This is a genomic window from Pseudomonas sp. Pseusp9 (genome assembly GCF_059491265.1).
This window is the reverse complement of record NZ_CP168500.1, coordinates 1,774,106-1,831,776: the sequence shown is the minus strand read 5'-3', so window position 1 is coordinate 1,831,776 and position 57,671 is coordinate 1,774,106. Positions and strand designations below refer to the sequence as shown.

The following is a 57,671-nucleotide window of genomic DNA, read 5'->3' as shown; positions in this document are numbered from 1 at the left end:
GAGAGCCCCCCATGCAATCCATCCACACCCTCAAGACCCAAAGCCCGATCGACGGCTGGGACCAGCAGGACCCGGAAGAAGCCTTCACCCTGCCCTCGCGCTACTTCTATGACGAAACCCTGTTCAAGGCCGAGCGCGACAACATTTTCATGCACGCCTGGCACGTGGCCGGGCACGTCAGTGAGTTCGCCGAACCGGGTCAGTACGTAGTCACGGATCTGTTCGACCAGAGCGTGGTGGTGGCAAGAAACCGTCAGGGCCAGATCCATGCCTTCCACAATGTCTGCCAGCATCGCGGCAATCGCCTGCTCGAAGAACGGCGCGGCACCACCGGTGGCGTGGTGCGTTGCGCCTATCACTCGTGGTGCTACGAAATGGACGGCAGCCTGCGCAGCGCACCGCGTTGCGAGAAGATGAAGAACTTCGAGTTGCAGCAGTTCAACATCCCGCAGGTGCGCACCGAAGAAATGGGCGGCTTCATCTACTTCAATCTCGACCCGAACGCGCCGTCCTTGCGGGATTTGTTTCCCGGTGCGGATGAGGAAATGCGCCGGGTGTTTCCGGACCTGGCCAACATGCGCCTGATCGAGGAGCAAGACGTGATCGTGCCGGCCAACTGGAAGGTGATCATGGACAACTCCATCGAGGGTTATCACTTCAAGCTGTCCGGGCCCTGCCATATCGACCTGGCGAAGTTGATCGACTTCAAGGGTTATCAGTTGAGCAAACGCGACAACTGGTGGACCTACATCGCCCCGGCCAACCTGTCGGTGGCCGAAGCCTACGGCGTGCCCCTGCGCAAGGACCTGAACCCGGACGAATGCTTCTTCAACATCGGCATGTGGCCGAACAACACCTTCTATACCTTTCCGTTCTCGGAGTTCCTGGGCTCGTTCATCATGATCCCGCTGGACGCCGAACGCTCACTGCTGCGCTTCGGTTACTACTCCAGCAATGCCGAGACGGCGGAGGTCAGTACATCGTGCATGAAGTGGATGAACGAGGACCTGGGGCCAGAGGACATCGCGCTGAACATCTCGGTGCAGAAAGGCCTGCGCTCGCTCGGCTACGACCAGGGGCGCTACATGATCGATGCCCAGCGCAGCAATGAAAGCGAACACCTGGTGCATCACTTTCACCGGTTGGTGTTTAACGGGATTCATGGGGCTTCAGCAGCCTGATCATCAGTCAAACAAAATCCATGTGGGAGCGAGCCTGCTCGCGAAGAGGCCAAAGCATTCAACATCGATGTTGACTGACAAACCGCTTTCGCGAGCAGGCTCGCTCCCACAGGTTTTGCGTCGTGTCCTTTTTCAATGGAGCACCCCGAACCATGCCCAACCATGCGTTTGATTACCTGATCGTGGGCGCCGGATCCGCAGGCTGCGTGTTGGCCAACCGCTTGGGCGATGACCCGTCGGTGCGGATTCTGCTGCTGGAAGCCGGGCCGGCGGACCAGAGCTGGACCATCGACATGCCGTCCGCCGTGGGCCTGGTGGTCGGCGGCACACGCTACAACTGGAGCTACAGTTCCGAGCCGGAACCCTTTTTGGACGGTCGTCGGATCGGCACGCCGCGAGGCCGTACGCTGGGCGGTTCGTCCTCGATCAATGGCATGGTCTACATCCGTGGCCATGCCCGGGACTACGACGGCTGGGCCGAACAGGGCTGCGACGGCTGGGGTTATCAGGACGTGCTGCCGTATTTCAAACGCGCCCAGGCCCATGCCGACGGCGCCGACGATTACCGTGGGGCGACGGGACATCTGCACGTCACTCCCGGCGATACCACGACGCCCTTGTGCGCGGCGTTTCTGGCGGCCGGCGCGCAGGCCGGCTATGGCCTGAGCGACGATTTGAACGGTTATCGCCAGGAAGCCTTCGGCCCGGTGGATCGCACCACCCGCGCCGGGCGGCGCTGGAGCACCTCCCGTGGTTATCTGCGGGAAGCGCTGACCCGGGGCAATGTTCAGGTGCGCACCGACGCGCTGGTGCTGCGCATTCTGTTCGACGGCAAACGTGCCGTCGGCATTGAGTACGAGCACAACGGCGCGGTCCACCAGGCTTTCGCCCGGCGTGAAGTGTTGCTGAGCGCCGGGGCCATCAACTCAGCGCAATTACTGCTGCTGTCCGGCATTGGTCCGGCGGCGGAACTGCGGGACCTGGGGATCGAGGTCAGGCACGACCTGCCTGGCGTCGGCCGGCGCCTCAACGATCACCCGGACACGGTGGTGCAATACCTGTGCAAGCAACCGGTGTCGCTGTACCCGTGGACCACCGCGCCGGGCAAATGGTGGATCGGCGCACGCTGGTTTGCCACCCACGACGGGCTGGCGGCGAGCAACCATTTCGAGGCCGGGGCATTCATCCGCTCCCGGGCCGGGGTCGAGTTTCCCGACCTGCAACTGACCTTCATGCCCCTGGCGGTCAAACCCGGCAGTGTCGACCTGGTGCCGGGCCACGCGTTCCAGATCCACATCGACCTGATGCGCCCCACCAGCCTGGGCAGCGTCACGCTCAACAGCGCCAACCCCAGGCAGCCGCCGCGCATCCTGTTCAATTACCTGAAAACCGAGCAGGATCGCGCCGACATGCGCGCCGGCGCCCGGCTGGTGCGCGAGATCATCGCGCAACCGGCCATGGCCGCTTATCGTGGTGAAGAGCTGGTGCCTGGCCTGCAAGCACAAAGTGACGAGGCGCTGGATGCCTGGGCCAGGCAGGTCACGGAAACCGGCTACCATGCCAGCGGCACTTGCAAGATGGGGCTAGTCAGCGATGCCGAAGCCGTGGTCGATCCGCAACTGCGGGTGCATGGCCTCGACGGACTGCGGGTGGTGGACGCCTCGATCATGCCGGCGATCGTCAGCGGCAACACCAATGCGCCGACGGTGATGATCGCGGAAAAGGCCAGCGACCTGATTCGCGGCCTGTCACCAATGCCGGCCGTCGATGCCCCGGTATGGATTCACCCACAATGGCAAACGCAGCAACGATAGAGATCAGCCATGAGCAGTCAGTTGTCCAACAGCACCGAAGCACCTTTCACCTGGCGACGCGGCGACGTCGCGCCATTGCGTGTCGCGGTGCTGTTGTTACCATCGTTTTCCAACTTCGGTCTGGCGGCTGTGCTGGAGCCGCTGGCCATCGCCAACTGGCTGACTCAGCGCCCCGTGTTCGAGTGGTCGCTGTTGTCCCTGGACGGTGAACCGGTGCAGGCCAGCAATGGCCTGACCACGGTCGCCAATGACGGTTTGAAGGCCGACCGGGGTTTCGATGTGTGCGTGGTGCTCGCCAGTTTCGATGTGCACAAACACAGCCGCAACCTCGCGCTCAAAAGCTGGTTGCGCAAGCAGGCGTTGTTCGGTGCCGTGCTGATGGGCGTGGAAACCGGCACCGAACTGCTCGCCGCCGCCGGCGTGCTCGACGGTTACGAAGCGGCTGTGCACTGGGACAACCTGCAGGGTTTTCAGGAAAGTTATCCACGGGTCCACGCCAGGCCGCAGCTCTACACCCTGGAGCGCCAGCGCATGACCTGCGCCGGCGCCACCACGACCCTGGACATGCTGCTGGGCTGGATCGGCCAGAGCCTGGACAGCGAACTGGCCCGGGAAATCGGCATGCACCTGTTGATGGGCCAGGTGCGCGCACCGGCCGACAATCAGCTGGACGGCGGCCTGACCAACACCGGGCTGTACGGCAGCAAGATCCGCCGCGCCATCGGCCTGATGGAGCAGGCGCTGGAGGAACCGCTGGATTGCGAAGCGATTGCCGCTCAGGTCGGCCTTTCACGGCGGCAACTGGAACGGCAATTCAAGCATCAGACCGGCCTGTCGCCGCTCAAGTACTACATCACCCTGCGCCTGGCCAAGGCCCACAGTCTGCTGCAACAGACGCGCCTGAGCGTCGCCCAGGTGGCGGCCTGCTCGGGCTTCGGTTCGCTGGAGCACTTTTCCCGTACCTATCGCGCCCGCTTCGGCTGCCCGCCCAGCGCAGACCGCAGCCAGGTGTGGACCGCCCCGGTGATGCGCCAGCCGCTGCGCAAGGAGCATCGGCCGGTCGAGGCGGACTGACTCACAGGCGATAAGCCGGTTCTTCTTCGTCGAGAATTTCCATCAGTGCATTGAAATGCTTGTCGGCAAAGCCCGGGTAGCCGAGCCATTGCCGACAGGTCTTGCGCGCAATTTCATCGCTGGCGACGCGCAGCTCGCGGCCGGTGGACAACGCGGTGATGTAGGTCTCGCAGGCGCGCTCGAAGTAGTACAGATCATCGAACGCCTGGGCGATGCTCGGTGCCGCCACCAGCAGGCCGTGATTGCCCATCAGCAGAATCGGCTTATCCCCCAGCAGGTGGCTGACACGCTCCGCTTCTTCTCCCAGGCCCATGCCCTCAAAGCCTTCGTCGATCGCCACGCGCTCAAAAAAACGCATGCAGTTCTGCTCGATCGGCGGCAGGCGCGAATCCGCCAGGCAAGCCAGGGCCGTCGCGAATTTCGAGTGGGTATGCAGGATGCAGCGGGCATGCGGCTGATTGCGGTGCAAGGCACTGTGCAGGGCCCAGGCGGTGATGTCCGGCGCGTCCGGGCGATCGAGGCTCGCGGGCTCATCGGCGTTGACCAGCAGCAAGTCACTGGCCTTGATCCGCGAGAAATGCTTGCCATAAGGATTGATCAGGAACTCCCGACCATCCCCCGACACCGCGACGCTGAAGTGATTGGCGATGGACTCGTGCAGGTTCAACCGCGCCGCCCAGCGGAACGCACAGGCCAGGCGGATACGCAGTTGCTCGACAGGTTGATTCATCCCGTGCTCCCCGGATGTTGATCGGTTGCTGGCAGTGTAGAGCGACGCCTTGCGCGCACTTGACGGGAAACGACACGGATTGCCGTTATCGGCTGGCTCGTCAGGAATCAGGAATCCCCCTGTGGGAGCGAGCCTGCTCGCGAAAGCGGTGTGTCAGGCAAGATTAATGTCGACTGGTACTCCCTCTTCGCGAGCAGGCTCGCTCCCACAAGGTTTCTCCAGCGCAACAGAAACTCATCTTCTCGGAACAAACCACCTGACGACCGGCAGCAAAAACCATTTGCCACAAAATATTACATGCGTCATATTACAGCCATCATAAATAACCATCGCTCCAACAGGTAATCTTCCATGACCAGCATGCCCACCGTTGAACCCGACCTGGCTGCCCCGGTGACTGCCGCCAAACCTCCCCTGCTCAAACGCCTGCTGCTGCCCACCGTGGGTATCGCGGCGCTGGTGCTGGCCGGCGTGTATGGCGCGCATTGGTGGAGCGCCGGGCGTTTTATCGAAGAAACCGATGACGCCTATATTGGTGGCGACGTAACGGTGATCGGGCCGAAAGTGGCGGGTTATATCGACGAAGTGCTGGTGACCGACAACCAGAAGGTCAAGGCCGGCGACGTGCTGATCCGTCTCGATTCGCGCGACTATCGTGCCAACCTGGCCAAGGCCGAAGGCGCAGTGGCCGCCCAGGAAGCCTTGCTGGCCAACCTCGACGCCACCGAACAACTGCAACAGGCCGTCATCGGCCAGGCCCGTGCCGGCATCGACGCCGCCGGTGCCGAAGCCGCCCGCTCGCGGGATGACGATGCCCGCTACAAAAAGCTGGTGATCACCAACGCCGTCTCGGTGGAGAGCGCCCAGCGCGCCAATACCACGTTCAAGACGGCCCAGGCCCAGAGCAACCGCGCCCAGGCAGAATTGCTGGCTGCGCAACGCCAATTGAACGTGATCGACACCCAGAAACAACAGGCCCGGGCCGCCCTGATCCAGGCCAAGGCCGAGCGCGATCTGGCGCAATTGAATGTCGGCTATACCGAACTGAAGGCACCGGTTGACGGTGTGATCGGCAATCGTCGGGCCCGGGTTGGCGCCTATGCCCAGGCCGGCTCGCAATTGCTCTCGGTGGTGCCGACCAGCGGTCTGTGGGTCGATGCCAACTTCAAGGAAGACCAACTGGCACGCATGCTGCCGGGGCAACGGGTGGTGATCCATGCCGACGTGCTGTCGGGCCAGGAGTTCCACGGCCACCTGGACAGCCTCGCCCCCGCCAGCGGTGCGCAATTCAGCGTGTTGCCGCCGGAAAACGCTACCGGCAACTTCACCAAGATCGTGCAGCGGGTGCCGGTGCGCATCCACCTCGACCCAGCCGACAGTGTGCTCGGCCACCTGCGTCCGGGGTTGTCGGTCACCGCGCAAGTGGACACGCGCAAGGAGCCTGAAGCGCCAGTCGTGGCCAGCGCGCCATGAGCGGCCCCCTCACCACCCCGGCGCAACCGTTCAATGCCGCGAACATGGCGACGGCGACCAAGGTCTTCGCCTTTGCCAGCATGTGCATCGGCATGTTCATTGCGCTGCTGGATATCCAGATTGTCTCGGCTTCGTTGCGTGACATCGGCGGCGGGCTCTCTGCCGGCACCGATGAAACCGCGTGGGTACAGACCAGTTACCTGATCGCCGAAATCATCGTGATCCCGCTGTCGGGCTGGCTCTCCCGGGTGTTTTCCACGCGCTGGCTGTTTTGTGCGTCGGCGGTGGGTTTCACCCTGACCAGCCTGCTGTGCGGCGTGGCCTGGAACATCCAGAGCATGATCGCTTTCCGCGCCCTGCAAGGCTTTTTGGGCGGTTCGATGATCCCGATGGTGTTCACCACGGCCTTCGTGTTCTTCAGCGGCAAGCAACGGGTCATCGCTGCTGCGACCATCGGCGCGGTAGCGTCCCTGGCACCGACCCTGGGACCGGTGATCGGTGGCTGGATCACTGACATTTCATCCTGGCACTGGCTGTTCTATATCAACCTGGTCCCCGGCATCTTTGTCGCCGTGGCCGTGCCGATGCTGGTGAAAATCGACCAGCCGGAGCTGTCGCTGCTCAAGGGCGCGGATTATCTGAGCATGGTGTTTCTGGCGCTGTTCCTCGGCTGCCTGGAATACACCCTCGAAGAAGGCCCGCGCTGGAACTGGTTCAGCGATCGCACGATCCTGACCACGGCATGGATCAGTGGCATCGCCGGGCTGGCGTTCATCGGCCGGACCTTGCATGTGGCCAACCCGATTGTCGATTTGCGCGCCTTGAAGGATCGCAACTTTGCCCTTGGCTGCTTCTTCTCGTTCGTCACCGGTATCGGTCTGTTCGCCACCATTTACCTGACGCCACTGTTCCTCGGTCGGGTGCGTGGCTACGGTGCGCTGGACATTGGTCTGGCGGTTTTCTCCACCGGGGTGTTCCAGATCATGGCGATTCCGCTGTATGCCTTTCTGGCCAACCGCGTCGACCTGCGCTGGATCATGATGACTGGCCTGGGGCTGTTCGCCTTGTCGATGTGGGATTTCAGCCCGATCACCCATGACTGGGGGGCCAGGGAATTGATGTTGCCGCAAGCCTTGCGCGGCATGGCCCAGCAATTGGCGGTACCGCCGGCCGTGACGTTGACCCTTGGCGGCCTGGCGCCAGCAAGGCTCAAACATGCGTCGGGGTTATTCAATCTGATGCGCAACCTGGGTGGGGCCATCGGCATCGCCGCCTGCGCGACCATTCTCAATGACCGCACCAACCTGCATTTCACCCGGTTGGCGGAGAACCTCAACAGCACCAACGAGGCGCTCAACCAATGGCTGTCCCAGGTCGGCAACAACTTCGCCACCCTCGGCCAGAGCGGTGACGCCGGGGTCACCGCCAGCCTGCATCAGCTATGGTTGCTGACCTACCGCGAAGCCCAGACGCAAACCTACGGCGACGCGTTCTTGATGATCATGGTCTGCTTCATCATCGCCACGGCGATGGTGCCCCTGATGCGCAAGGTGCAACCACCGGCCGCGCCGAGCGCCGATGCGCATTGATGCCTGTACGGGTCAGGCCTGAGGCGTTTTGCGAAAACCTACGGCCAGGCGGTTCCAGCTGTTGATGGTGCTGATGGCCACGGTCAGGTCGACCATTTCCTTGGGCGAGAACTGGGCGCTGACCACTTCGTAGTCTTCATCCGGAGCGTGGGTCAGGCTGAGCTGGGTCAGGGATTCGGTCCAGAGCAGCGCAGCGCGTTCGCGCTCGGTGAAGAACGGTGCTTCGCGCCAGGCTGTCACGGCGAACAGGCGGCGCGGGGTTTCACCGCCCTTGATCGCATCGGCGGTGTGCATGTCGATGCAGAAGGCGCAGCCGTTGATTTGCGAGGCACGCAGCTTGACCAGTTCGATCAGGTTTTTTTCCAGCGGCAATTTCGAAACCGCTGTTTCCAGCGCGATCATCGCTTTGAGGGCGTCAGGCGAGGCAGTGTAGAAATCGATACGGGGTTTCATGGCGTGCTCCAGGGCAAGTGGGTGTGTGACTACGTTAGTCCCACGCCCGGTTTACACAAATAGCCAATTTCTCAAAAGTCGAGGAGGCCACTGGCGGTACTTCCTTGAAAGAAAGGGCTATTCGAGAACTGCTCGCGAACCGCGCAGCGGCCATTCACACACGACTGCGCAACCATCGCAGAAAGCCCTTTTTCTCCACTGCCACCGGCAGTTCCTGAGTCAGGGTTTTCGCTTTTTGCAGCCGGTAATCGAGCAAGGCCTGCATCGCATCGTTGATGTCGTGACGGGCATCCAGGCACGGCTTGAGGTATGACTTTTCGATGCGGTACAGGCCACTGAATGTCTTGGCGGTAAACTGCGCAGGCAGCGCGCTGTCGGTGAGAATACCCGCCTCGCCGAACACCTCCCCCGGGCCCATGCGTCCGGATTCGTATGGCGCTCCGTGACGCATCAAGGTCACCGAGATCACCCCGGACTCGATAATGAACAAGTGATCGCTGACCTCCCCTGCTTCCAGGATCACCTCCCCGGCGCGAAAGGTTTGCAGGGTCATGTTCTGGCTGAACGTGTCTTTCTCTTCCTGGCGCAGGGTGGAGAAAATCGGCGAGCTATCCAGCAACGCCCGTTTGCGTGTCGAGTTGATCGGCGGGCTGGGCTCCACGCTCGACAACAAATTGACCCCGGATGCCTGCAAGTGCCGATAGGCCAGGTCGTACAGCTGGTTGCGCACTGAACGTTTCTCGTCCATCGACGCGACAAAGCCACTGATTTCGTAGACCGCTCCGGTATTGCTGGCGGTTTTAAGGCCGACGCTTGGCGACGGTGTATCAAGCAATGCACGACAACCTTGAATGGCCCGCTCCAGGGCTTCGATCACCGTGTTCGGGCGCGCGTGCGGACTCACTTCCAACGAGACGGAAATGCCGAACATATCGCTCGGCCGGCTGAAGTTGATGATCTTGGCCTTGGCTGCCAGGGAGTTGGGGATGACCGCCATGCAACCCTGGGAGGTCTGCAGGCGCGTGGCACGCCAGTCGATGTCGGTGACCCGGCCTTCCATGCCATCGATGGAGATGTAGTCATCCAGTTGGTAGGGTTTGGTGGTGTTCAGGACGATCCCGGAAAACACGTCGCTGAGGGTACTTTGCAACGCCAGGCCGACAATGATCGCCAACGCACCGGATGTTGCCAGCACGCCCTTGACCGGCAGATCGAGTACATAGGCCAGGGCGGCAATGATCGCGATCAGGAAAATCACCGCACCGAGCAAATCCTGGAGCAAGCGCCCGGTATGCCCGACCCGCTGCATCATCACCGCGCCGATCAGCACGGTCAGGGTCCGCGCGCCGAACAACCACCAGCCGATCTGCAAACCGGTGGCCGCCAGGTGCAAGGGCACGTTGTCGGCCCAGGGCGGCGGCTCCATCGGGTTCAGGCCTTCGTTGAACAGCAGGAGGCTGAACAACGAAAAAATCACCACCCGCACCAACAGTCTCCACGCACTGCCCAGTGTGCTGAGCAAGTACCACAAGCCAAGATCGATCAGGATCAGCGCCATTGCGCAGATCAGCGGGTGTTCAGTGAGCAATGACAGCATCAAGCAACTCCAGCCAGGGCCAATTACGCGAAGATCGCATGGATTGGCCATAGTGTAGGAGCAATTGATTTCACTGGATTGTGCAAGCACCACAAAAACAAATGTGGGAGCGAGCCTGCTCGCGATGACGGTAGAACAGACACTGTTGCAGTGACTGTCAGTCCGCCTTCGCGAGCAGGCTCGCTCCCACAGGGGATCTTCGTAGCCGTACTACTTGCTGTTGGTCAGCGTGCTGTAGCTGGTCATCAGGTTGCGGTAATCCGGAATATGGTTGGAGAACAGCGTGCCCAACCCTTCGATGTCGTTGCGCCAGTCGCGGTGCAGTTCACAGGCCAGGCCGAACCAGGTCATCAGTTGCGCGCCCTGAGCGGTCATACGGCTCCACGCCGATTCGCGGGTCAGCTCATTGAAGGTGCCGGATGCATCGGTGACCACAAACACGTCAAAGCCTTCGGCCAGCGCCGAAAGGGCCGGGAACGCCACGCAGACTTCAGTCACCACGCCGGCGATGATCAGTTGTTTCTTGCCGGTGGCCTTGATCGCCTTGACGAAATCCTCATTGTCCCAGGCGTTGATCTGGCCAGGACGGGCGATGTACGGCGCGTCCGGGAACAGGGCCTTGAGTTCGGGCACCAGCGGACCGTTGGGACCGGTCTCGAAACTGGTGGTGAGGATGGTCGGCAGCTTGAAGTACTTGGCCAGGTCGGCCAGGGCCAGCACGTTGTTCTTGAAACGGTCCGGATCGATGTCGCGTACCAGTGACAGCAGGCCGGTCTGATGATCCACCAGCAGCACGGCGGCGTTGTCCTTGTCGAGACGCTTGTAGGAAGTGGTCATTGCAGTAGTCCTCGCGTGTTATCGATGCCGAGTGAAAATCGGCGTGGGGGTAACCGGTTAGCGCCGGGAGTCCAGCACTTCGTGTTCGTTCGCCACTTGCTGGGCCTTGAGGTAACTCTCGATCAGCAATTGATAGTGCGGCATGGCCTGGGCGTAGACAGCGGCCCACTGTTCGGCATCCGGGCGGTTCCACGAGCCTTGCAGCTCGGAGAGCGTCGCCATGATGTCAATCGGCACCACCCCGGCCTGGGCCAGGCGGGCAACGGTCAGCTCGGTGGCCAGCTTCGAGTGGTTGCCGGAGGCGTCGACTACGGCGAACACCCTGTAGCCTTCATGCACGGCGGCGATGGACGGGAACGCCAGGCACACGCTGGTCAAGGTGCCAGCGATCACCAGAGTTTTCTTGCCGGTGGCTTTGACCGCCGCGTGAAACTCCGGATTGTCCCAGGCGTTGATTTCACCTTTGCGCGCCACGTATTGCGCATGGGGCGCGGCCTGGTGGATCTCCGGAATCAACGGCCCGTTCGGCCCTTGTGGCACGGATGCCGTGGTGATCACCGGCATCTTCAGCAGTGTCGCGGCCTTGGCCAGGGCAATGGCGTTGGCGCGCAGTTGTGGCACGTCCATGTCCTTGACGATCTGGAACAGTCCGCTCTGATGGTCGATCAACAACATGGCGGCATCGTTGGGGTCGATGGTGGGTTTCTGGCCATCGAAGTTGGCAGCATTGACGGTGTTCATAGGCGTTTCCTCTTTCTTTCAGGCAACAGCCATCCCTGGCCTCGGACCGGCCTACGCGTCCTGTGTAGAGCGGGTTGTTGAAACGAAGCGGGTTAAGCGTGCATCCGGCCGAAGCGACCGGACTGGAAGTCGGCGAAGGCCTGGTGGATTTCCTGCTCGGTGTTCATCACGAATGGCCCGTGACCGACAATCGGCTCGTCGATCGGCTCGCCGCTGAGCAACAGCACCACCGCGTCTTCGCTGGCTTCGAGGGTCAGCTGATCACCCTTGCGATCGAACAAAGCCAATTGCCCCTGGCGCACCGACTCCAGGCCATTGACCTGAACCGTGCCACGCAAAACCACCAGTGCGGTGTTGCGCCCTTCATGCAGATCCAGGGTGAGCAACTTGCCGGCATTCAAACGAATGTCCCACACGTCGACCGGGGTGAAAGTACGCGCTGGGCCTTGGCGGCCGTCGAACTCACCGGCGATCAGGCGCAGGCTGCCGGCGTTGTCCTTCAGGGCGATGCTCGGGATGTCGCGGTCGAGGATCGTCTGGTAGCCGGGGTCGGCCATCTTGTCCCTGGCCGGCAGGTTGACCCACAGCTGCACCATTTCCAGGGTGCCACCGCTTTTGGCGAAACCTTCGGAGTGGAACTCTTCATGCAGGATGCCCGAGGCGGCGGTCATCCATTGCACGTCACCAGGGCCGATCTTGCCGCCACTGCCGGTGGAGTCCCGATGCTCCAGTTCGCCCTTGTAAACGATAGTCACGGTTTCGAAGCCACGATGCGGATGCTGACCAACGCCACGCCGTTCGGTGGTCGGGGTGAACTCAGCGGGGCCGGCATGATCCAGCATCAGGAACGGGCTGATGTGTTTGCCCAGGTTGTCGTAGGAAAACAGCGTGCGAACCGGAAAACCGTCGCCGACCCAATGGGTTCGTGGACTGGTGTAGATACCGATGATGTTTTTCATGGTGTCTCCTGGTGAGGTGAGTGAAGCCATGGACAAAGCTTAAAACCGTGACCTTTGCTGCGCTAGACTGCAAAAATCAGCTTTAGCGTTCTATTTGGAGAACGATGGTGGAAGACCTCAACACCCTCTACTACTTCACCCAGGTGGTGGAACATCACGGTTTTGCGGCGGCGGGCCGGGCACTGGACATGCCCAAGTCCAAGCTCAGCCGACGCATTGCCGAGCTCGAAGAGCGACTGGGTGTGCGCCTACTGCACCGTACCAGCCGGCATTGCTCTTTGACGGAAATCGGCCAGGCCTACTACCAGCGCTGTCTGGCCATGCGGGTGGAGGCGGAAAGCGCCGCCGAACTGATCGAGCGCAACCGCTCCGAGCCTCAGGGCCTGGTGCGTGTCAGTTGCCCGACGGCGCTGCTCAACTCCTGGGTCGGGCCGATGCTGACCCGCTACATGCTCAAGTACCCGCTGGTGGAGTTGTTCATCGAGAGCACCAATCGCCGGGTCGACCTGATTCACGAAGGCTTCGATATTGCGTTGCGGGTACGCTTTCCGCCGCTGGAAAACACCGACATGGTGATGAAGGTACTGGGCAACAGCACCCAGAGCGTGGTCGGCAGCCCGGCCTTTTTATCGCGCCTGTCGACACCGGCCTCCCCGGCCGACCTCAGCGGCTTGCCGAGCCTGCACTGGGGGGCGGCGCAGCGCGAATATCAGTGGGAACTGTTCGGCGCCGATGGCAGCACGGCAATGATTCGTCACGCGCCGCGGATGGTCACCGATGACCTGTTGGCCTTGCGCCATGCAGCGGTTGCCGGGATTGGCATCGTGCACCTGCCCAGCGTAGTGGTGCGCGACGAAATTTCCGCCGGTCAACTGGTGGAACTGGTACCGGGATGGGCGCCGAAAAGCGGTGTCATCCATGCGATCTTTCCTTCACGTCGGGGGCTGCTGCCTTCGGTGCGCACGTTGATCGATTTTCTCGGGGAGGAATTCAGCCGTAGCGATATTGCTTAAGGGCCGGGGTAAGGCTTTGGACCGAGTCGCCGCCTTCGCGAGCAGGCTCGCTCCCACAAGGGCAATGCATTCCTCCCCTGTGGGAGCGAGCCTGCTCGCGATGGCGTCAGACCAGACACCATCAACACATCTTCCTGCCCCTATTCTTGATTTGCGGTAAACATTGCTTTGCCGCCCCAGCGGTTTTTCTCACGGATGCAGGCGCGGATACTGCCGCCCATTCCCACTGCAACCTCTGGAGTCATCAATGTCCATTCCCACCTTCGGCCTGGGTACGTTTCGCTTGCAAGGCCAGGTGGTCATCGATTCGGTGAGCACCGGCCTGGCGCTCGGCTACCGGGTGATCGATACCGCGCAAATCTACGAGAACGAAGCCGACGTCGGCGAGGCTATTGCCACCAGCGGCATCGCCCGTGAAGAACTGTTCATCACCAGCAAGATCTGGGTTGCCAACCTGGCTGGTGATCGCCTGATCGACAGCCTGAAGGAAAGCCTGCGCAAACTGCAGACCGATTACCTGGACCTGACCCTGATCCACTGGCCGTCGCCGGAAGATCAGGTGCCGGTCGAAGTGTTCATGGGTGCCCTGCTCGAAGCCAAGCGCCAGGGCCTGACCCGACAGATCGGTGTGTCCAACTTCACCATCGACCTGATGCAGCAGGCAATAGCGGCCATCGGCGCCGAGCACATCGCCACCAACCAGATCGAACTGCACCCGTACCTGCAAAACCGCAACGTTGTCGCGTTTGCGCAGAGCCAGGGCATCGGCATCACGTCATACATGACCCTGGCCTACGGTGAGGTCCTCAACGACCCGCTCATCCAGCAGATCGCCGAACGCCTGCAAGCGACGCCGGCTCAGGTCACCCTGGCCTGGGCCATGCAATCGGGTTACGCCGTGATCCCGTCTTCCACTCGCCGGGCCAACCTCGAAAGCAACTTGAAGGCGAGCGAGCTGACCTTGAGCGAGGCCGATATGGCGTTGATCGCAACGCTGGATCGCGGCCACCGGTTGACCAGCCCCAAAGGCATCGCGCCGAGCTGGGATTGAGCCTCAATCCTGATCGAGGCTCTGGTCCAGGCGGGTCATGGCTTGCTGCAACTGGTCGACGGCGTCGTCGACCAGTGCCGCACGGCCGTCATGGCACGCCCGCTCCAATTGTTCGCAACACTCCACCAGGCCGCGTGCTCGCACCATCAGTGCCCCACCCTTGATCCGGTGTGCCAGTTCCTGCAAACCAGGACGATTGCCACCGGCGTGCAAGGCCAGCAAATGCACGCGGTCCTCGCGATTGCTCAGCGCCAGGTCGTGCATCAGTTGATCGATCAGCTCGCGGTCCGAATCCGCATAGCGCTCCAGCCCACTCAGATCGAACTCGGCAAAGCCATGGTCGTCAGTTGCCGCCGGGAGTGTGCTGGAAAACCGCTGAGCCAGCCACGCCTGCAAATCCACCAGGCGAATCGGTTTGAACAGGCAATCATCCATGCCCGCCGCCTGACACCTGGCCTTCTCCTCGGCCTGCGCATTGGCGGTAAAGCCCAGTATCAGCGTCGACGACAGCCCCTGCGCCCGCTCCTGCTCACGTATCGCGCCCGCCAACTCATATCCACTGAGCACCGGCATGTTGCAGTCGGTAATGATCAGGTCGAACCCGTCTGCGCGCCACTGTTCAAGCCCCTGTGCCCCGTCTTCGGCCAGCACCACATGGTGGCCCAGGTAGCTCAACTGCCGCGAGAGCAACAGGCGATTGGCCGGATAATCGTCGACCACCAGAATCGACAACGCCCGGGTGGTGAGCAGCGCCGGATCCTGGGGTAGCTCCCCTGCGGGTAACGCTTGCAGGACAGGCAGCGCCAGGCTGATGTCCACCCGCGTCCCGCGCCCGAGCTCACTGTCGAGTTGCAACTGGCCGCCCATGGTTTCGCACAGGGTACGACTGATCACCAGGCCCAGGCCGGAACCTTGCCGGGCGCTCTGCTGACTGTTGCCCGCCTGTACGAAAGGGCTGAACAGGCGTTGCTGGTCGAAAGCGCTGATACCGATGCCGCTGTCTTCGATCTGTACGCTGACGGCGAGATGCGCCGGGGCTTGAGGCTGCGCGCGCAGGGTCAGGCTCACCTGGCCTGCACGGGTGAACTTGATCGCATTGCTCAGCAGGTTGGACAGCACTTGTTTGAAGCGCGTGGGATCGAGCATCACGTCGCAGTCACTGTGTTCGTCGAGCTCGACCCGCCACTGCAGATTCTTCTGCTTCGCCAACCCTTCGAACACCCGGCAGACCGAGGTCACCAGCGCGTGCAGATTGACCCGTTCCGGCGCCAGCGACAAATGCCCGGACTCGATTCGGGCGACGTCCAGAATGTCGCCGATCAGATCGAGCAATTGCTGCCCGGCGTCGGACGCGACCTCGATGGCGGCGCGGTCGGTCACGCCTTCATCGGCCCGTTTCAACGCCAGTTCGAGCATGCCGATCAAGGCGTTCATCGGCGTACGGATTTCGTGGCTCATGGTGGCCAGGAACGTGGTCTTGGCGCGGTTGGCGTCATCCGCCGCGTCCTTGGCTTCCTGCAATTGCCCGAGCAATTGCTGACGCTGGCGAATCTGCCGCCGCTGCCAGACGATCCCGGCCAAGGCGAGCAACAGCAAGGCACCCGCCACCGCAAACGCCTGCACGATCGCCTGCCGGTGTCGCAGCCAGTAGCTCTGCTCGACCATCGAGTCATAGCGCCAGGGTTGAGCCAGCTCGTCGATTTCTTCGGGAGGAATGCTCAACAGCGCCTTGTCCAGAATCGAATGCAGTTCGCTGGCCTCGCGACTGGTTGCCAGGGTGCTTCGCGCGGGGTCGGTGCCCACGGTGCTGGTCACTTGCAGGCGATCGCGGTACTGCCGGGAAATCAGGTAACGGGCGCTGATCAACGAGTTGATGCTGCCCTGGACCTTGCCCTGGGCAACCATTTCCATGGCGTCCGCGGACAGTGGCGCATCCACCAGCCGGATCAGTGGGTAGTGTTGGCGTATGTACTCGCCGGCGATGTTGCCCCGGGTCAGCGCCAGGGTTTCCCCCGCCATGTCATCCAGCGTCCTGGGGCTGTCCGTGGCTGCGCGGGTCACCAGCACCGATGGGCTGCTCAGAAACGACCGGGTGAACAGCAGTTCATCTTCACGCTGGGAACTGAGGCCGATACCGGCCAGCACATCGATCTGTCCGCTGGTGACGCTGCTCATCATCTCGGCCACCGACTTCATGCCCCGGATGTCAAATTGCAGCCCGGTGCGCGAACTGATTTTCGTCAGCACATCGACGCCAATACCGCGAAATTTGCCTTCGCTGTCGATAAATGTAATGGGCGGGATGTTTTCGTTGATCGCCACCCTCACCCGTGGGTGGCGTTCGAGCCAGCGCTGTTCGGCCATGCTCAATTGCAATGATTGGGTGCCCAGGATAGAGACCCCGTTTGCCCCCCAACGACGCAGGATATTCATTTGCTCATTGGTGGTGATGGCCGCCAGCGCCTTGTTGACGATGTGCAATAGCGCGACGTTCTCGCGGTCCATCGCAAAGGCAAAACGCCCGGGCTCCATGGGCGAGAAGTCCGTCAGGCGCACGTTGTTCAGGTAGTTCCTGCTGATCAGATAATGGGCATTGATCGCATCACCCAGATAGACATCGGCCTGGCCGAATGCCACGGCGCCCATCGCCGCCAGTGTCGAGGGAAACAGCTGGACCTGCGCCTTGGAATAGAACTGTTGCACGCTGTATTCGGGCAAGTAGTGATACAGCATCACCAGCCGCTTGCCGGCCAGTGTCGGGTCGAGTACCGGAGGGAAATCGGTACGCGTGACCAGCACCGGCTGATCGACTGCGTAGGCGCTGGACATCTGCAACTGTGGATCTTCGGCTTCAAATCGATTGGCCGTTCCCAGCAGGTCGGCCTGCCCTTCCTTGATGGCCCGCACCGCGTCGGCGCGCGACGGATAACGTTGAACATCAATGACGACGTTCAACATTTGTTCGAGCAACCCGGCGTAATCGGCTGTCACGCCCTCGAACACTTTGCCCGCCGTATTGAACTCGAAGGGGGGATAGTCCGGCGCCGAGACAGCCAGCACCAATCGGCCCTTTTGCTGTAGCCAGCGCAACTCGGTTTCCGACAACCTGGCGCTCATGCCTTCGACACTCGAGCGTCCCAACAGGGTCAGCGACTGCTGGGCACAGACCGTCGACGCCCATAGAAGCAGGCCAGTCAGCAGCCAACCTGCCAGTCGCCCTGGAGTGTTCATTCAGATCAAATGATTGCGCAGGGCGAAATCCCTCAAGTGCACCGACGAACTCACGTTGAGCTTGAGGGTGAGTCGTGTCTTGTAGGTACTGACGGTCTTGTAGCTCAGATGCATGATCTCGGCGATCTCCAGGTTTTTCGAGCCTCGGGCCAGGTACTGCAGAATGCTCAACTCACGATTGGAGAGCTTGTCGATCAACTGTTTTTCACTGCGCTGCAAATCCCCCATCGACACGGAACTCGAAGGGATCTGGGCGAAATAGGTGTAGCCGGACATCACCGAATTCACCGCCGCCTTCAAGTCCTCCAGGTCCTTGCTCTTGGAAACATAGGCAACGGCCCCGGCCCGCATGCAGCGATCCTGATAAAACTGGGCCTCCAGCGAGGTGAACACCACCACGCGACATCGCGTATTTTCGGCCTTGATACGGTCCATCACCTCAAGCCCCGCCACGCCCGGAAGGCCCAGATCAAGCAACACGACATCCGGTAGATGCTCCCGGATCAATGACAAGACCTCATCGCCACGGGAGGCCTCGTAAATCCGCTTGAATCCTTCACCCCTGAGTACGAGTTTGATCATGGAGCGAACCACAGGATGATCTTCCACAATCAGTGCTGACTTCATGACAACTCCCGTGCAAAACAACACGATCGGGCAACAAATGCCCTCCAGGCACCGCAGCGGTTGGGCACAACGCTGCGCATAGACTTTTGCATGGAAGGCTGAAAAGGACTACCTGACAGAAATGACAGTTCCGACGAACGGACGCCGATGATCGACGGCGCCCATCAACTGCGTGATTGACGCCAGGTCAGGCAGAGCGGCCCGGCTGACCTGGACTTTACCCCCAACTGGCGGCAACGGCGCCTGCTGTTCATTGAAGATCAACCCGTGGTGAACCTGCGAGTTGTCGGCAAGAAAACTGAACAGGTCCAGCGATCCACTGGCCATCGCCCCATTGACGAGCACCAGATCCAGAGGCTCGCAACCGTACTCCACCAGTGGAAGGAGCTCGTCGAGGCTCTGCACCGGCGCCACCCGAAAGTAGCCGAGCTGGTTGAGCAGCCGCTCAATCCGCAGGCGGTTGAAGTGCTGCGCATCGGCGATCAGGATGCGCAAGGATTTGTTCGGCAAGGTGACCTCCAAAAGGATGTCGGTTTCAAGAGGTCGCAAAGCCTACGGAAGATGTTCTTAGGTTTATGTAGGAATATTCCTAAATCCATCTGGGTTAGTCTGACTCTTGTCAGTTCAACCTGCTCGCGATAGCGGTGGGTCAGTTGACATGGATATCGACTGACACTCAGTCATCGCGAGCACGCTCGCTCCTACAGGGGGGTGTCCCTTATTGCCAGCCAAACCGCCGGATATAGAACCCCTTCACCGCCTGGGTCAGCGCCATGTACGCCAGCAGGATCACCGGCAGGAACACGAAATACAGCGACGGCAATGCCTGCAGCTTGAAGTAATGCGCCAGCGGTCCCATCGGCAGGAAAATCCCCACGGCCATGATCAGCCCGGTCATCACCAGCAACGGCATGGCCGCGCGGCTCTGCAGGAACGGGATCTTCGGCGTGCGGATCATGTGCACGATCAGTGTCTGGGTCAGCAGCCCGACCACGAACCAGCCAGACTGGAACAGGGTCTGGTGATCCGGGGTGTTGGCATCGAACACGTACCACATCAAGGCGAACGTCGTGATGTCGAAGATCGAACTGATCGGCCCGAAAAACAGCATGAAGCGCCCGACATCCGCCGGCTGCCAGCGCTGCGGTTGCTTGAGCATTTCGTCATCGACGTTATCGAACGGGATGGCGATCTGCGAAATGTCATAGAGCAGGTTCTGCACCAGCAGGTGCATCGGCAGCATCGGCAGGAATGGAATGAACGCACTGGCCACCAGCACCGAGAACACATTGCCGAAGTTCGAACTGGCGGTCATCTTGATGTACTTGAGCATGTTGGCGAAGGTCCGGCGGCCTTCCAGCACGCCCTCCTCCAGCACCATCAGGCTTTTTTCCAGGAGGATGATGTCGGCCGCTTCCTTGGCGATATCCACGGCGCTGTCCACGGAAATACCGATGTCGGCGGTGCGCAGGGCCGGGGCATCGTTGATGCCGTCGCCCATGAAACCGACCACATGGCCGTTGCCCTTGAGCAGACGGACGATGCGTTCCTTGTGCGAGGGCGTCAGTTTGGCAAAGACATTGGTGGTTTCCACCGCTTTCGCCAGTTCGGCATCCGTCATGCGTTCGATATCGTTGCCCATCAGCAGGCCCTGCTGTTCCAGGCCCACTTCGCGGCAGATCTTCGCCGTCACCAGTTCGTTGTCGCCGGTCAGCACTTTCACCGCCACGCCGTGGGCTGCCAACGCCTTGAGCGCCGGTGCAGTGCTTTCCTTGGGCGGGTCGAGGAACGCCACGTAACCGATCAGCGTCAGTGCCTGCTCGTCGGCCAGGCTGTAGGTGTCGCGTCCTTCGCTCATCGGCCGTGCCGCTACCGCCACGACACGCAAACCCTCGGCATTGAATGTGGCCGTGACCTGACGAATGCGCGCCAGCAATTGTTCGGTCAAGGCTTCATCGACTTCGCCGTGACGCACCCGCGAGCAGACCGCCAGCACCTCTTCCACCGCGCCCTTGCAGATCAGCAGGTGCGATTGATCGCGCTCGGCGACCACCACTGACATGCGCCGACGGGTGAAGTCGAACGGAATCTCGTCGACCTTGCGAAACGCCGTGCCGACTTTCAATTGACGATGAATTTCGACGTGTTCGAGCACTGCCACATCCAGCAGGTTTTTCAAGCCGGTCTGGTAGTAGCTGTTGAGGTAGGCCATTTCCAGCACGTCATCGGAGTCATTGCCCCAGACATCGACGTTACGCGCCAGGAAGATCTTGTCCTGGGTCAGGGTGCCGGTCTTGTCGGTGCACAACACATCCATGGCGCCGAAGTTCTGGATGGCGTCGAGGCGTTTGACGATGACTTTTTTGCGCGACAGGAACACCGCGCCCTTGGCCAGGGTCGAGGTGACGATCATCGGCAGCATTTCCGGGGTCAGGCCCACGGCAATCGACAGCGCGAACAGCAGCGCTTCGGTCCAGTCGCCCTTGGTGAAACCGTTGATGAACAACACCAGCGGCGCCATCACGAACATGAAGCGGATCAACAGCCAGCTGACTTTGTTGACCCCGGTCTGGAACGAGGTCGGCGCCCGGTCAGTGGCGCCGACCCGCTGGGCCAAGGCGCCGAAATAGGTGCTGTTACCGGTGGTGAGAATCACCGCCATGGCCGTACCGGACACCACGTTGGTGCCCATGAACAGGATGTTGTCCAGGTCCAGGGGGTTGAGCGTGTCGCGGTCCTGCTGATGGGGAAATTTTTCCACTGGCATCGATTCGCCGGTCATGGCTGCCTGGCTGACGAACAGGTCCTTGGCACTGAGTACCCGGCAATCGGCGGGAATCATGTCACCGGCCGACAGCACGATCAGATCGCCAGGCACCAGTAGCCTGATCGGCAATTCGATGCGCTGCGCGCTGAGGTCTTCAAGGTCCCGGCGCATTACCGTGGCAGTGTTGCTGACCATGGCCTTGAGGGCATCGGCGGCCTGGTTGGATTTGGTTTCCTGCCAGAAGCGCAGCAAAGTCGAGAGCACCACCATGGAGAAAATCACGATGGCGGCTTTCATGTCTTCGGTCAGCCACGAGATGACCGCCAGCAGTGTCAGCAGCAGGTTGAACGGGTTTTTGTAACAGTGCCACAGGTGCGTCCACCAGGGCAGCGGTTGTTCGTGCTCGACTTCATTGAGGCCGAACTGCTCGCGCAGGGCATCGGCTTCAAGCTCGCTCAAGCCATCGGTGTGACTGCCCAGATTGTTGAGCAACTGACCCGTTTCGCTACCGGCGGCGGCCACCAGGGTTTGCGCCAGGGTCGGTGGGACTTCACGGCTGACCGTGGTGTCGGTGAAGGTTTCCAACAACGCCAGGCGACGGAAGTGCCGGACGATGTGGCGGTTACGCAGGAAACCTGCGAAGAATTCCTTGAGGGTAAGTTTCATGGCTGGTGCCCCTTTGGTCAGCCTGGAAACCGTTCAGCAGGCAAGTCCACGCCTGTGTCGCCGGAACAACCGGCAAAGCCAGGCCTGGCGCGCCGGTCACGAATGACAGGCGTGTCGATAGGGCGGCGGCCACGACAAAAAAAGTCGAAACCACGCTCTGTTCAGCGTCGATGAGAGGGACGTCGGGACATGGCCAGGACTGGCCATGATCAGGATGCCGCTGCTCGCTTTTCGGCGAGACAACGGCACAGGAGACTGCGCGTTATCTTGCCGAGAAAATGCCGGTTACCGAGACCGGCCGACAACTGTCACTCGAACAAGTACCCACTGTGGGTCTCCGTAATGGTTGAAAACGCGCGAAGCTTACGCCCCGATATTTGGAGAGTAAACCCGTTACAAAATCTTGCCGGAGGAAATGCGGGGTTCTTCAGGAAGGGTTCAGGATTCTGGATTTGCCGTGTTGCTTCTGGCCTCTTCGCGTGCAGGCTCGCTCCCACAATGGACCTGTGTTTACAGAACCTGCGCGGGAGCGAGCCTGCTCGCGATGGTCGTCAACGATAACGCGTGTTTACTGGTTGAACGCGGCGCCTATGAGTCCATCGCGAGCGAGCTCGCTCCTACAGTGGCCCGGTTTTGTTTTCTGCTTGCGCGGCGGCCCTGAGTTGCTCGGTATCGGCGCGGACAAAGATGGAGTCCCCGACGGCGGTGAGGACATCCCCGGCGAACACCTCGCAGATGACCCGGCTTTTGCGTCCGACTTCGCCTTCGACTTTTGCACGCAGTGTCAGGCGCACCCCCATCGGGGTGGGCTTGATGAACTTGATGCCCAGGTTACCGGTGACGCAAGTGATGTGGGGCAAACTGCCTACCTCGCGCTGTTCTGCCCGGTAGTGATAAGCCATCACCGCCCAGTTGGAGTGGCAATCGACCAGCATCGCGATCAGGCCGCCGTAAACCAGATCCGGCCAGCCGCAATACTTGTCATCGGGCATATGCTCCGCCACGACATGCACCCCGTCTTCATGCCAGAAGCTCTTGATGTGCAGCCCGTGCGGATTCTGGCTGCCGCAGCCATAACAAACGCCTTCAGGCGCGGCGATGTCTTGAAGCGAAGTCTTCTGCGTGGTCATAGCGTGTCCATCCTTAATACTGGCGGCGAATTGTTGCGGTTCAAAGCGGCCGATCAATAAAGCGAAGATGCTTTCGCCTTTTCCAGCGGGAGCGAGCAGAGGACAGTATCGGACCGATGCCGATAATACATAGCCGATACAGGCTGCAGAAGACCTTCCCGGCGGCGCCTTGCTCAAGCGCTCTACAGGTTACTTTGTGAAAGCCACAACGCCTGCGTCGTTGCCTGCAGGTACGCCAGCGGGGTCACCGGGCTTTCCGCGAAAGTTGTCTGTCTGGAGAACGGATGAGCGCCAATGGGAATTAGTCCATTGCGCTTGTGCTTCCCCGCTTGCGGCGGTACTGCAGTTGAACTAGATTTTTGATTCACAAAATCACACGTCTGGCGTTCACTACGAAGTCTGGTCCGCAGTCATGTCCAGTAGCGAAGACATATTGGAGTCTTGCTATGGAAGAGCTACTGATACTGGTCAGCCCGACAGATCGCCAGACCGGCCACGCCCCCAAAATGCAGGTGCACCGCCAAGGCCTGCGGCATCGCGCATTTTCCGTTTTCATTTTCGATCGCAGCGGGCGTTTGCTACTGCAACAGCGTGCGCTTGGCAAATACCATTGCGCGGGGCTTTGGACCAACACCTGTTGCGGTCATCCTCGCCCGGGTGAACGAACGGTCGCCGCAGCACAACGGCGATTGCGCGAAGAAATGGGAATGACCTGCAAGCTGATCAAAGTCTCCACACTGCTGTATCACGAACCCGTTACCGACGATCTGATCGAGCATGAATACGATCATGTATTCGCAGGCATCTGCGACACGGACCCGGTCGCTAACCCCGATGAGGCCTTGAGCTGGCAGTGGCTGGCACTCTCGCAGATTTGCGTGGCCATCGACGCTGCCCCGCAGACGTTCACCGCATGGTTTCTGAAGATCTTCGAGATATTCCACTTGAACGGCGTACAGCAATGGCATGACCTTGCATTGAATGCCACGCGGCGAGGCCCGACAGGATCACAATGGCAGGTACCTCCACTGTATTGCCCTGCGCCATGCCGGATCGATGAAGCGCTCGCCTCAGAGGTCGATGACCGGCTGATGTTCTGGATTGAAGAAACCGGCATCTTTGCCGGCCAGCAGCAAAAGATTCGCGCCTCGGGCTTCGGGCGCTTCGCCATGTTGTGCCACACGGACACTGACGATCCGGATCGACTGCTGTTATCCGCTCAATGCATTGCCGCACTGTTCGCCGTGGATGACTACTACTGCGATGACGAAAGCACCGGATCGATACCGGCACTGGTTGGTCCCAGGCTGGCCGTCGCGCTCGCCGCACTCGAGCCCGCGCACTTGATCGAGCCTCATCGTGCGGATCTGGAACTGGCCCTGACCAGCGACCCCGTGCTGGTCGGCCTGCGCGCGTACATGACGCGTGTCAGCGAGTTCGCCACGCCTGCCCAGGTCGCCAGGGTCCGCCATGAAATCATCGCCATGTTCGTCACGATGACTGCCGAAGCCGCCTGGCGCATCAATGGCATTACCCCGGCCCTCTGGGAGTACCTGGCCCAGCGCCAGGTCAATAGTTTCCTGCCTTGCATGTCGTTGATCGACGTCATCGGTGGCTATGAATTGCCGGCCAATGTCTACTCCTCACCAGCCGTGCGGCGAGTCACGACGCTCGCTGCCAGTGCGACGATCATCGCCAATGACCTGTACTCGGCCCCCAAGGAAAGCCGGGCTCAAGTCGGTGACTTCAATCTGCCGTTGCTGTTGGCGAATGAATCGGGCTGTTCGATCAAGCACGCCATGAAGCAAAGCGCCGCTATTCATGATGACGTGGTGCGCCTGTATGAAGCTGCCGAACAAGAGGTGCTCGCGGACGCCTCACCGCTGCTCAAGCGTTATCTGGCCGGGGTAAAAAGCTGGGTGGCGGGCAGTCTGGAGTGGCATCGACACAGTGGTCGTTACCAGACCTGAACTCTGACTGCCCGGTGGGACAATTGCATCGGACTCAGGCAATAAAACGCTTCAACGCTCGCCTGTATCTGCTGCAGCACTGACCGAAAACCGCTCCCGATAAGCCTGCGGCGTCACGCCCATGGCTCGCAGGAAGCTGCGGCGCAGGGTTTCTTCGCTGCCGAAGCCGCATTGCACCGCCACCCGCTTGATCGGCACGCCGGTATCGCTGAGCAGACGCCGCGCGGTTTCGACACGGATCAGTTCGATGGCCCGGGCCGGGGTCTGGCCGGTGTCGGCGCGGTAGTGGCGCACGAAACTGCGTTCGCTCATGCCGGCCTGCAAGGCCAGGGTCGGGATGCCAAGGTCCTGGGTCAGGTTTTCACTGATCCAGGCATGAAGTTCGTCGAAACGGTTGCCTTCCTGTTGCAATGACAGGGTCACGCTGAATTGCGACTGGCCACCCGGACGCTTGAGAAACACCACCAGTTGCCGGGCGACTTCCAGGGCCATGCTGCGCCCGAGGTCTTCTTCGACCATGGCCAACGCCAGGTCGATGCCGGCCGTCACCCCGGCCGAGGTCCAGACCGGGCCGTCATTGATGAAGATCGGGTTGGGCTCGACGTGCAGTTGCGGGTGCTGCTGCGCCAATTGCTCGCAGCGGGTCCAGTGGGTGACCACGCGTCGGCCATCGAGCCAGCCGCTGGCCGCCAGCAGAAACGCACCCGTACACACCGAGGAAACCCGCCGGCAGCCACCGGCATGCTCGCGCACCCAGGCGACCAACGGCGCATCTTGCGCCGCTGCGTAAACCCCCCAGCCACCGGCGATGATCAGGGTATCGGTGCCCTCATCCGGCAACGGTTCGGCCAACAGCGCCAACCCCGCCGACGACATCACCGCCCCGCCGCCGCTGGCAATCACCGTCGGTGCGTAGGGTGGCGGCTGGCCTTGCTGGCGGGCTATGTCGTTGGCCGAAGCGAATACCTGCAACGGCCCGGTGACGTCGAGTATTTGCACGTTGGCGAAAGCGAGCACATGGATGGTTTTCGACATTTGGCGTAATTCGTGGGGATATTGGCGTATACGCCAAAGCCTACGGGCCTACAGTCAAACCGTCCACCCACTTCACGAGAAAAACACCATGACGTTGCAGATCGGTTTTCTGTTGTTTCCACAGGTTCAGCAACTGGACCTGACCGGCCCTTATGACGTACTGGCCTCTCTGCCGGATGTGAAAGTGCATCTGGTCTGGAAAGACCTGATGCCGGTCACCGCCAGCACCGGCCTGCTGTTGAAACCAACCACCACCTTTGAAGACTGCCCGGCGCTGGACGTGATCTGCGTGCCCGGCGGCAGTGGCGTCGGGCCCTTGATGGAAGATGACCAGACCCTGGGCTTTCTCAAGGCTCAGGCCGCCAACGCCCGATACATCACTTCGGTGTGCACCGGCTCGCTGGTGCTGGGCGCGGCGGGCTTGCTCAAAGGCAAACGCGCCACCACTCACTGGGCGTATCACTCATTGCTCAAGCCGCTGGGCGCAATCGCGGTGCAAGACCGGGTGGTTCGCGATGGCAATCTGCTGACCGGTGGCGGCATCACCGCCGGTATCGACTTCGCCCTGACCCTGGCTGCCGAACTGTTCGACCAGGCCACCGCCGAGCTGGTGCAGTTGCAACTGGAATATGCCCCGGCCCCGCCGTTTACCGCGGGCAGCCCCGAGACGGCCCCGGCCAGCGTGTTGGATGAGGCTCGCCAGCGGGCTGCCGGCTCGTTGAAGCTGCGGGCGGAAATCACCGAGCGCGCGGCGGCGAAACTCGATCGACAGTGAAAAAATGGCGGCGGGAGCCCGGTTCCCGCCGCCACGGCTTTTCCTTTGCGCACAAAAAAACCCGCCGTAGCGGGTTTTTCCAAGACCATGACGACTCCTTGTCGCAGCGTTCCTTGCATATGGTCGATCATCCATGATCCTGAGCACATCCTGTGCTTCAGTGGGTGAGGCCAGAATACGCATCGGATCCAAATTGTAACAGGCGATATCACTACCATCGCGTGTAAGACATTCGCTATAAGCCACCTTCCGAAAACCCTTAGGCGCCTCAGGCTTCGTGCCTGGAGGCCGCGATTTTCGCGACTTCCAGCTGACTTATTTGCCGACAGGGGCTCAGGCTTCAGCGTCCCTCCTGCTCACGGGCCTTGTCACTCTCGACGAGAAAATATTCGAGTCTGCTCAATTGCTCTTCCCAGCCACGACTATCCATGTAGTAAGCCTCCTTCTGACGTATGTCGGGAATGTGAGCGAAACCTGACTCGGATACCTTGAGCAGCGTGCCGTCTTCGTAGTCTGCCAGCTCGAATTTCACCAGCGTGGTGGGCTCCTGGGAGTAGTCGATCTTCGGATTCACCGCGTAAGGGTGCCAGCGAAACGAAAACAACTGCTGTGGTTCGACCCGTTCGACCAACACATTCCACAACACATGTTCATAACCGGGATACGTGACCTGCCCCTGCGTCCACTCACCGGCAATAAAACGCCTGCCTTCGAGCGCAACGCCAAACCATTGACCGAACGCCTCTGCATCGACCAATGCACGCCATACATGGGAGCGCGGCGATTTGAGTATTATTTTGCGTTCAAAACTATTGGGTACTGGTTTCATACGTCACCTCCTGTTCTGAACAACAGTAGGCCTCTAAGACCACATGTCCAGTCCGAAAGTTGTATGCATCGGGTGCCAGTGGTCGTAATCACGGTATGGAGGTCGACATTTGTCTGGCTACACTGCTCCCCAAACTTCCCCTGTCACAGCGAGTTTCTGCCATGCACGCACGTTTTCTCCTGGCGCTGACGCCCTTGTTGTTCACCTCCCTGGCCCACGCTGCCGCGAACTGCGACAACGCCAGCGACCAGACCACGATGAACCAGTGCGCGGCGCAACAGCATGCGGCGGCGGACAAGGAATTGAATGCGCTTTACCAGCAAATCACTTCACGCCTGAAGGGCAATCCCGACAGCAAGAAGTTGCTGGTGGGTGCGCAGCGGTCGTGGATTGCGTTTCGCGATGCCGAGTGCAAGTTCTCGGCGTCCGGGGTGGAAGGCGGGAGTGTGTATCCGCTGATCTACGGCAATTGCGTGACTGAACTGACCAGGGCGCGGGTGGAGACGCTCAAGACTTACCTGAAGTGTCAGGAAGGGGATTTGGGGTGTCCGGTGCCGGGGGTTTGAATCTCTAACGCCTGTCAGGGCCTCTTCGCGGGCAAGCCCGCTCCCACAGTGGTTTGTGTGATGCCAAAGATTGCAGCTTCACCATAAACCTGTGGGAGCGGGCTTGCCCGCGATAGCGTCAGTCCAGACGCCGCAATTTACCGGACAAAAACCTGCGCCGTGGTAATCGCCATGTCTCCGCCCGGCATCTTGATGCTGCCGACCTGCTTGAGGCTGTCGGCATCGAAGATCGCCACGTCGTTGAATGTTCCGGCCAGGTAGATCTTGCTGCCGTCCTTGTTGAAGGAAATGCAGTAGTAGGAATGATCGAGCGTGGCGGACTGAAGCATTTTCTTCTGCTTGATGTCGTACTTGGCCAGTCGGTTGAGCACGCCAAACATCAGGTTCGGGTCCTTGGGCGAGCGCATGCCGCTGAAGTAGATCTCCGTCAGGGGCCCGAAGTCGGTGGTTTCGGTCTTGCCGGTCTTCAGGTCGACGCTGAACAGGCCGTACAGGTATTCAGCGGTGGCCGGGTCCTGCTTCTTGTCCTTGAACTTCGCCGCGGTGTACAGCAGCGAGAAGTCATGCCGGTACGTCTGCTGGTTCCACACGTAGAGCACGTCGGGTGCGCTGTAGTTCGGGCGTTTCCAGTGCCGGCTGGGGATCAGCACGTCGAACTTGCCGGTCTGCACGTTGACCTTGTAGACATCCGCCCCCGCCACGTACAAGGTGCCATCGTCGCCACTCTGCATGATGGTCAGCTGGCGTGGTGCCGGGAAACTGCGCACGGGTTTGGCGTCCATGCCACCGTCGGTTTTGTACACATCGAGCCGCGGCTGCTGCACTTCGTAGTGATCGTTCATCATCAGCGTCGGGTTGGCGACGGTGAACAGCTCCTTGCCGTCGTGGCTGAGGGTGAAGGCGAACATCGACCGCGCTTTCTCGCCGGGCTTTTGGGTGATGCTGGCGTGGAACACCTGTTTGCAGTTGTCCAGTTCGACACCGTAGACATCCGAATAGTGATTGTTCAGCACGTAGGCAGTCTTGCGGTCCGGCGACAGTTGCACGGTGCCGGGGCCGAAGGCATCGGGCATCTTGCAGGTCTTGAACAGGGTGTCGGTGGCCAGGTCGATCACGTGCAGGTTGTTCGGGTAATTGGTGGTCAACATGTACTCGTGACCATCCTGAAGAGCAGTGTTTTCATCAGCCAGAGCATTGACCGAACAGGTGCTCAGGACGGCGAACGCGGCCAGGCCGCAGGCTTTGATGCTGTGCATGCTGGAATCCTTCTTCTTATCTGATCACTTGTCTTTGGGGAAGACAGTGCCGAGGTTGCGCCAGTTGTCGTTGGACGCTTGCGCATCCTTGTTCCAGTCCGGGTAGGTGCTCATCATGTCCGGCACCTGGGCTGGCCACCAGCACGGGTCGGAGCAGCCATACAGGTCAGCCTCCATCGGCTGGCACAGCGACGACACTCCGCCAAACGCATCGATTTCCCAGCCCGGGTCGGTGGTCGAGGCACAGCCCGCCACCGAGCTCATGGCCACCACTTCTTCGATGCGGTTCTCGTCCGCGGCCTGATCCAGCTTCAACGCTTTGTTATTGATTGCCTTGAGATGTTTCATATCAGTGAGCCTTGCGCGGAGTGATGTAACTGCTGATGAACGCAGGGTTATTGGCCATGATCCGGGTGTAGACCTCGATGCCGAAGTCGACCCAGTCACGCATCAGTTCGCAGTAGTGATAAGTCGGGTGCGTCGGATCGCCGTAGCGGGCGTAGCTCTCGTGGTAACAGCCACCGGAGCACAGGTTGCGAATCTGACAGTCTTCGCAGCCAGTGTTGGTGCGGTCCAGGCGCTGGGACAGGAAGTCGTTCAACTCCACCTGTTTCACACCGCTGTGCACGTTGCCGAAGGTCGGCAGGCTCGAACCGGTAAAGCGGTGGCACAGGTTCAGCTCGCCCTTGTGATCCACCGCCAGCATCTTCAGGCCCGCGCCGCACGGCAGGGCTTTCTTGTGGCCTTCGTGGATATCGGTGATCAATTGGTGCAGGTTGGAGAAGCCGATATTGCGGTGCTCCAGCGCCGCCTCCAGGTAACGCTTGCCGAGTTTTTTCATGTTGGCGAACACCTGCACCAGTTCATCGCTGGTGAGGTTGAAGCTGCTGATGTCGCCGGAGGTCACCGGGGCAAAGCCGACTTCGGCGAAACCCAGTTCGTTGAACAGGTGATCCCAGATGGTTTCGACGTCGGTGACGCCGGTGGTCAGGGTCACCCGCGCCCCCACCGGACGGCTGTTGTAGCGCGACAGCAGCATCTCGGCCTTGCGCCGCACCACGTCATAGGTGCCCTGCCCGCCCACGGTGATGCGGTTGCGATCGTGCACGGTTTTCGGACCGTCGATACTCACTGACAAACCAAAGCGGTGGGCGTTGAGGTAGTCCACGGTTTCTTCGGTGAGCAGCGTGGCGTTGGTGGTCATCACGAACTCGACGAACTTGCCGGCCTCGCGAAAACGCTTCTCACAGTAGTCGACCATGTACTCGATCAGCTTGCGGTTGCTCAACGGTTCACCGCCGAAGAACACCACGGTGAAACGCTCTTCGTCCGGGGATTCGCGCAGTAGCATTTCCACCGAGGCAATCGCCGTTTCGACGTCCATTTTCTTGCCCGCCGACGGCTTGTCGAGGTCTTCCTTGTAGCAGTAGGTGCAACTCAGATTGCAGCCGGTGTTGACGTTGAGTACCACGGTGTTGATCGCCGTGCGCTCGACCCGTTTGGTGGCGATGTCCGGGGTCAGCGGCGAGCCGTCGCTGACCAGTTCCAGGGCCATCAGCTCGCGCAGGGTTTCGGTGATTTCCTCACCGTTGAAACGCCCGTCCAAACGCTGGATCAGGTCGTCCGAGGAACAGCCGGGACCGCGCAGGGTATCGATGATGGTGCCCGTCAGCTCATCGCTGGCGAACAGCGAACTGCTGGGGATGTGAAACAGCATGCGGTCGGCATCGACCTGCACTTCGTGCAGATTGCGTTCGACCAGATTCAAGATAGCGCCCATGGCAAACCTCCTGTGCAGGCCCCGTTTTGCGGGGCTTGCGATCATTCCGAAAAGTGTCTGGATCCGTTAAACGATCAAACAACTCATGGAATGGGTGGATTGTTCCAGCGTTGCACGGTCACGATCATGTGGCCCTCGCCGGTCAGGGATTTTCCTGCGTCGTCGACGGCGGCGATCACCTTGAGGTTGCCGGCATTGTTGGTGGACATCTTGCGCGCCGGGTTCGGCCCGGCATCGCCCGGAGTGAACACGCCGGCGTCGGCCTGCATGGTGCCGGCGAACTTGACGTCCTCGTCTTCCTTGGCGCGGTCATCGAAGGCCTCGACCTTCCACTGCGCCGGGAACACGCCGATGCGATACGGCTTGCCGTCGGCGCCCTTGCCCCAGGCTTCGGCATCAAAACGGCCCTGGACTTTCGGCGTCGAACCGCCGCCCTCGCCAATCCGCGCCACCGAGAACTCGGGCACGACCTTGACCGCGTCGATCTTGCTGTAGACCGAGAGCTGCGGGCCTTTCAGCGTACCGACAGTGACCGCGCGCGCCCCCGATTGGGCATTGGCGGCGGTCTTGAGTTTGACTTTGATCTGTTCCGGGCTCTGCGAGATGACTTCGACCACTTCCACGCCTTTGCCGAAGTTCGGCTTGCCGGTCAGGCCACTGCCGATCAGGGTCACTTCGGTTTCGCTGCCGGCCTTCACGTAGCCCGGTTGCACCGCCAGCAAGCGCTGGGAACCCTGTTTGGCGGCGACGAAGTCCAGGCCGCGCTCATCGTGCTCGGCCTCGAACATCCGGCCCTGCATCGCATTGCCCTGGGCGGCGAACACCTGGCGCATGGTCACGCCATCGATGATCACGTTGCCGCGCCATTCATAGCCGGTGTAGAGAATCGCGCTGCCGTCGCCATTGAACGGGCTGCCGTCGGCGTACTGGCCTTTGACGCTGACCTTGAAGGTGTCGCTGCCATCGGCACTCACGGTCATGACACCCGCCAGCTCCCCCTTGCCCGGCAAGTGACCGCTGAAACTCCAGTCGCCCACCAGCGCATCGGCCTTGGGCGCCACGCTCTGCCATTTTTTCCAGGCCGGGTTGTCCAGCGGATAACGCTTGGCCAGCAGCGGCACCATGTCTTTGCGGGCGATGTCGAACCAGTCGCGGTCCCGGGCCAGTGCCTGATACTCCAGGGACGGCCACTGACCGAGGTGGAAATTCACCAGGCGTTCCCATTCCTGCGCCGGACGCCGTTGCAGAGCCACCCGCGCACCGGAGTGGCAGCGGCCGCACATCTGGCTGGTCTGGTCATCGAAGTGCTCGACGGTATTGAGCCGCCGCTCCAGCGCATAGCGCACGCCGTCGGTTTCGCTCGGCGCCAGGCCCTGGGTATCGGCCAGGTACTTGACCAGCGTGCGCCGGTCGTCATCGCTGATCTGCAATCCGTGCATGGTCTGCATACGGGCGATGCTCATCAGCCAGCCTTCCGGCGTCTTGCGCTGGTGGCTGATGCGGCTGAGGGCGTTATCGGCTTCGGGGGTGTGACAACCCTGACAGGTCTCCTTGAGGATGGTCTGGGCGTCGCGGGCTGCCAGGCTATGAGGCGAATGCAGCGCTACACAAGCGGCTACGGCCAGCAGGCTGGCGCTCATGCCTGATCGGAGTTTTCTCTTCATCAACGTCGAACCTCGCACGGTGCGTTCTTATTGTTGTGGCTTATCGTTTTTATGGTTTCTGCCGTCGGCCTTGATCCGCCGACGGAGGCAAGAGAAACGTCTGAGATGTGCAATACACAGAGCGTGCCAGCTTGCAGATAAGCTTTTTTATCAATCACTTGCGTTGAGTTGACTGCATTGAGCCATGCCTGGACGCGATGAACGGCGTCTAGTTTCGCGACAGCTGTTGCAGTCTGAGACAGCATAGTTGCCCGGCCAGAACCGGCTCAGCGCCCGCCGATTGACGGGGCTTGCCCAGCCAGCTGGAAAAGGATGCAGGGTGAATGCCGGGGAGGGTTTTTCCAGGGCGAGTGCCGCACCACATGCGTGGTGCGGTATGTGCTCGGTTCAACTGTAGAACGTCGGGTGCACGCCTTTGTGCGCGTTGATTTCCTGTTGCATCTGCACCACCAGCGTCGCAATCGCGTGGGGCGTGTCCAGCTCCCACAGCGGAACGCGGGTAGCCACCAGGTCCACTTTGCCGGTCATGCAGTCGCACACGCGAATGGTCAGGGACTGATCCGGCGCCACGCTGCAGGTGCATATCGATGGCAGAAAACTGTGTTCAATGATGTTTTGGATTTCCAGGGTTGAAAGGATCATCGCTGTCTCCCTCACGCCAGAGGTACTGCCGGGAAAATGCTCCGTCATTTCACCCGCCTAACCAGAAAATTCTAGTCCTCGCCGGGGGCGCTCTCAAGATCGCGAACGGGTTGCTCGTCGTCTCACCGGGTGTCGCGAAATGCGACAAACACCCCACACGCCCCTCGTCACCTGAAGCCGAAAAAACCCGCCCGACAACGGCCGACCGGCGCTTTGCAGGACTTGGCACAGCCATTGCGAAAGCCTGGTTCTCACGAACAACAAGAGGCCTCGCCAATGTCGCTCCCAAACGTGCTTCCCGCCACTTCGGCATTCATCCAACGCGCCCCGCGCATGCTGATCGGCGGTGACTGGGTCGAGGCCGCCGACGGCCAGACCATGCCCCTGCACAACCCGGCCACCGGTGAAGTGTTGTGCGTGGTGCCACGGGCAACCCCGGAAGATGTCGACCGCGCGGTGCTCGCCGCCCGCCAGGCGTTCGACGATTCGGCCTGGACCCGCACCCGCCCCCGGGAGCGGCAGAACCTGCTGTGGAAACTCGCCGACCTGATGCAGCGCGACGCCGAACTGCTGGCGCAACTCGAATGCCTGAACAACGGTAAAAGCGCGGCGGTGGCCCAGGTGATGGACGTGCAACTGGCCATCGACTTCCTGCGCTACATGGCCGGTTGGGCGACCAAGATCGAAGGTTCAACGGTCGACGTTTCGGCACCGCTGATGCCCAACGACCAGTTCCACAGTTTCATCCGTCGCGAAGCGGTGGGCGTGGTCGGCGCCATCGTCGCCTGGAACTTCCCGCTGTTGCTGGCCTGCTGGAAACTCGGTCCGGCCCTGGCCACCGGTTGTACCGTGGTGCTCAAACCCGCTGACGAAACCCCGCTGACCGCACTGAAACTCGCCGAGCTGGTGCTGGAAGCCGGGTATCCCGAAGGCGTGTTCAACGTGGTCACCGGCACCGGCATCACCGCAGGTTCCGCACTGACCCACAACCCGCTGGTGGACAAACTGACCTTCACCGGTTCCACCGCCGTGGGCAAGCAGATCGGCAAGATCGCCATGGACTCCATGACCCGGGTCACCCTGGAACTGGGCGGCAAATCGCCGACCATCGTCATGGCCGACGCCGACCTGAAAACCGCCGCAGCCGGAGCCGCCAGCGCGATTTTCTTCAATCAGGGCCAGGTCTGCTGCGCGGGCTCGCGGCTGTATGTACAGCGCAAGCATTTCGACAATGTGGTGGCGGACATCAGCGATATCGCCAACGCCATGAAACTCGGCAACGGCCTGGACCCGAGCGTCGAAATGGGGCCGCTGATCTCGGCGCGGCAGCAGGAGCGCGTCTACGGGTACATCGAAAAGGGCCGGGAAAGCGGTGCGACCATCGCCTGCGGCGGTGAACAGTTTGGCCCGGGGTTCTTCGTCAAGCCGACGGTGATTGTCGACGTCGATCAGAAGCACTCGCTGGTGCAGGAAGAAATCTTCGGCCCGGTGCTGGTGGCCATCCCGTTCGATGACGAAGCCGATGCCTTGCGCATGGCCAACGACAGCCCCTACGGCCTGGGGGCGAGCATCTGGTCCAATGACCTGGCGGCGGTGCACCGGATGATTCCGCGCATCAAGTCAGGCTCAGTGTGGGTCAACTGCCACAGCGCCCTCGATCCGGCGCTGCCTTTCGGCGGCTACAAAATGTCCGGGGTCGGGCGTGAGATGGGGTATGCGGCGATCGAGCATTACACCGAGCTTAAGTCGGTGTTGATCAAGTTGTAATAGCGGCGTTCTTCAGGCCGCCTTCGCGAGCAGGCTCGCTCCCACATTGGAACGCATTCCCATGTGGGAGCGAGCCTGCTCGCGAAGAGGCCAGGCCTGTCACCGCAAATATCAGGGTTTGAATCCCTGTCCTAATAACCACCCCCGAACCATCCGCCCTTGCTCCATCGTCAGCCCGGCCAACACCTGCTCCGCCGGCTCTTGGCACATCAACCGCCGCACCAACGGCGCCACCTCAACCCCCTGCACATGCCAGATGCCCAACGGCTGATCCGCCGTGATCACCACCTCGGCCTCGTCGACCAGACCATCAAGCAACACCGGCGCCCGTTCGATCCTCAGCGCATTGAAATCCGCCTCGGCATGGGCCACCTCGGCATCCGGCCAGCGCCGTCGTGCCTGCCAGAAAGGCTGCTCCGGCCAGCGTTGCTCATCGGCATAGAAATCCCGGCCGATCCGCGCAAAACGCAAGAACAACTGCTCCACCCGCTGTTGATGGAAACGCTGGGCCAGGGCCGCTCGTTCGGGTTTGCACAGCAGCGTGTTGATCACCACCGGTGCCTGCAACGCCGAAGACAGGGATTGAAAAATGCCATTGCCCGACAACGGGTCGACGGCCATTGCCGCATCGCCGACCCGAATCCAGTTTTCGCCACACACCTGCGGGCTCAGAATCGCCGTGCTGCTGCGGGCGTGCAGTTGCAGATCAGATTCCGCCAGGCCTGCAAAAAATGCGGTGGCCAGCGTCGAACCCTGGCGCCGCTGCCGGCAGTAATCGAGCAACATGGCCTTGCCCGGCAACCCGGCACTGGCCACGTCTACTGTCCATTGCCAGTAACACTGGCCGTCGGCGCGCCGCGCCATCCACGCCCAACCGTCCTCGAGGCTTTCCACGGCGCTGGCGGTGCTGCCCGGCAAACCCTGCCAGCGATTGAGCAGGCTGACCGTCTCGGGGCCGCGCAAGCCTTTGCCGGTAGCCGGAGCCTGCCGTCCGCGGGCTTCGACGAGAAACGCTGCGAGCAGCGGTTCGCGGCCGTCGATTTCGATTCGATGACCATTGGCCGATGATTGAACCGTCAACACCCGGCCTTCAATCAGCTCAACCCCCGCCAGGCGCAAATCCTCGCGCAGGCCCCGGTCAAAAACCGGACGGTCGAGCAAGTATTCGACGTTCTGCGCATGCTGCTGGCCATTCCATGAGACCTGGCGCTGGGACGGCAACGCCGCATCCGCCAATGCGTGCTGCAGGCCCGCGCTGCGCAGGGCTTCCAGCACACGTACGGACACGCCTTCGAGCGCCGCAAACCGGCGCCATTCACTGATCAGCGTGACGCCATGGCCCAGCCGCCGCAACCCAAGTGCGACTGCGGCACCCGACGGCCCGGCCCCCAGAATGACGATGTCGGTCATGGTCCGAATCGCCGTTCAGGGCCACGGTAACGGGCATGTTCGCGCAACCACTCGATGACTTGCTCATTGCTGGCGCCGGGCTGTTCGGCGAGGAACCCGGCAATGTGCCCGCTCAACGCGGCGCAACCGAGACTCGCCCCGGATTGCCCCGGATAGGTGCCCTGCACACAGGCGGCGAAATCCGCCTGGGCGCTGTTCAGCCACGACCACTCCTGCTCGGCGCACCGCGCATCGCCGGTCACCCGCAACACTTGCGGATAGTTGGCCGGAAACACCCCTTCGCCCTGGGCCGGACTCGACGCACACAGCAGCACGCCCTGTGCCACGGCCGCCGCGCAAGCCGCGCGCAACAGGCTGCGATCCTGACGCAGGCCAAGGCTCAAATTGATCATTCGCACGTTTTGCGTCAGCAGCCAGTCAATCGCCGTGGCAATCTGCAAGGCGCTGGTGACGCCCCGCTGGTCGAACACCTGGGCCACGCAAAACTGCGCCGAGGGCGCGCGCCGGCCGATGGCCTCGATCACCGCACTGCCATGCCCCAGCGGATCGTCGCGCAAGTCACCCTCGGCCAGGCCATCTTCGAGCAATGAAAAGCGCCGACCGGCGATTACCTGCGACCGTTGTGCCACCGAATGGCCGCTGTCTACCACACCAATGCGCAACTCAGGTTTCATGCAGCACCGTTTTCGAGGTCAGTACGCCATCGAGCAATTCGAAACGCAGATCGGCATCGGCCAGGGTTGAAGGGCGATGGCTGATGAGGATGCGCGTGCGTGCGGCAAACAAGCGGTCGATGGCGTCGATGACTTCGCGCTCGGTGGCTTCATCCACCGCGGATGTGGCTTCATCGAGTACCAGAATCAAAGGGTCCTGCAACAGCGCCCGGGCAATCGCGATGCGCTGCTTCTGCCCGCCGGACAACTGCTGCCCTCGCTCCCCCAACGGACTGTCGAGGCCTTCGGGCAAGGACTCGATCAGGCTGTCGAGTTGCGCCAGCCGCGCCACTTCGGCAATTGCCTCGCGGCTGGCGTCCGGCACCGCATAGGCCAGGTTGTCGGCGAGGCTGCCGCGAAACAGCACGATGTCCTGGCTGACCACCGCAATGCGCCGCCGCAACTGGAACAGATCCAGTTCGCGCACATCGACGTCGCCCAGCAGCACCCGGCCCGATTGCGGATCGTGATGCCGCTGCAGCAGGTCGATCAAGGTGGATTTACCCACGCCCGAGCCGCCGCTGAGGGCCACTTTCAAACCGTAGGGAATCCGCGCTTCGATGCCACGCAGGGTCGACTGGCGGCCGGGATGAGCAAAATGCACGTTGTCGAACCAGAGATCGCCGCCAGTGGGCATCGGGCGTGGCGTGGCGGGCGTCAACACGGTCGGTTGTTCGCCGCGCAATTCCATGACCCGGCCGAGGCTGACGGTCATCCGCTGAATTGCGACATAGAGCCCGAGCAGGCTCTGGACCGGCCCCACGGCCATGCCCAGGTAGGTGGAAAACGCAATCAGGGCACCGAGCTGCCAGGTGCCCTGCACCACCCAGTAACCGCCGATCAGGAATGCGCAGGCCCTGGACAGCGAGGTCAGCGTACCGGGAACCGCCTGGGTAAAAAACTCGGTGACCTGCAGGCGCAGCAACTGGCTCATGTAGCCCTGCCCCAGCGACTCGAGGCGCCGTGCTTCGCGCTGTTGCTGGCCGGCAGACTGGATGAACTTCATGACCGGCAATGTCTCGACCATGAACGACGACATGTCCGCCGAACGCTCGCGCAGTTGCCGCACATCGCGCTCGACCTTGCGCCGCATCCAGCGCAGCCAGAGGACATCGAGGGGTATCAGCACCAGGGCCAGCAACGAGAGTTTCCAGGACAACGTCAACAGCATCGCAATGGCAACCACCAGGCCGATCACGCTCGACACCGCCGAGAACAGCGAGTCCACGGCGAAGCGCTGGATTTCCGCGACGTCGCCATCCAGACGCGACATCAGGTCGCCAATGCGCCGCTGACCGTAAAAGCTTGGCGACAGCGTTTGCAAATGCCGATACAGGTCATCGCGCAGGGCGAACAGCATGCGCCCGGAAAGGCGCGTGTGCAGGTAGCGGTTGATGCCCGAAAGCGCCGTGCCCAGCAACCCGGCGACGATCATCAGCCCGGCGATCATGACCAGCATCGGGAAGTTGCGCGCCAGCAGGCCGTCGTCGATCAACAGTTTGGTCAGCCAGGGTTGCACCAGCACCAACGCTGAAGCGCAGACCGACAAACCCAGCAGCCCGGCAATCGCCAGGCGATGGGGCCGCACAAAGCTGTACAGCCAGCGCAGCGACGCTTGCAGAGCCTCGGGGTTCTGGTTGTCGATCAGCCGAACGATCAGGCGCTGCATCACGAACGCAACTGTTTGAGCTTGCGATACAGGGTCGCGCGGCTGATGCCCAGGGCGTCGGCGGCGGCCGAGACGTTGCCCTGATGGGTGTCCAGGGACTGGCGAATCAGCTCCAGTTCGTTTTCGCGGATGCTGCCGGCCTGGGGCCGTTCGCTGGCGGTCAATTCGTCGAGCATGCTGTCGGGCAAGTGGTCGAGGGTCAGCACGGTTTCACCCGGTTCGCGCATGGCCAGTGCAGTACGCAGGACCATCTCCAGTTGGCGGATGTTGCCCGGCCAGTGATAACCGCTGAGCAAGCGATTCAGATCGTCGTGCAGGACCACGGTGGGTGCGCCCAGTGTCGTCAGCATGCGACTGATCAGAGCGTCGAAATCCTCGCGTTCGCGCAGGGCCGGGAGCATCACGCTGATGCCGTTGACCCGGTAGAACAGGTCTTCGCGAAAGTGTTTTTCTTCCACCAGACGCTTGAGGTCGCGGTGGGTGGCGCAGATCAGCGCGACGTCGATGTCCTGCTCTTCGCCAGCGCCCAGGGGCGCGACCTTGCGATCCTGCAGCACCCGCAACAGCCGGGCCTGCAAGGCCAATGGCATGTCGCCGATTTCATCGAGGAACAAGGTGCCACCGTGAGCCTGTTGCAGGCGGCCGACCATGCCGCCCCGGCGTGAACCGGTGAACGCGCCTTCGCGATAGCCGAACAGTTCGGACTCGATCAGGCCTTCGGGAATGGCCGCGCAGTTCACCGCCACGAAGGGTTTTTCGCTGCGCGCTCCGGCCAGGTGCAGGGCACGAGCGACCACTTCTTTACCGGTACCGGTTTCGCCCAACAACAGGACCGGCAGTTCATTGGCCAGGCCTTGGCGGGCCATGCGCAAGGCACGGGCGTAGCGGGTATTGCTGCCAGCCAGCGCTTCCAGGTCCGGTTGTGCCTTGGCCGGTTTCGCGGCAGTGCGCGGCGGGCTGCCGACGTTGATCGAGCGTTGCGGCGCCCGCAGGGTTTTGTAGAAGAATTCGCCCTTGGCGGTTTGCAGGCTGCCGGTCCCACCCTGATGCAGGCGCGCCAGCAACTGCAAGCCATCGACTCCGAGAAACTCCTCGCAACGCCGGCCGACCAGGGCCGAGCGCTCGGCGTGGAGCAACTGGCAGGCCTGGGCACTGACCGCGAGGATCTGCCCACCGAGGCTCACGGCCAGCAAGCCTTGCCACGGCGATTCCAGATATTGCCGGCGGCTGTGAAAGGCCAGGACGATTTCGTCCGGATAGCTGGCGTTGAACACCCGGCTTTCGATCTGGCTGACCGCCATCGCCAGCAGCGCAGTGCTGTCGTGGGCGCGGCCGAGCGGGCCTTCGCGGGTCAGGTCGAGGACGCCAAGAATGTCGCCCCGGGGGCAATGGATCGGCACCGAAGTGCAGGAAAAATCACTGAGGCGATCCAGGTAATGTTCGCCGCAATCGATCAGGGTCGGCCGCGCTTCCACCAGTGCCGTGCCTAGGGCGTTGGTGCCGCGTACGGCTTCGCTCCAGCAGGCGCCGAGGGTGATGTCCTGCAAGCCGCTGCCCTTGAGACGGTCGGCGCGGCCTTCGACGGCGAGGATCGTGGCATCGGAGTTGGCGAGGATGATCAGCCCTTCCTTGCCCTGACGCTCGGCCAGGTAATCGATCGACGGCAACGCGGCGTCGATCAGCAAGCGGTTGCTGGCCAGCAACACGTCGAGGCTGGCACTCGATTCCAGCGCCAGCTCGTGCTTGGCATTGAAATGCACGCCATGGCTCAGGCTGCGTCGCCACGAGGCATCGATTTCCGCACGCAGGACGCCATCCGGCACTTCGCCTTCCAGGTGCAGCTTTTCCCGGGCCAGCCGGGCTTCGCGATGCAGTTTGGGGGAGTTTGTTTTTATTAGCGTCATCAAGCGCTCCGGGTCATCCGCCCTGCGCCTTCATACGTCGGCGCCCTGCCGCAATCTTTACGTTAACGTAAGGGCTATGGCAAGTGCCTTACGGCGCTTGTGGACCGCGTTATCGTTCATCGCGAGCAGGCTCGCTCCCACAGAGGTCGGTGTTGAACACACATTTGCAGTTCAACCCGTTCAAATGTGGGAGCGAGCCTGCTCGCGAAGGCGTCTTCACAGTCGCCAAAGAATCAGAGCTGCCACACCTGCGGCCCGACAAAAAACGCCTTGGCATTATCCTCCAGGCTCTCCAGGTGATAGCCGCCCTCCTGCACGATCAGGCACGGCAACCCGAGGCTGCGGATCCGCTCGCCGAGCACGGCAAACCCTGCGCGGGTGACCGCCACTTTGCTTTGCGGGTCCAGTTCGAAAATATCGAAACCCAGGGACAGCACCAGCACTTGGGCACCGAAGTCCGTCACCGCCTTCAGTGCTACCTCCAATTGCTCCAGGAAATCCGCTTCGCTGGCGCCATGAGCCATCGGCAGGTTGAGGTTGAAACCCTCCCCTGCGCCGACACCGCGTTCTTCGGCAAAGCCTGCGACACCTGGATAGAAGTTGGTCGGATCGCCGTGCACCGAAACGTACAGCACGTCATCCCGGTCGTAGAAGATCTCCTGAATCCCTTGCCCGTGGTGCATGTCGGTATCCAGCACCGCCACCCGCGAAAAACCGGCGCGCAACACCTGGGCCGCTACAGCCGCGTTGTTCACATAACAGAAACCACCCGCCGCTTCGGCCCGGGCGTGGTGACCCGGTGGACGACACAAGGCATAGGCTGCCGGCTCACCATCGAGCAACGCCTGGGCACCGGCGATGGCGCTTTGTGCCGACCAGTAGGCCGAACGCCAGGTTTGCTCGCCCACCGGGCAACTGCCGTCGGCGAGATAGCGCGCAGCCTGGGCGAGAATCCCGCGCAGGGCATTGGGCTCGCGGACAAAGATGTTCGACATCACCTCGTCGCCCCAATCCTCGGGAATCTCTTTCCAGCGCTGATGGGCTTCCTGCAAGAACGCCAGGTACGGTGCACCATGCACCGCCAGCAGCGGAGCGAGACCGGCATCGGCCGGTTGTTCAACGGTAAAACCCAACGCACGGGAGGCTTGCACCAGGCGTTGCGCACGCTCCGGCACTTCCTGCGGCGTACGCATCTGGCCACGGGAGTAGTAGCTGCGTGGATGGTGGAGCAATTGTTCGGGATGGAAAAAACTGCGCATGGAGTGAATACCTGTCAGTTAACCTGGATCTTGAGCCTGGTCGCGCCCCACTGTGGGAGCGAGCCTGCTCGCGAAAGCGCTGTATCGGACAATATTTTCGTCGACTGACACGCCCTCTTCGCGAGCAGGCTCGCTCCCACAGGGATCGTGTTTATTCAGTTTTTACCGCGCGTGCCAGTACCGCATTGAGCAATACATCCGTGCCCTGGCGCACATCTTCGGGCAACACATCTTCAGCCTCGTTGTGGCTCAGGCCGCCCACGCACGGGATGAACACCATGGCGGTCGGGCAGAACCGCGCCAGGTGGATCGCGTCATGCCCGGCACCGCTGACGATCGACTGCTGAGCGTAGCCCAGCGCATCCACGGCCTGTTGCACCGCCGCCACGCAATCAGCGTCGAACGGCGTCGCCGGGCTGATCCAGTGCGGGGTGATCGTCAGTTGCAATCCGCGATCGTCGGCTATCGCCTGAAGCCGCGCACGGACTTGTTGCTCCATCGCCTCGATGGTTTCATCACGGTGATGACGCAGGTCGACGGTGAAGTTCACAAGCCCCGGAATGGTGTTGCGCGACGACTTGTTGATGCTCAATTCACCGACCGTGGTCAGGCCTTCAGGGGCGAAGTCCGCCGCCAGGCCTTCGATGGCCTGGATCATCTGCGCGACACCGTACAAGGCATCCTTGCGCAGCGGCATCGGCGTGGTGCCGGCGTGGGCCGCCATGCCTTCGACTCGTACGTCGAGCCAGCGAATCGCCTGGCCGCCGCTGACCACGCCAATGCTCTTGGCGTTGTCTTCGAGGATCGGCCCTTGCTCGATATGGGCTTCAAAATACGCATCCACCGCACCACCCAGTGGGCGCTCGCCGGCATAACCGGTGCGCCGCAACTCATCGGCGACGCTGATGCCGTTCACATCCCGCACCGCCAGCGCAGCGTCCAGCGCCATGATGCCGGTGAACACCGCCGAGCCGAACATGGCCGGGGTGAAGCGTGCGCCTTCTTCGTTGGTCCACACCGCCACTTCCAGCGGCTTGCGGGTCTGGATACCCAGATCGTTCAGGCAGCGCACCACTTCCAGGCCGGCGAGCACGCCGTACACGCCATCGAACCGCCCGCCTTCGGGCTGGGTATCGAGGTGGCTGCCCATCATCACCGGAGCAGCTTCAGGATCAGTGCCGGCGCGGCGGGCGAACAGGTTGCCGATGGCATCCACGCTCAGGGTCATGCCGGCTTCGCGGCACCAGTGGGCAAAGAGTTCGCGACCGGCCTTGTCCTCGTCGCTCAAGGCCAGGCGGCAACTGCCGCCACGGGCGGTGGCACCGATTTCGGCCATCGCCATCAGACTCGCCCAGAGGCGTTCGCCATTAATCTTCAACATGAGTCACTCCAGGACAATCAGGATTAAGCGCGGGCCAGTTCGACGCGTTCAGCGCTGGCATGGCGACGGGCAAGGGACAGGACACACAGCAGCGAAGTCGCAGCGATCAGGCTGTAGAACACCGCCATCGGCCACCACTGCCCGGCGAACCTGTGCGCCAGCATCGTGCCGATCAACGGCGTCAGGCCACCGGCCACCGCGCCGCATATCTGGTACGCCAGGGAAATCGCCGTGTAGCGCACGCGGGTCTCGAACATGCCACTGACATAGCCGGCGATCACTGCATAGAACGACGCCATGCACACCACCGCCAACGCAATGCCGAGGATGATCAGCGGCGCCTGGGCCGAACTGACCAGCACGAACATCGGGTATGGCGACGCCATGGCCAGCAACGACACCAGGCACAGGAAGCGGGTCGCGCCGATCTTCTCGGCGACCCAGGCCGCCAGCGGCTGAATGCAGAACTGGATGATCGCGACGAAGAACAGACACTCCAGAATCAGCGAGCGTGGAAGTTCGAGCTGCTGGGTGGTGTAGGCGATCATGAAGGTGTTGGTGAAATACACCCCGGCGATTCCCAGCGTGTTGGCGCCGATGCACAACAGCAGCGGACGCCACGCGGTGCGCAGCACCTCCATGACCGGTGCCTGTTCCTTGCACTGTTTTTTGCTGGCCTGCTCGCGGCTGGCAAGAAACTCCGGCGACTCATTGACCCCCAGGCGAATCGCCAGGCCCACCAGCAGCAACAGCGAACTGGCGAGGAACGGCAAGCGCCAGCCCCAGCTCATCAGGTCGTCTTCCGGCAGACGGGTGACCGCACTGAAGGCCAGCAGCGACAGGATCAAACCCGCAGGGCTGCCCAGTTGCGCAAACGAGGCGAAGAAATTGCGCCGACCTTTCGGCGCATGCTCGCCGGCCATCAACACCGCCCCACCCCACTCGCCACCCACGGCGATGCCCTGGACGATGCGCAGCAGAATCAGCAACACCGGGGCAGCGGCACCGATTTGCGCGTAGGTCGGCAGTAAGCCGATGCACACCGTGACCACCCCCATCATCAACAAGGTGATGATCAGCGACTTCTTGCGACCGATGCGGTCACCGATATGGCCGAAGACAATCCCGCCCAACGGCCGCGCAAAGAAACCCACGGCGAACGTGCCGAACGCGGCCATGGTGCTGAACAGTTTGTCGTCGGAAGGGAAAAACAGCGCGCCGAACACCAGCGCGGCGGCGGTGGCGTAAATGTAAAAGTCGTACCACTCGATCATCGTGCCAATGAAGGCAGCGGCTGCCGCACGGCGCGGCTGAGACGAAGCGGGAGGCTTCATGGGGGGACTCCTTTGGTTATTTTTCTGGCAGGAGAGAAACGGCAAATCCGCGACGCTCTGGCGGCGCCGGTCTGGGGATGATTTTTCGTTTCAGGAGCATGATTAGTCAATTTTCTATTTGTTATTTGAAGTATTACTGAAACTTATAATTGAGGGTGGCAGCAATCGAACACGACGTGCAAACCCGTAGGCGTTCAAAAGAAAGAAAGTAATCGGGCACAAAAAAGCCGAAGCCCCTTACAGGCTTCGGCTTTTTTTGTCAGTTTTTCCTGAGTGTTTTTCCAGCGCCTAAAGGCGCCTAGCCATTACTTGCAGCCCTCTCTGCCTGTTCCGGACTCACCCGCAGCAGCGCTTCAGGAGCACGCAACGTCCATAGCAGATAGACGCCCACCAGCCCGGCGGCGGACAGGGACAACATCCCTGCTCGGGGATCGATGAACCATACTTCCATATTGGCTTTGAGCATGGGTGCGACAAAGCCACCAATGTTTCCCATGGAACCAATCAGCGCAATTCCGCCTGCGGCGGCGACGCCACCGAGGTAACTGGTCGGCAGCGTCCAGAACAGCGGTTGAACGGTCACAAAACCAGCCGCGGCGAAACAGAATGCCAGCAATACCGGCGCGAAGCTGTTGAGCAAAGCCGAGGCAGCAATACCCAGGGCCGCCATGGTCAACATGCACATTGCCATCTTCAGGTGCGTACCACGACGGTCGGCATAGCGCGTCACAAAAAACATGGCGACAGCGGCGCACAGCCACGGCAATGAAATGAACATGCCCACTTCGAGGCCGACCTTGGTCCCCAGCAGCTCTGCAATTCGGGTTGGCAGATAAAAGATCACGCCGTACACACTGACCTGAACGCTGAAATAGATCAGGATGAACTTCAGCACTCGCTTGTTGCGGACCAGGTCCAGCAGGCTGTTCGGCCCATGGGCCAGCTTGAGCTTGTCTTCAGCCTTGAGTTCCTGACTCAGCGCGGCCTTCTCCTCTGCTGTAAGCCAGTTGGCATCCTGCGGCTTACTCTTGAGGTAGAACAGCGCAATGATCCCGACGACAACAGCCGCCAACCCTTCGACCAGAAACATCCACTGCCAGTTGGTCAGGTTGAAGATGCCATGCATCTCCAGCAACCAGCCAGACAGCGGACTGCCTACCATCAAGGCCAGCGGCAAGCCGAAATAGTAGATCCCGATCGCCTGACCGCGACGCTGGGCCGGAAACCAGTAGGTCAGATAGAGGATCACACCTGGCGAAAAACCCGCTTCGGCTACGCCGAGCAGAAAACGTAGCAGGTAAAACGTCGTTTCGTCGCGCGTGAACATCATGGCGGCGGACACCAGCCCCCACGTGATCATGATCCGGCTGAGCCAGACTCTTGCGCCGAGTCGGTGCAACAACAGGTTGCTGGGGACTTCGAAAATCGCATAACCGATAAAGAAAATACCCGCGCCCAGGGCGAAGGCAGCGTTACTCAAGCCGATGTCGGTTTGCAGTGCCGCCTTGGCGAAGCCGACGTTGGAGCGATCGATCATCGCCAGGGCGAACATCAACGCGAGGAACGGCAACAGCTTCCATCGACACTTGGCCAGCGCGCTCTCGATAGCGGCTGTGTGCTCCGATCTTGTATTTTGGGTCATCATTTGTGTGCCTTATTATTAGATGTCCAGCGACCACTGCGGTTTATCTGCCAGATATTTCAGGCAGGTAAATCAGTGGATAGATTTACCCGCCACCAGACCGCGAGCGATCAGGTTGCCTATCAATGCACGCAGGCCAAACGTCCAGGGTGTGGCTTCATTGCTGTAGGTGACACGATTGTGAAGCGTGCCCAATAACGGGCTGCTGATACTGACGCTATCGCCCGGCTTGTGGGTGAAGCCACTGCCCTGCTCCTCACGATCTTGCGTCGGGGCAAACAAAGTGCCGAGAAACAGCATGAAGCCATCCGGATACTGGTGATCGCTGCCCACTGTCTGGGCCACCAGTTCCAGCGGGTCGCGGCTGATCTGTTCCATCGAGCTGCTGCCGCGCATGACAAAACCGTCATCGCCTTCTACAACCAGGTCGACCACGCAGCGGCGCACATCATCCAGAGAAAAACCTTCGTCGAACAGACGAATGAACGGACCAAGGGCGCATGACGCATTGTTGTCCTTGGCTTTGCTCAGCAGTAATGCGCTACGGCCTTCGAAGTCTCGCAGGTTGACGTCGTTGCCCAAGGTTACGCCGTGAACCTGACCACGGCTGTTCACCGCCAGGACGATTTCCGGCTCGGGGTTGTTCCATTTCGACTTGGGATGAATGCCTACCTCGTTGCCGCTACCAACGGACGCGAGGACCGGAGCCTTGGTGAATATCTCGGCATCAGGACCGATGCCGACTTCCAGGTACTGTGACCACAGTCCCTGCTCAATCAGCACGCCCTTCAGTCGGGCCGCTTCGCTCGAGCCTGGTTTGATCGAGCGAAGGTTATCGCCTATGGCCGCCTTGACGAGTCCGCGTACGCTCTCGGCCTTGGCGGCATCGCCACCCGCCTGCTCTTCGATCACGCGTTCGATCATGCTGGCGGCGAATGTCACACCAGCGGCCTTGATCACCTGCAAGTCAGCCGGTGGCAACAGAAAAGCCTTGGCAGGATCACACCCTGGTCCCGTATTGGCCAGCAAATCATCAAGGCTTGCGATGTAATGGCCGCGAGTGCTGCGAACGGCCTCGAGCGGTGAGGTGCTCTCCAGCAGGTCGCTCAATGTCGGGAAGGCCTCGGACAAATCAAACACACCGTCGGCGCGCAGCACCACTGGCGAGGGGCCTGCGGTCTCCCCCGGAACCCAGGCACGACCGATCAGGGTGCCTTGCGTTCCATCCATCGGCAGGGTGTTTTTACAGGTCAGATTCAGTTGGGGCATATGCAAGTCCAGGTCAATTCGATGACGACAGGGCAAAACTAGTGGACTTGATTGATAAATCCCAATGACATATTTTCAGTGTTTGATATGTTTTTGTTATCGAACAGATTGAGCGTCCTATGGAAAACGATGAGATTTCATACGCCAGCGTCAGCAAATGGCTGAAGATCAAGCACTTGATGCTGGTCGATACCCTGGCCAGGACCCGCAACATGCACACCACCGCCGAACTGATGAACCTGACCCAGCCCGCCATCAGCAAGATGTTGCGTGACATCGAGCTGTTGCTCGGCTTTGCGCTGTTCGAACGGCAAACCCGCAGCATGGTCCTGACCGAACTGGGTGAGTTCGTGGTCCGCTATGCGCGGATGACCCTGGACGACACACAGTCTTTCGTCGATCAGCTCAACAAACTGCGCAAAGGCGGGCATGGCCATTTGAAGGTCGGCGCGATTTTCGCCGCGACCTCGGTCGTGCTGCCCGAAGCCATCACCCGGATCAAACTGGACCGCCCCATGCTGTCCATTGAAGTGATCGAGCAAACCAGCAATCAACTGCTGGAGATGCTCGAGCATAAAAAGCTCGACCTGATCATTGCCCGCTTCACGGATGATCGTTATCAGCAACCGTTCGACTTTCGTGCACTCGGGCCTGAACCCTTCTGTCTGGTGGTCAACAGTCGCCATCCTCTGGCGCAGTTCGATGAAGTGGCGATCGAGCAGCTCAGCGATTGGCCCTGGGTCATGTATCCCTTCAATGCCCCCATACGTCGCCGGATGGAAAGTGCCTTCACCGAATTCAACATGCGCACGCCCACCAACACGGTCGAAACCATCTCGATGCCCACCTTCCTGCAATTGCTGCAGTCCGGTCCGATGCTCGCCTTCCTGCCTGAGTCCATGGTCCAGTCGCAGGTCCAGAGTGGTTTGCTCAAAGTGCTCAACACGCCGTTCAAGGTCGAACCCCAGGACTACGGCATCATCACGCGAAAAGACGAACCGCTGAGCGAAGCTGCCCGGGAATTCGCCGATACCTTGCTGGAATTTGCCAGGCTGCGACGGGAAGCGGGCGATCGTTGAGCAATGTTTCGCTCAAAAAAACCCAGATCAATGAGAAAAGGTTATCGATCAATCCAAAGGTCTCATTAGGCAGCGACCCGCGGCGGCTCTTATAGTGCAGCGACAAAGGCAAGGCGCGGCCCGTTCGCCAGCGACCTCCCCACGCTTCATAGCCAGTGAGTTTGCGATGCAATTGATCATGAAAACCGGCGCAAGCGCCGTCCTGCGCCTCAATCCTCTGGACGATGTATTGATCGCCCGCCGGCCATTGGTAACCGGTGAAGTGCTCGAGCAGGAAGGCGTGACCGTGCGCCAGCCGATACCCGCCGGCCACAAGGTCGCCGCACGCCGTATCGAAGCCGGCCAGCCCTTGCATCGTTATGGGCAGATCATCGGTTTTGCGACCGGGGTTATCGATGCCGGGGATCACGTGCATGTACACAACCTGAGCATGGGCGACTTCGCCCGCGACTATGGCTTCAGCCTTGATGTAAAGCCCGACAGGCCCCTGAACGGCGAGCCAATGTTCATGGGCATCGTGCGCCCGGATGGTCGTGTGGCGACGCGTAACTACATCGGCATCCTGACCTCCGTGAACTGCTCGGCCACTGTCGCCCGCGCCATTGCCGACCACTTCCGACGGGACATCAACCCTGGCGCTTTGGCGGCGTATCCCAACGTTGATGGCGTGGTCGCCCTCACCCACTCTGCGGGATGCGCCGTGGATCCTGCCGGCGAAGGCCTGGCCCTGCTGCGTCGAACACTGGCCGGCTACGCCACCCACGCCAACTTCGCCGCCGTGCTGATGATCGGGCTGGGCTGCGAAACCAACCAGATCGAAGGACTGCTCAGCACCCAGGGGCTGAGCCGGAGCCATACGCTGCACACTTTCAGTATTCAGGACAGCGGCGGCACCTCCAAAGCGGTCGCCAGCGGCATCGCCCAGGTCAAGGCGTTACTTGGGGAGGCCAATCAGGTCAAGCGCGAACCCGTGAGCGCCAGGCACCTGGTCATTGGTCTGCAATGTGGTGGCTCGGACGGTTACTCCGGCATTACCGCCAACCCTGCGCTGGGTAATGCAGTGGACCGTCTGGTCGCTTGTGGCGGTACCGCGATCCTTTCCGAAACCCCGGAAATCTATGGGGCCGAACACCTGCTGACCCGCCGGGCAATCAACCGCGCAGTGGGAGAAAAACTCATCGCACGGATCCATTGGTGGGAAGCCTATTGCGAACGCATGGGTGCTGAGCTGAACAACAACCCTTCGGCCGGCAACAAGGTCGGTGGGTTGACCACCATCCTGGAGAAGTCACTGGGCGCTGTCGCTAAAGCAGGCTCCAGCAATCTGGTCGATGTTTATGAGTATGCCCAGGGGGTCAAGGCAAAAGGCCTGGTGTTCATGGACACTCCAGGCTACGACCCGGTATCGGCCACAGGCCAGGTGGCCGGTGGCGCCAATTTGATCGCCTTCACCACAGGGCGTGGCTCAGCGTACGGTTGTGCCCCCTCCCCGTCGATCAAACTGGCAACCAATACCGCCTTGTGGAACCGCCAGCGCGAAGACATGGACATCAATTGCGGCGAGATCACCGAAGACACCATGACCATCGAGGAATGCGGTGCTGCCATCTTCGACCTCATGCTGCGCATCGCTTCGGGCGAACGCAGCATGAGCGAGCAGCACGGTTATGGTCAGAACGAATTCGTCCCGTGGCAGATCGGCGCTGTCACCTGAATCGACAGTCCCTGCTCTCCTTCCCTACTGCCCTGGATCCCCGCAAAGGGGATTCGAACATCTTTTTCCGGAGCCAGAAATGTCCACGATTATCGGCCACAACTATATTGGCGGTCAGCGCAGCGCTGCCGGCAAAATCATCGTCAACAGCGTTGATGCCAGCACTGGCGATAACCTGCCTTACAGTTTCCATCAGGCCACCCTCGAAGAAGTCGATACCGCTGCCAAGGCTGCCGCCGTCGCTTACCCGACCTATCGCAACCTGAGCGCCGAACGACGGGCGCAGTTTCTGGAGGCCATTGCCGATGAACTCGACGCCCTCGGCGATGACTTCGTTGCCCTGGTCTGCCGTGAAACCGCACTGCCCGCCGGCCGCATTCAAGGCGAGCGAGGCCGCACCAGCGGTCAGATGCGTTTGTTCGCGAAGGTTCTGCGTCGTGGTGATTTCTACGGCGCGCGGATCGATCGGGCGTTGCCGGACCGCACGCCTTTGCCGCGTCCCGACCTGCGTCAATACCGCATCGGCCTCGGTCCGGTCGCCGTATTTGGCGCGAGCAACTTTCCCTTGGCGTTTTCCACTGCCGGCGGCGACACCGCTTCTGCATTGGCCGCTGGTTGCCCGGTCGTGTTCAAGGCTCACAGCGGCCACATGGCGACTGCAGAACTGGTCGCCGATGCGATCATCCGCGCCGCGGAAAAAACCGCAATGCCGGCCGGTGTGTTCAACATGATCTACGGCGGCGGGGTCGGTGAAGCGTTGGTCAAGCATCCGGCGATTCAGGCAGTAGGCTTTACCGGTTCGCTCAAGGGCGGGCGAGCGTTGTGCGACATGGCGGCTGCGCGCCCACAACCGATTCCAGTGTTCGCCGAGATGTCGAGCATCAATCCGGTGATTGTCTTGTCTCAGGCACTCCAGGTTCGGGCAGAAACCATCGCCCGTGACCTGACGGCGTCAGTGGTCCAGGGCTGTGGTCAGTTCTGTACCAATCCGGGTCTGGTGATCGGCATTCGCTCGCCGCAATTCAGTGCCTTCATGCAACAGGTAGCGGCGTTGATCAGTGATCAACCGGCGCAAACCATGCTCAATGCCGGCACGTTGAACAGCTATGGCAAAGGCCTGCAAAAACTCCTCGCACATTCGCAGATCGAGCATTTGGCCGGTAGCCCGCAACAGGGCAATCAAGCGCAACCGCAGCTGTTCAAGGCCGATGTCAGCCTGTTGATCAATGGCGATGAGGTCTTGCAGGAAGAAGTCTTCGGCCCGACCACGGTGTTCGTCGAAGTGGCCGATCAAGCGCAGCTCAGTGCCGCGCTGAACGGTTTGCACGGTCAACTGACGGCAACGATCATTGGTGAGCCGGCAGACTTTGAACAGTTCGGCGAGCTGACGGTGTTGCTGGAACAGAAAGTCGGGCGGATATTGCTCAACGGTTATCCGACCGGGGTGGAAGTCTGTGATTCGATGGTCCATGGCGGGCCGTATCCGGCGACGTCCGATGCGCGTGGCACCTCGGTGGGCACCTTGGCCATCGACCGCTTCCTGCGTCCGGTGTGCTTCCAGAATTTTCCGGACACTTTGCTGCCCGATGCGTTGAAAGATGCCAACCCCCTTGGTATCTCCCGCCTGGTGAATGGCCACGCCATCCGCGACAGTCTATAAAACCTGCCGTTTCACCAACGAGGAGCCAGTCACTGGCTCCTCGTCTCACAGGTGCACTCGCACATCGCTATTGCCGATCGGGTTTGAAAGACCGTCGCTCCCACAGCAGGGTGATCAGGGTTTACGCGCAATGATCACCTGACTTTTCGCCACCACGGCATCCAGCGCCTGCTTGATCTGCGTACCCCGTGGCGAGGCCAGAATCGCCTGCCAGGTATCCGCCCAGTGGTTGAGCAACGGATGGTCCGGGTTGCTGAAATCGACCTTGGCTTCCCAGAACAACAGCATCCACATCGACCAGTAGAATCCGTACTGGCTGTGGCTGATCACTTCCAGGCCGGCATCGCTGACCATGGCCTTGAACTGCTCTTCGCTGATGATGCGAATGTGGTTGGGCTTCTGAAAATACTCGGCCGCCGCGATATCTTTCTGCAGGTCTTCGGAGCTGGGATGCGGGACGCTCAGCAGATACAACGCGCCCGGTTTGCCGACGCGCACCAGTTCTGCGAGGAACTGGGCCGGATCGTCCACGTGCTCAATGACCTCGGTCGACACCACTCGCGTGGCGGTTGCATCGGCAATCGGCAGCGGGTTGCAGTCGGTGACATGGCATTCGACGTCGCGGGCCGGTGTATCGCTCAGGCGCTGGCGGGTCGCTTCGACCTTGGCCGCGTCGATATCGGCAATGATGATCTTCGCCCCACGCATTCCGCAGAAATGCACGTTGCCGCCGTCACCACAGCCCACATCCAGAAGCGTGTCCTCGGGGGTCACGGGGAATCCTGTGAACAGTTCGCCGGTTTGCTGATTGAACCAGCCGCTGAGCATCGCGTCGTGCAGGCCGAGCATATAGGGGTCGACTTTCTCCGCCACGGGTGGCGCAGGCGGTGCCTCTGGCTGCACAGGCGCGGGGGTGCCCGCCGTGAGTTTCTTCAATAGGCTCAGCATGAGGTGGCTCCAGAGGATGGGACGGCGATACGGGACGGGCTCAGGCGTTGTACCAGCGAGGCACCGCGCTGACGCATGGGCATTTCGATGAAGCGGTAGTTGAGCTCGCTCAACAGGGCGATCAGTCCGAACGCGATGAGCAACGTCGGCAGCGGATGACCCGCCGGGTTCGGCAGGTTGGCTTCCTGCAACCGAAAGGTGAATTCGCGGACCAACAGATAGGCCGGAATGTGGATCAGGTAGATACCGTAGGAGCGGCTCCCGATCCAGGTCATCACATTCTTCAACGCACCTTTGGGCATCAGGTAATCGCGATTATAGGACGCGATCCACACCAGCAGCGCGCACAACAGCGCAATCACGCCGATCCGGTAATGGGTAAAGGTGAAACGGTCTGTCGCCATGAAACCGAGCACCAGTGAAACCCCGACCAGTGCCGACAGGCCGGCCCACGGGCGGCCCAGGAAAGTCGGTTCCCAGCGCCGGTACGAAGGCTGCACGCTCCACATCGCCAACAGCACGCCAAGGGCCAGCGCGTCGGTGCGCACTACCATCAGGATCGGCGTGCGCAAGGTGAACAACTGCACCGCGACCAGCGCCAGCAATGCCCACACCAGGTGTTTGCGCAACATCACGATCAACAGCGGAAACAGAAGGTAGAACTGCTCTTCAAGCGACAGGCTCCAGTACACGAAACTGGTGCCGTACTCGTAGTGATAGAAGCTGTCGGCAAAGCGGAAATTGGCGTATTGCGCGACGCCGGCCAGGGTCGCCTGAATGTTCGCGTGCAGCGTGCCGAACGCGCCGGAGCGGTTGAGAAAAACACAGGCCAGCAACATCAGCGCCAGCCATAACCAGGCCGACGGCAGCAAACGAAAGGCCCGGCGCAACCAGAAATTGCGCGTCTGTTGCCAATACTCCCGACCCGTTGTGCAGCGGCGCAGGGCCGGGATCAGGCTGCGGGCAATGACGAAACCCGAGATCGCGAAAAACAGATCCACGCCCCACCACGGCTGGTTGTACAGCGTGATGCTCTGCAGCAATGGCACAGCCGCCGCGAACAGGCTGTCCTGCAGGTGATGAAACAGCACGCCCAGCACCGCAATGCCGCGCAGCAACTCGATGTCCATGATCCGTTTTTCGTTACTCATTCACCCTCCTGGACATGAGGTTTGCGGGCAATGATCACCTGGCTCTTGGGCATGAACTGATCCAGCATCCGCTTGATCGCCAATCCGTCGGGCTGGGCCAGCAAGTCCTGCCAGGTTCTCGCCCAGCTCTCCATCAGCGGCGGGTACGGCGCCTGAATCCGGTCGCGCACGGCCCCCCCCAAATCCCGGCCGGCGGCTCGCTCACTGGCCCAGAAGAAAATCATGCCCATGACCCAGAAAAACCCGGATGCCTGGCGATGCTCGATGACCAGGCCCGCATCCTCCACCAGTGCGGTGAATCGCTCGGGGCTGAAAATCTGCACGTGATTGGGCGATTGAAAGTAGCTGGCCGGGGCAATGCCTTTCTGCAAATGCTCGCCCACCGGCGATGGCACGCTCAGCAGGTACAGCGCACCGGGGCGGCCCATGCGCACCAGTTCGGCCATGAAGGGTTCTGGCTGATCGATGTGCTCGAGCACTTCCATGCACACGACTTTACTGGCGCAGCCCTCGGCCAATGGCAGCGGCAAACTGTTGCTGACCAGCCCCAGGTTCGGTTTGTCCGATTGTGCGGCCACTTGCCGGGCAAGTTCGCGGACCTTGTCGTACTCACTGTCGGTGAAGATCACCGAAGCGCCCTGGCGGATCGCGAACAACGTCGCCACGCCTTCACCGCAACCGACATCCAGCAAGGTGTCGTCGGCGGTGATGGCAAACCCCTTGAGCAATTCGCCGCTGTCGCCGAGAAACCAGCCGTCGAGCAGGGCGTCGTACAAACCGATATCCCTGGGCGAGACTTGCGCTTGCGGCGGGACGATCTCTACCGGTGCGGGCCACAACTTCGCAAGCAGGCGCCTGATCATGCGTCCGACGCTTGTGCGGAGTTTGCTTCACGCCGTTCCAGCAACTGCTCGAACACCACGTTCAGGCGTTGTTCGGCAACGGCCTGGCTGCAGAATCCCTGCAGGCTGCGCACGGCATGGGCCGACATCCGTTGATAGCGCTCGACGTCGTGTCTGGCGACGTCATGGCTGGCGGAAAATGCCGTACACAGCGAGTCCCAATCCGTGATGTAACGCAGGGTGCGATACGCTGCACGAGGATCGTGGGGCCAGGATGTCAGTTCGTCGGTGTCTTCGACGATAAACGCGTTGTCACGGTCGATGTAGTCGGCCATGGCGGTGTTCAACGGCGCAATTGCCGGTTTGCCGCAGGACATGAACTCCATCAACGGCAGGCACTGCCCCTCGCCGTAGGAGCAATTGACGACGTAACTGGTGGCCTCGACCAGGCGCTCGTAGTCGATGTCGGACAGATAGCCATGGATCAGTACGATGCGGCACTGATAGGACTGATTCTTGTAGACGTGGTGCAGCATGTCGTTCAGCGCATTGGCGATGTCATGGTGCGTGAGCTTGAGCACCAGGGTCGCGTCGGGCGTGTCGCGCAAGGCGGTGCAGAATGCACTGATCATGTCCTTCCAGTTCTTGCGCCCATCGTAGGGATTGAACACCGAGGTGTAGACCACGCCCTCGAGCAGCAGCTCACAGTCGCGCGGCGCTTGGTCGAAGGCGATCGGCGTGCCCTCGCGCAAGCGTTCGGGGCCGTAGGGGCGCAAGTCCGTGGTGCGACTGTCGATCAACAACCCGCGCAGGTTCAAGCGCGTGGGGCCCACGACCGGACGCTTGTCCAGAAGCTCGCCACGGGCGGCAAAACGGTCCCAGACGGGCGCCGCGATAGCGCTGATCGGGTAATCGGGGCCCATCACATCGCGCACGGCATTCACGGTAAAACTGGAATGGGTGATCGCCGTCCCGCAGGTACCCAACACCATCCGCCAGTCATGCCGTGGGTCGCCCTGCCAACTCTCGGTGGGAATGGTGCTGAACTCCCAGGCGAACACCGGAATCGTCGGGCACGCATAGTGGACCGGTGTACGATGCGGCGGAGAGAAGGACAGGAACACGCAGTCCTCGCCCCGGCTCAGGCAATCGAAATACAGCCGGTCGACCAGATCGTCCGGGTTGCTGATCTCGATCACCTGCCCCAGTCGTTCAAGCACCGGGCGAAACTCCTTGAGGACAAAGTAATAGCTGTACTCGGGCCGCCCCAGATTCTGCTGGATGTTGCTCTTGTTGGTTTCCGAATGAATGATGATCAGCACGATGCAGCCCCCGTTTCGGCAACCACCGGCACGACGTCACGGGCAGGTTCCTGTTTGAAGAACAGCGCCAGCCGCTGTTGCACCGGGGCGAAGCTGCAGTACTGGTGCATGCGTTCGCTGGCTGCGTCCGCCATGGCCTGCCAGGCGTCCGGCTGGTTCTTTGCCATGGCATAGCTGTGCTCATAAGCCATTTTCAACGAACCCCAGTCCGGACGGTGGCGCAAGGTCCGGTACAGGATGCGCGCATCTTCCGGCCAGATCGTCGGCTCCTGGCTGGACTTGACGACAAAGGCCACGCGCTCGTCGATGTAGTCGCCCATTGCCGTGTGGGTCGGGGCGATGACAGGACGGGCGCAGGACATGAACTCCATCAGCGGCAGGCACAGGCCTTCGCAACGTGAAGCGTTGACGTAGTAACTCGCCGCGCCATAGAGCCGGGCGAACTGCTCGTCCTGTAGATAACCGTGCATGACCACCACGCGACAGGCGAAGGGCGAGAGTTGGGACAGCAAGGTGAGGAGCTCGACGTAATAGGTCGACAGGTCGTTCTGGGTCATCTTCAGCACGAGCGTGGCATCTTCCACATCACGCAACGCCCAGCAGAACGCCGTGATCAGGTGATGCCAGTTCTTGCGCCCGTCATCGGGGTTGAACACGCTCACGTAGATGACGCCATCGACCTCGATTTCCACCGTTTGGCTGGTGTCGGGGAAAGCCGCCTGCGGATGTTCGTCCTGCACGGGGGCTTCGCTGATGACAGGTTCATCCGCCACTGGCGCTTCGCTGACCGCGTGTGCAACCGGCAACGCTTGAGACGTCCGAAATCTGGCCAGCCATGGGCGAACCGCATCCGGCACCAGATCGCGAACGGCTTCGCGATACCACAACAGCAGGTAATGTCTGGTTATGAAGAGGCGTCGACGCAGGGTCAATGGGGGCACCGGAGGTTCAGGCTCCGGCTCCGGCTCGGGCTCGACGATTTCCAGCGGCGGTTGCTCGATGATCGGTGCGATCAAACCATCGGCGGACAACCCCATCGAACGACTGTCCAGGATGCAACCCTTGATCTGCAACGTGGCGCCCGAGTTCACCGGCGTACCGGGATATTGTTGGCGAATGTCGGCGAAGCGTTCCCACAAAGGCGTCGGCAGCACCAG

The 57,671-nt window shown here is 61.2% G+C and carries 46 protein-coding genes (1 of these 46 cut by a window edge); 14 read left to right on the top strand and 32 right to left on the bottom strand.

All coding sequences use genetic code 11. The features are described 5' to 3' along the window. Nucleotides 1-11 precede the first annotated feature (11 nt). The 3 genes from ACEN8E_RS08310 (at nucleotide 12) to ACEN8E_RS08300 (ending at nucleotide 4,069) form a co-directional block, all read left to right on the top strand. The gene (locus tag ACEN8E_RS08310; RefSeq protein ID WP_495592181.1) at nucleotides 12-1,181 is read left to right on the top strand and encodes an aromatic ring-hydroxylating oxygenase subunit alpha; all 1,170 of its coding nucleotides are present in this window, start codon (nucleotides 12-14) and stop codon (nucleotides 1,179-1,181) included. Between the two features lie 152 nt (nucleotides 1,182-1,333). Then, entirely contained in the window at nucleotides 1,334-2,995 is a 1,662-nt protein-coding gene (locus ACEN8E_RS08305; RefSeq protein ID WP_495592180.1) for a choline dehydrogenase, read from the top strand. Between the two features lie 9 nt (nucleotides 2,996-3,004). Next, on the top strand, nucleotides 3,005-4,069 hold the full coding sequence (locus tag ACEN8E_RS08300) for a GlxA family transcriptional regulator (protein ID WP_495592179.1): 1,065 nt from the start codon (nucleotides 3,005-3,007) through the stop codon (nucleotides 4,067-4,069). A 1-nt stretch (nucleotide 4,070) separates the two neighbouring features. Here the strand turns inward: ACEN8E_RS08300 and ACEN8E_RS08295 are convergent, their stop codons facing one another. Further along, a complete protein-coding gene (locus tag ACEN8E_RS08295) occupies nucleotides 4,071-4,799 on the bottom strand; it encodes a class II aldolase and adducin N-terminal domain-containing protein (protein ID WP_495592178.1) in 729 nt (242 codons plus the stop codon). A 351-nt stretch (nucleotides 4,800-5,150) separates the two neighbouring features. Between ACEN8E_RS08295 and ACEN8E_RS08290 the strand changes: the two genes are divergently transcribed. Both ACEN8E_RS08290 and ACEN8E_RS08285 read left to right on the top strand, forming a co-directional pair. After that, nucleotides 5,151-6,272, top strand: coding sequence for an HlyD family secretion protein (locus ACEN8E_RS08290; RefSeq protein WP_495592177.1), 1,122 nt, complete (start codon nucleotides 5,151-5,153; stop codon nucleotides 6,270-6,272). Further along, nucleotides 6,269-7,861 carry a DHA2 family efflux MFS transporter permease subunit gene (locus ACEN8E_RS08285; protein WP_495592176.1) on the top strand — a complete coding sequence of 531 codons (1,593 nt, stop codon included), beginning with the start codon at nucleotides 6,269-6,271 and terminating at the stop codon, nucleotides 7,859-7,861. Before ACEN8E_RS08290 ends, ACEN8E_RS08285 begins: the two co-directional genes overlap by 4 nt. Nucleotides 7,862-7,873: 12 nt before the next feature. Here the strand turns inward: ACEN8E_RS08285 and ACEN8E_RS08280 are convergent, their stop codons facing one another. The 5 genes from ACEN8E_RS08280 to ACEN8E_RS08260 form a co-directional block, all read right to left on the bottom strand. Continuing rightward, nucleotides 7,874-8,314 carry a carboxymuconolactone decarboxylase family protein gene (locus ACEN8E_RS08280; protein WP_008017565.1) on the bottom strand — a complete coding sequence of 147 codons (441 nt, stop codon included), beginning with the start codon at nucleotides 8,312-8,314 and terminating at the stop codon, nucleotides 7,874-7,876. 154 nt (nucleotides 8,315-8,468) lie between these two features. Continuing rightward, on the bottom strand, nucleotides 8,469-9,911 hold the full coding sequence (locus tag ACEN8E_RS08275) for a mechanosensitive ion channel domain-containing protein (protein WP_495592175.1): 1,443 nt from the start codon (nucleotides 9,909-9,911) through the stop codon (nucleotides 8,469-8,471). A gap of 210 nt (nucleotides 9,912-10,121) precedes the next feature. Continuing rightward, complete coding sequence (ycaC, locus tag ACEN8E_RS08270; protein WP_495592174.1) at nucleotides 10,122-10,748, bottom strand: isochorismate family cysteine hydrolase YcaC; 627 nt, start codon at nucleotides 10,746-10,748, stop codon at nucleotides 10,122-10,124. A gap of 57 nt (nucleotides 10,749-10,805) precedes the next feature. Then, complete coding sequence (locus tag ACEN8E_RS08265; RefSeq protein WP_495592173.1) at nucleotides 10,806-11,489, bottom strand: isochorismatase family protein; 684 nt, start codon at nucleotides 11,487-11,489, stop codon at nucleotides 10,806-10,808. 92 nt (nucleotides 11,490-11,581) lie between these two features. Next, nucleotides 11,582-12,448: a pirin family protein gene (locus ACEN8E_RS08260; RefSeq protein WP_495592172.1), complete on the bottom strand. Its 867-nt coding sequence runs from the start codon at nucleotides 12,446-12,448 to the stop codon at nucleotides 11,582-11,584. Nucleotides 12,449-12,552: 104 nt separating this feature from the next. Here ACEN8E_RS08260 and ACEN8E_RS08255 point away from each other — a divergent pair, with 104 nt between their 5' ends. Beyond that, nucleotides 12,553-13,461, top strand: a complete 909-nt coding sequence (locus ACEN8E_RS08255; protein ID WP_495592171.1) for a LysR family transcriptional regulator — start codon at nucleotides 12,553-12,555, stop codon at nucleotides 13,459-13,461. Between the two features lie 247 nt (nucleotides 13,462-13,708). Further along, a complete protein-coding gene (dkgB, locus tag ACEN8E_RS08250) occupies nucleotides 13,709-14,512 on the top strand; it encodes a 2,5-didehydrogluconate reductase DkgB (RefSeq protein ID WP_495592170.1) in 804 nt (267 codons plus the stop codon). A gap of 3 nt (nucleotides 14,513-14,515) precedes the next feature. Here the strand turns inward: dkgB and ACEN8E_RS08245 are convergent, their stop codons facing one another. The 5 genes from ACEN8E_RS08245 to ACEN8E_RS08225 all read right to left on the bottom strand — a co-directional run bounded on the left by ACEN8E_RS08245 (nucleotide 14,516) and on the right by ACEN8E_RS08225 (nucleotide 22,933). After that, nucleotides 14,516-17,743: a transporter substrate-binding domain-containing protein gene (locus tag ACEN8E_RS08245; RefSeq protein WP_495592169.1), complete on the bottom strand. Its 3,228-nt coding sequence runs from the start codon at nucleotides 17,741-17,743 to the stop codon at nucleotides 14,516-14,518. Next, nucleotides 17,744-18,370: a response regulator gene (locus tag ACEN8E_RS08240; RefSeq protein ID WP_495592168.1), complete on the bottom strand. Its 627-nt coding sequence runs from the start codon at nucleotides 18,368-18,370 to the stop codon at nucleotides 17,744-17,746. Between the two features lie 108 nt (nucleotides 18,371-18,478). Beyond that, on the bottom strand, nucleotides 18,479-18,880 hold the full coding sequence (locus ACEN8E_RS08235) for a chemotaxis protein CheY (protein WP_495592167.1): 402 nt from the start codon (nucleotides 18,878-18,880) through the stop codon (nucleotides 18,479-18,481). 208 nt (nucleotides 18,881-19,088) lie between these two features. Further along, nucleotides 19,089-21,803, bottom strand: coding sequence for a magnesium-translocating P-type ATPase (gene mgtA / locus ACEN8E_RS08230; RefSeq protein ID WP_495592166.1), 2,715 nt, complete (start codon nucleotides 21,801-21,803; stop codon nucleotides 19,089-19,091). A 617-nt stretch (nucleotides 21,804-22,420) separates the two neighbouring features. Continuing rightward, nucleotides 22,421-22,933, bottom strand: a complete 513-nt coding sequence (locus ACEN8E_RS08225) for a PaaI family thioesterase (RefSeq protein WP_495592165.1) — start codon at nucleotides 22,931-22,933, stop codon at nucleotides 22,421-22,423. A gap of 446 nt (nucleotides 22,934-23,379) precedes the next feature. On the opposite strand from ACEN8E_RS08225, the gene ACEN8E_RS08220 reads away from it, so the two are divergent. After that, nucleotides 23,380-24,903: a family 2 encapsulin nanocompartment cargo protein terpene cyclase gene (locus ACEN8E_RS08220; RefSeq protein ID WP_495592164.1), complete on the top strand. Its 1,524-nt coding sequence runs from the start codon at nucleotides 23,380-23,382 to the stop codon at nucleotides 24,901-24,903. Nucleotides 24,904-24,954: 51 nt separating this feature from the next. Here ACEN8E_RS08220 and ACEN8E_RS08215 read toward each other — a convergent pair whose 3' ends face one another. After that, entirely contained in the window at nucleotides 24,955-25,938 is a 984-nt protein-coding gene (locus ACEN8E_RS08215) for a GlxA family transcriptional regulator (protein WP_495592163.1), read from the bottom strand. 88 nt (nucleotides 25,939-26,026) lie between these two features. Between ACEN8E_RS08215 and inhA the strand changes: the two genes are divergently transcribed. Next, entirely contained in the window at nucleotides 26,027-26,713 is a 687-nt protein-coding gene (gene inhA / locus ACEN8E_RS08210; RefSeq protein WP_495592162.1) for an isonitrile hydratase, read from the top strand. A gap of 340 nt (nucleotides 26,714-27,053) precedes the next feature. On the opposite strand, the gene ACEN8E_RS08205 is transcribed toward inhA, so the two are convergent. After that, on the bottom strand, nucleotides 27,054-27,542 hold the full coding sequence (locus ACEN8E_RS08205; protein WP_495592161.1) for an SRPBCC family protein: 489 nt from the start codon (nucleotides 27,540-27,542) through the stop codon (nucleotides 27,054-27,056). Nucleotides 27,543-27,703: 161 nt separating this feature from the next. On the opposite strand from ACEN8E_RS08205, the gene ACEN8E_RS08200 reads away from it, so the two are divergent. Further along, nucleotides 27,704-28,108: a lysozyme inhibitor LprI family protein gene (locus tag ACEN8E_RS08200; protein WP_495592160.1), complete on the top strand. Its 405-nt coding sequence runs from the start codon at nucleotides 27,704-27,706 to the stop codon at nucleotides 28,106-28,108. Between the two features lie 137 nt (nucleotides 28,109-28,245). Here ACEN8E_RS08200 and peaD read toward each other — a convergent pair whose 3' ends face one another. From peaD to ACEN8E_RS08175, 5 genes are all read right to left on the bottom strand, one after another. Further along, nucleotides 28,246-29,364, bottom strand: a complete 1,119-nt coding sequence (gene peaD, locus ACEN8E_RS08195) for a quinohemoprotein amine dehydrogenase subunit beta (protein ID WP_495592159.1) — start codon at nucleotides 29,362-29,364, stop codon at nucleotides 28,246-28,248. Between the two features lie 24 nt (nucleotides 29,365-29,388). After that, complete coding sequence (qhpC, locus tag ACEN8E_RS08190) at nucleotides 29,389-29,712, bottom strand: quinohemoprotein amine dehydrogenase subunit gamma (protein WP_008016081.1); 324 nt, start codon at nucleotides 29,710-29,712, stop codon at nucleotides 29,389-29,391. Nucleotide 29,713: 1 nt separating this feature from the next. Continuing rightward, the gene (gene peaB / locus ACEN8E_RS08185) at nucleotides 29,714-31,144 is read right to left on the bottom strand and encodes a quinohemoprotein amine dehydrogenase maturation protein (protein ID WP_495592158.1); all 1,431 of its coding nucleotides are present in this window, start codon (nucleotides 31,142-31,144) and stop codon (nucleotides 29,714-29,716) included. Between the two features lie 83 nt (nucleotides 31,145-31,227). Then, a complete protein-coding gene (gene peaA / locus ACEN8E_RS08180) occupies nucleotides 31,228-32,808 on the bottom strand; it encodes a quinohemoprotein amine dehydrogenase subunit alpha (RefSeq protein WP_495592157.1) in 1,581 nt (526 codons plus the stop codon). 387 nt (nucleotides 32,809-33,195) lie between these two features. Then, on the bottom strand, nucleotides 33,196-33,450 hold the full coding sequence (locus ACEN8E_RS08175; RefSeq protein WP_413422526.1) for a DUF1652 domain-containing protein: 255 nt from the start codon (nucleotides 33,448-33,450) through the stop codon (nucleotides 33,196-33,198). 276 nt (nucleotides 33,451-33,726) lie between these two features. Here ACEN8E_RS08175 and ACEN8E_RS08170 point away from each other — a divergent pair, with 276 nt between their 5' ends. After that, nucleotides 33,727-35,217, top strand: coding sequence for an aldehyde dehydrogenase family protein (locus ACEN8E_RS08170; protein WP_495592156.1), 1,491 nt, complete (start codon nucleotides 33,727-33,729; stop codon nucleotides 35,215-35,217). Between the two features lie 111 nt (nucleotides 35,218-35,328). On the opposite strand, the gene qhpG is transcribed toward ACEN8E_RS08170, so the two are convergent. The 9 genes from qhpG to ACEN8E_RS08125 form a co-directional block, all read right to left on the bottom strand. Beyond that, nucleotides 35,329-36,627: a flavin-dependent monooxygenase QhpG gene (gene qhpG / locus ACEN8E_RS08165; protein WP_495592155.1), complete on the bottom strand. Its 1,299-nt coding sequence runs from the start codon at nucleotides 36,625-36,627 to the stop codon at nucleotides 35,329-35,331. After that, nucleotides 36,624-37,301, bottom strand: a complete 678-nt coding sequence (gene qhpE, locus ACEN8E_RS08160; protein ID WP_495592154.1) for a subtilisin-like serine protease QhpE — start codon at nucleotides 37,299-37,301, stop codon at nucleotides 36,624-36,626. The genes qhpG and qhpE overlap by 4 nt, the downstream gene beginning before the upstream one ends. Then, nucleotides 37,291-39,009 carry an ABC transporter ATP-binding protein gene (locus ACEN8E_RS08155; protein ID WP_495592153.1) on the bottom strand — a complete coding sequence of 573 codons (1,719 nt, stop codon included), beginning with the start codon at nucleotides 39,007-39,009 and terminating at the stop codon, nucleotides 37,291-37,293. Before ACEN8E_RS08155 ends, qhpE begins: the two co-directional genes overlap by 11 nt. Then, the gene (locus ACEN8E_RS08150) at nucleotides 39,009-40,913 is read right to left on the bottom strand and encodes a sigma-54-dependent Fis family transcriptional regulator (protein WP_495592152.1); all 1,905 of its coding nucleotides are present in this window, start codon (nucleotides 40,911-40,913) and stop codon (nucleotides 39,009-39,011) included. The genes ACEN8E_RS08155 and ACEN8E_RS08150 overlap by 1 nt, the downstream gene beginning before the upstream one ends. Before the next feature lie 233 nt (nucleotides 40,914-41,146). Next, nucleotides 41,147-42,172, bottom strand: coding sequence for a histone deacetylase family protein (locus tag ACEN8E_RS08145; protein ID WP_495592151.1), 1,026 nt, complete (start codon nucleotides 42,170-42,172; stop codon nucleotides 41,147-41,149). Between the two features lie 151 nt (nucleotides 42,173-42,323). Further along, nucleotides 42,324-43,553 (bottom strand): Zn-dependent hydrolase, encoded by a 1,230-nt coding sequence (locus ACEN8E_RS08140; protein ID WP_495592150.1) that lies wholly within the window; start codon nucleotides 43,551-43,553, stop codon nucleotides 42,324-42,326. Between the two features lie 23 nt (nucleotides 43,554-43,576). After that, nucleotides 43,577-44,887 carry an MFS transporter gene (locus ACEN8E_RS08135; protein WP_495592149.1) on the bottom strand — a complete coding sequence of 437 codons (1,311 nt, stop codon included), beginning with the start codon at nucleotides 44,885-44,887 and terminating at the stop codon, nucleotides 43,577-43,579. Between the two features lie 298 nt (nucleotides 44,888-45,185). Then, nucleotides 45,186-46,532 (bottom strand): MFS transporter, encoded by a 1,347-nt coding sequence (locus tag ACEN8E_RS08130; RefSeq protein WP_495592148.1) that lies wholly within the window; start codon nucleotides 46,530-46,532, stop codon nucleotides 45,186-45,188. A 69-nt stretch (nucleotides 46,533-46,601) separates the two neighbouring features. Beyond that, complete coding sequence (locus ACEN8E_RS08125) at nucleotides 46,602-47,798, bottom strand: fumarylacetoacetate hydrolase family protein (RefSeq protein ID WP_495592147.1); 1,197 nt, start codon at nucleotides 47,796-47,798, stop codon at nucleotides 46,602-46,604. A 119-nt stretch (nucleotides 47,799-47,917) separates the two neighbouring features. On the opposite strand from ACEN8E_RS08125, the gene ACEN8E_RS08120 reads away from it, so the two are divergent. The 3 genes from ACEN8E_RS08120 (at nucleotide 47,918) to ACEN8E_RS08110 (ending at nucleotide 52,251) form a co-directional block, all read left to right on the top strand. Further along, nucleotides 47,918-48,877 carry a LysR family transcriptional regulator gene (locus ACEN8E_RS08120; RefSeq protein ID WP_495592146.1) on the top strand — a complete coding sequence of 320 codons (960 nt, stop codon included), beginning with the start codon at nucleotides 47,918-47,920 and terminating at the stop codon, nucleotides 48,875-48,877. A gap of 166 nt (nucleotides 48,878-49,043) precedes the next feature. Then, nucleotides 49,044-50,591 (top strand): UxaA family hydrolase, encoded by a 1,548-nt coding sequence (locus ACEN8E_RS08115; protein ID WP_495592145.1) that lies wholly within the window; start codon nucleotides 49,044-49,046, stop codon nucleotides 50,589-50,591. A gap of 79 nt (nucleotides 50,592-50,670) precedes the next feature. Continuing rightward, nucleotides 50,671-52,251 (top strand): aldehyde dehydrogenase (NADP(+)), encoded by a 1,581-nt coding sequence (locus ACEN8E_RS08110; protein ID WP_495592144.1) that lies wholly within the window; start codon nucleotides 50,671-50,673, stop codon nucleotides 52,249-52,251. Nucleotides 52,252-52,365: 114 nt separating this feature from the next. Here the strand turns inward: ACEN8E_RS08110 and ACEN8E_RS08105 are convergent, their stop codons facing one another. The 5 genes in view from ACEN8E_RS08105 to ACEN8E_RS08085 are tightly spaced (each overlapping or abutting the next) and all read right to left on the bottom strand, a layout consistent with a single transcriptional unit that may run on beyond the window. After that, nucleotides 52,366-53,199, bottom strand: a complete 834-nt coding sequence (locus tag ACEN8E_RS08105) for a class I SAM-dependent methyltransferase (protein WP_495592143.1) — start codon at nucleotides 53,197-53,199, stop codon at nucleotides 52,366-52,368. Next, complete coding sequence (locus ACEN8E_RS08100) at nucleotides 53,193-54,350, bottom strand: acyltransferase family protein (RefSeq protein ID WP_495592142.1); 1,158 nt, start codon at nucleotides 54,348-54,350, stop codon at nucleotides 53,193-53,195. Before ACEN8E_RS08100 ends, ACEN8E_RS08105 begins: the two co-directional genes overlap by 7 nt. Beyond that, complete coding sequence (locus ACEN8E_RS08095) at nucleotides 54,347-55,213, bottom strand: class I SAM-dependent methyltransferase (protein WP_495592141.1); 867 nt, start codon at nucleotides 55,211-55,213, stop codon at nucleotides 54,347-54,349. The genes ACEN8E_RS08100 and ACEN8E_RS08095 overlap by 4 nt, the downstream gene beginning before the upstream one ends. Then, nucleotides 55,210-56,514: a glycosyltransferase gene (locus ACEN8E_RS08090; protein WP_495592140.1), complete on the bottom strand. Its 1,305-nt coding sequence runs from the start codon at nucleotides 56,512-56,514 to the stop codon at nucleotides 55,210-55,212. Before ACEN8E_RS08090 ends, ACEN8E_RS08095 begins: the two co-directional genes overlap by 4 nt. Beyond that, nucleotides 56,508-57,671, bottom strand: partial view of a glycosyltransferase gene (locus ACEN8E_RS08085; RefSeq protein ID WP_495592139.1) — the 3' portion only. It continues 417 nt past the right edge of the window; 1,164 of the gene's 1,581 nt are visible here — the last part of the coding sequence; the start codon falls outside the window, past its right edge — the gene reads right to left on this strand; it ends in the stop codon at nucleotides 56,508-56,510. The genes ACEN8E_RS08090 and ACEN8E_RS08085 overlap by 7 nt, the downstream gene beginning before the upstream one ends.

Coding starts and splice junctions, on each gene's coding strand:
- ACEN8E_RS08310 (WP_495592181.1), top strand. CDS start 12: ATGCAATCCATCCACACCCTCAAGACCCAAAGCCCGATCGACGGCTGG.
- ACEN8E_RS08305 (WP_495592180.1), top strand. CDS start 1,334: ATGCCCAACCATGCGTTTGATTACCTGATCGTGGGCGCCGGATCCGCA.
- ACEN8E_RS08300 (WP_495592179.1), top strand. CDS start 3,005: ATGAGCAGTCAGTTGTCCAACAGCACCGAAGCACCTTTCACCTGGCGA.
- ACEN8E_RS08295 (WP_495592178.1), bottom strand. CDS start 4,799: ATGAATCAACCTGTCGAGCAACTGCGTATCCGCCTGGCCTGTGCGTTC.
- ACEN8E_RS08290 (WP_495592177.1), top strand. CDS start 5,151: ATGACCAGCATGCCCACCGTTGAACCCGACCTGGCTGCCCCGGTGACT.
- ACEN8E_RS08285 (WP_495592176.1), top strand. CDS start 6,269: ATGAGCGGCCCCCTCACCACCCCGGCGCAACCGTTCAATGCCGCGAAC.
- ACEN8E_RS08280 (WP_008017565.1), bottom strand. CDS start 8,314: ATGAAACCCCGTATCGATTTCTACACTGCCTCGCCTGACGCCCTCAAA.
- ACEN8E_RS08275 (WP_495592175.1), bottom strand. CDS start 9,911: ATGCTGTCATTGCTCACTGAACACCCGCTGATCTGCGCAATGGCGCTG.
- ycaC (WP_495592174.1), bottom strand. CDS start 10,748: ATGACCACTTCCTACAAGCGTCTCGACAAGGACAACGCCGCCGTGCTG.
- ACEN8E_RS08265 (WP_495592173.1), bottom strand. CDS start 11,489: ATGAACACCGTCAATGCTGCCAACTTCGATGGCCAGAAACCCACCATC.
- ACEN8E_RS08260 (WP_495592172.1), bottom strand. CDS start 12,448: ATGAAAAACATCATCGGTATCTACACCAGTCCACGAACCCATTGGGTC.
- ACEN8E_RS08255 (WP_495592171.1), top strand. CDS start 12,553: ATGGTGGAAGACCTCAACACCCTCTACTACTTCACCCAGGTGGTGGAA.
- dkgB (WP_495592170.1), top strand. CDS start 13,709: ATGTCCATTCCCACCTTCGGCCTGGGTACGTTTCGCTTGCAAGGCCAG.
- ACEN8E_RS08245 (WP_495592169.1), bottom strand. CDS start 17,743: ATGAACACTCCAGGGCGACTGGCAGGTTGGCTGCTGACTGGCCTGCTT.
- ACEN8E_RS08240 (WP_495592168.1), bottom strand. CDS start 18,370: ATGAAGTCAGCACTGATTGTGGAAGATCATCCTGTGGTTCGCTCCATG.
- mgtA (WP_495592166.1), bottom strand. CDS start 21,803: ATGAAACTTACCCTCAAGGAATTCTTCGCAGGTTTCCTGCGTAACCGC.
- ACEN8E_RS08225 (WP_495592165.1), bottom strand. CDS start 22,933: ATGACCACGCAGAAGACTTCGCTTCAAGACATCGCCGCGCCTGAAGGC.
- ACEN8E_RS08220 (WP_495592164.1), top strand. CDS start 23,380: ATGGAAGAGCTACTGATACTGGTCAGCCCGACAGATCGCCAGACCGGC.
- ACEN8E_RS08215 (WP_495592163.1), bottom strand. CDS start 25,938: ATGTCGAAAACCATCCATGTGCTCGCTTTCGCCAACGTGCAAATACTC.
- inhA (WP_495592162.1), top strand. CDS start 26,027: ATGACGTTGCAGATCGGTTTTCTGTTGTTTCCACAGGTTCAGCAACTG.
- ACEN8E_RS08205 (WP_495592161.1), bottom strand. CDS start 27,542: ATGAAACCAGTACCCAATAGTTTTGAACGCAAAATAATACTCAAATCG.
- ACEN8E_RS08200 (WP_495592160.1), top strand. CDS start 27,704: ATGCACGCACGTTTTCTCCTGGCGCTGACGCCCTTGTTGTTCACCTCC.
- peaD (WP_495592159.1), bottom strand. CDS start 29,364: ATGCACAGCATCAAAGCCTGCGGCCTGGCCGCGTTCGCCGTCCTGAGC.
- qhpC (WP_008016081.1), bottom strand. CDS start 29,712: ATGAAACATCTCAAGGCAATCAATAACAAAGCGTTGAAGCTGGATCAG.
- peaB (WP_495592158.1), bottom strand. CDS start 31,144: ATGGGCGCTATCTTGAATCTGGTCGAACGCAATCTGCACGAAGTGCAG.
- peaA (WP_495592157.1), bottom strand. CDS start 32,808: ATGAAGAGAAAACTCCGATCAGGCATGAGCGCCAGCCTGCTGGCCGTA.
- ACEN8E_RS08175 (WP_413422526.1), bottom strand. CDS start 33,450: ATGATCCTTTCAACCCTGGAAATCCAAAACATCATTGAACACAGTTTT.
- ACEN8E_RS08170 (WP_495592156.1), top strand. CDS start 33,727: ATGTCGCTCCCAAACGTGCTTCCCGCCACTTCGGCATTCATCCAACGC.
- qhpG (WP_495592155.1), bottom strand. CDS start 36,627: ATGACCGACATCGTCATTCTGGGGGCCGGGCCGTCGGGTGCCGCAGTC.
- qhpE (WP_495592154.1), bottom strand. CDS start 37,301: ATGAAACCTGAGTTGCGCATTGGTGTGGTAGACAGCGGCCATTCGGTG.
- ACEN8E_RS08155 (WP_495592153.1), bottom strand. CDS start 39,009: ATGCAGCGCCTGATCGTTCGGCTGATCGACAACCAGAACCCCGAGGCT.
- ACEN8E_RS08150 (WP_495592152.1), bottom strand. CDS start 40,913: ATGACGCTAATAAAAACAAACTCCCCCAAACTGCATCGCGAAGCCCGG.
- ACEN8E_RS08145 (WP_495592151.1), bottom strand. CDS start 42,172: ATGCGCAGTTTTTTCCATCCCGAACAATTGCTCCACCATCCACGCAGC.
- ACEN8E_RS08140 (WP_495592150.1), bottom strand. CDS start 43,553: ATGTTGAAGATTAATGGCGAACGCCTCTGGGCGAGTCTGATGGCGATG.
- ACEN8E_RS08135 (WP_495592149.1), bottom strand. CDS start 44,887: ATGAAGCCTCCCGCTTCGTCTCAGCCGCGCCGTGCGGCAGCCGCTGCC.
- ACEN8E_RS08130 (WP_495592148.1), bottom strand. CDS start 46,532: ATGATGACCCAAAATACAAGATCGGAGCACACAGCCGCTATCGAGAGC.
- ACEN8E_RS08125 (WP_495592147.1), bottom strand. CDS start 47,798: ATGCCCCAACTGAATCTGACCTGTAAAAACACCCTGCCGATGGATGGA.
- ACEN8E_RS08120 (WP_495592146.1), top strand. CDS start 47,918: ATGGAAAACGATGAGATTTCATACGCCAGCGTCAGCAAATGGCTGAAG.
- ACEN8E_RS08115 (WP_495592145.1), top strand. CDS start 49,044: ATGCAATTGATCATGAAAACCGGCGCAAGCGCCGTCCTGCGCCTCAAT.
- ACEN8E_RS08110 (WP_495592144.1), top strand. CDS start 50,671: ATGTCCACGATTATCGGCCACAACTATATTGGCGGTCAGCGCAGCGCT.
- ACEN8E_RS08105 (WP_495592143.1), bottom strand. CDS start 53,199: ATGCTGAGCCTATTGAAGAAACTCACGGCGGGCACCCCCGCGCCTGTG.
- ACEN8E_RS08100 (WP_495592142.1), bottom strand. CDS start 54,350: ATGAGTAACGAAAAACGGATCATGGACATCGAGTTGCTGCGCGGCATT.
- ACEN8E_RS08095 (WP_495592141.1), bottom strand. CDS start 55,213: ATGATCAGGCGCCTGCTTGCGAAGTTGTGGCCCGCACCGGTAGAGATC.